Origin of the sequence: Paenibacillus arenosi (genome assembly GCF_014841135.1) — a bacterium.
Taxonomy (GTDB): domain Bacteria; phylum Bacillota; class Bacilli; order Paenibacillales; family Paenibacillaceae; genus Paenibacillus_B; species Paenibacillus_B arenosi.
In genome coordinates, this window is record NZ_JACYTN010000001.1 from 230,686 (window position 1) to 288,356 (window position 57,671).

At 41.5% G+C, this 57,671-nt stretch carries 44 protein-coding genes and 1 pseudogene (2 of these 45 only partly in view); 37 read left to right on the top strand and 8 right to left on the bottom strand.

Going from position 1 to position 57,671, the window contains the following annotated elements:
• The 3 genes from recG to IFO66_RS01050 form a co-directional block, all read left to right on the top strand.
• On the top strand, positions 1-957 hold the 3' portion of the coding sequence (recG, locus tag IFO66_RS01040; RefSeq protein ID WP_192023358.1) for an ATP-dependent DNA helicase RecG. Its footprint begins 1,092 nt before the window's first position; the window shows 957 of its 2,049 coding nt (coding positions 1,093-2,049); its start codon lies beyond the left edge, outside the window; its stop codon occupies positions 955-957.
• Positions 958-1,331: 374 nt separating this feature from the next.
• A complete protein-coding gene (locus IFO66_RS01045) occupies positions 1,332-1,619 on the top strand; it encodes a stage VI sporulation protein F (RefSeq protein WP_192023359.1) in 288 nt (95 codons plus the stop codon).
• 177 nt (positions 1,620-1,796) lie between these two features.
• The gene (locus IFO66_RS01050; RefSeq protein WP_192023360.1) at positions 1,797-2,429 is read left to right on the top strand and encodes a DUF1796 family putative cysteine peptidase; all 633 of its coding nucleotides are present in this window, start codon (positions 1,797-1,799) and stop codon (positions 2,427-2,429) included.
• On the opposite strand, the gene IFO66_RS01055 is transcribed toward IFO66_RS01050, so the two are convergent.
• Positions 2,398-3,423, bottom strand: coding sequence for a serine hydrolase domain-containing protein (locus IFO66_RS01055; protein ID WP_192023361.1), 1,026 nt, complete (start codon positions 3,421-3,423; stop codon positions 2,398-2,400). The genes IFO66_RS01050 and IFO66_RS01055 overlap by 32 nt on opposite strands.
• Before the next feature lie 154 nt (positions 3,424-3,577).
• Entirely contained in the window at positions 3,578-4,276 is a 699-nt protein-coding gene (locus IFO66_RS01060) for an SOS response-associated peptidase (protein ID WP_192023362.1), read from the bottom strand.
• Between the two features lie 261 nt (positions 4,277-4,537).
• Between IFO66_RS01060 and IFO66_RS01065 the strand changes: the two genes are divergently transcribed.
• Positions 4,538-5,746, top strand: a complete 1,209-nt coding sequence (locus IFO66_RS01065; protein WP_192023363.1) for a serine hydrolase domain-containing protein — start codon at positions 4,538-4,540, stop codon at positions 5,744-5,746.
• Positions 5,747-6,038: 292 nt separating this feature from the next.
• Positions 6,039-7,271: a serine hydrolase domain-containing protein gene (locus tag IFO66_RS01070; RefSeq protein ID WP_192023364.1), complete on the top strand. Its 1,233-nt coding sequence runs from the start codon at positions 6,039-6,041 to the stop codon at positions 7,269-7,271.
• Between the two features lie 160 nt (positions 7,272-7,431).
• On the opposite strand, the gene IFO66_RS01075 is transcribed toward IFO66_RS01070, so the two are convergent.
• Positions 7,432-8,937 carry a hypothetical protein gene (locus IFO66_RS01075; protein ID WP_192023365.1) on the bottom strand — a complete coding sequence of 502 codons (1,506 nt, stop codon included), beginning with the start codon at positions 8,935-8,937 and terminating at the stop codon, positions 7,432-7,434.
• A gap of 264 nt (positions 8,938-9,201) precedes the next feature.
• Between IFO66_RS01075 and IFO66_RS01080 the strand changes: the two genes are divergently transcribed.
• The 5 genes from IFO66_RS01080 to IFO66_RS01100 all read left to right on the top strand — a co-directional run bounded on the left by IFO66_RS01080 (position 9,202) and on the right by IFO66_RS01100 (position 13,026).
• Positions 9,202-9,582, top strand: a complete 381-nt coding sequence (locus IFO66_RS01080; RefSeq protein ID WP_192023366.1) for a YhjD family protein — start codon at positions 9,202-9,204, stop codon at positions 9,580-9,582.
• Positions 9,579-10,853, top strand: coding sequence for a DNA polymerase IV (locus IFO66_RS01085; RefSeq protein WP_192023367.1), 1,275 nt, complete (start codon positions 9,579-9,581; stop codon positions 10,851-10,853). Before IFO66_RS01080 ends, IFO66_RS01085 begins: the two co-directional genes overlap by 4 nt.
• Positions 10,850-11,347 carry a YhjD family protein gene (locus tag IFO66_RS01090; protein WP_192023368.1) on the top strand — a complete coding sequence of 166 codons (498 nt, stop codon included), beginning with the start codon at positions 10,850-10,852 and terminating at the stop codon, positions 11,345-11,347. The genes IFO66_RS01085 and IFO66_RS01090 overlap by 4 nt, the downstream gene beginning before the upstream one ends.
• 170 nt (positions 11,348-11,517) lie before the next feature.
• Entirely contained in the window at positions 11,518-12,261 is a 744-nt protein-coding gene (locus IFO66_RS01095) for a sugar phosphate nucleotidyltransferase (protein ID WP_192023369.1), read from the top strand.
• 276 nt (positions 12,262-12,537) lie between these two features.
• Positions 12,538-13,026 carry a YfbM family protein gene (locus IFO66_RS01100; RefSeq protein WP_192023370.1) on the top strand — a complete coding sequence of 163 codons (489 nt, stop codon included), beginning with the start codon at positions 12,538-12,540 and terminating at the stop codon, positions 13,024-13,026.
• Positions 13,027-13,238: 212 nt separating this feature from the next.
• Here IFO66_RS01100 and IFO66_RS01105 read toward each other — a convergent pair whose 3' ends face one another.
• Together IFO66_RS01105 and IFO66_RS01110 are read right to left on the bottom strand one after the other, a co-directional pair.
• The gene (locus IFO66_RS01105; RefSeq protein ID WP_192023694.1) at positions 13,239-13,658 is read right to left on the bottom strand and encodes a VOC family protein; all 420 of its coding nucleotides are present in this window, start codon (positions 13,656-13,658) and stop codon (positions 13,239-13,241) included.
• Entirely contained in the window at positions 13,645-14,004 is a 360-nt protein-coding gene (locus IFO66_RS01110; RefSeq protein WP_192023371.1) for a winged helix-turn-helix transcriptional regulator, read from the bottom strand. The genes IFO66_RS01105 and IFO66_RS01110 overlap by 14 nt, the downstream gene beginning before the upstream one ends.
• Positions 14,005-14,239: 235 nt before the next feature.
• Between IFO66_RS01110 and IFO66_RS01115 the strand changes: the two genes are divergently transcribed.
• The 17 genes and pseudogenes from IFO66_RS01115 (at position 14,240) to IFO66_RS01195 (ending at position 31,695) form a co-directional block, all read left to right on the top strand.
• Entirely contained in the window at positions 14,240-14,887 is a 648-nt protein-coding gene (locus tag IFO66_RS01115) for a nitroreductase family protein (RefSeq protein ID WP_192023372.1), read from the top strand.
• 218 nt (positions 14,888-15,105) lie between these two features.
• Complete coding sequence (locus IFO66_RS01120; RefSeq protein WP_192023373.1) at positions 15,106-16,098, top strand: MsnO8 family LLM class oxidoreductase; 993 nt, start codon at positions 15,106-15,108, stop codon at positions 16,096-16,098.
• A gap of 59 nt (positions 16,099-16,157) precedes the next feature.
• Positions 16,158-16,400 carry a DUF896 domain-containing protein gene (locus IFO66_RS01125; protein WP_192023374.1) on the top strand — a complete coding sequence of 81 codons (243 nt, stop codon included), beginning with the start codon at positions 16,158-16,160 and terminating at the stop codon, positions 16,398-16,400.
• Positions 16,397-16,876, top strand: a complete 480-nt coding sequence (locus IFO66_RS01130; RefSeq protein WP_192023375.1) for an Rrf2 family transcriptional regulator — start codon at positions 16,397-16,399, stop codon at positions 16,874-16,876. The genes IFO66_RS01125 and IFO66_RS01130 overlap by 4 nt, the downstream gene beginning before the upstream one ends.
• Before the next feature lie 74 nt (positions 16,877-16,950).
• Positions 16,951-17,232 (top strand): putative quinol monooxygenase, encoded by a 282-nt coding sequence (locus IFO66_RS01135; protein WP_192023376.1) that lies wholly within the window; start codon positions 16,951-16,953, stop codon positions 17,230-17,232.
• A 636-nt stretch (positions 17,233-17,868) separates the two neighbouring features.
• On the top strand, positions 17,869-18,807 hold the full coding sequence (locus IFO66_RS01140) for a Cthe_2314 family HEPN domain-containing protein (protein WP_192023377.1): 939 nt from the start codon (positions 17,869-17,871) through the stop codon (positions 18,805-18,807).
• 188 nt (positions 18,808-18,995) lie between these two features.
• Positions 18,996-19,880 carry a hypothetical protein gene (locus IFO66_RS01145; protein ID WP_192023378.1) on the top strand — a complete coding sequence of 295 codons (885 nt, stop codon included), beginning with the start codon at positions 18,996-18,998 and terminating at the stop codon, positions 19,878-19,880.
• A 512-nt stretch (positions 19,881-20,392) separates the two neighbouring features.
• The gene (locus tag IFO66_RS01150; RefSeq protein ID WP_225445405.1) at positions 20,393-22,351 is read left to right on the top strand and encodes a hypothetical protein; all 1,959 of its coding nucleotides are present in this window, start codon (positions 20,393-20,395) and stop codon (positions 22,349-22,351) included.
• A gap of 480 nt (positions 22,352-22,831) precedes the next feature.
• Positions 22,832-23,761, top strand: a complete 930-nt coding sequence (locus IFO66_RS01155) for a hypothetical protein (protein WP_192023379.1) — start codon at positions 22,832-22,834, stop codon at positions 23,759-23,761.
• A gap of 188 nt (positions 23,762-23,949) precedes the next feature.
• Positions 23,950-24,966, top strand: a complete 1,017-nt coding sequence (locus IFO66_RS01160) for a site-specific integrase (protein ID WP_192023380.1) — start codon at positions 23,950-23,952, stop codon at positions 24,964-24,966.
• A 130-nt stretch (positions 24,967-25,096) separates the two neighbouring features.
• Positions 25,097-26,190: pseudogene (locus tag IFO66_RS01165) on the top strand (DUF3626 domain-containing protein).
• Positions 26,191-26,293: 103 nt separating this feature from the next.
• Positions 26,294-26,716 carry a hypothetical protein gene (locus IFO66_RS01170; protein WP_192023381.1) on the top strand — a complete coding sequence of 141 codons (423 nt, stop codon included), beginning with the start codon at positions 26,294-26,296 and terminating at the stop codon, positions 26,714-26,716.
• 13 nt (positions 26,717-26,729) lie between these two features.
• Positions 26,730-27,038 carry a hypothetical protein gene (locus IFO66_RS01175; protein ID WP_192023382.1) on the top strand — a complete coding sequence of 103 codons (309 nt, stop codon included), beginning with the start codon at positions 26,730-26,732 and terminating at the stop codon, positions 27,036-27,038.
• 238 nt (positions 27,039-27,276) lie between these two features.
• Positions 27,277-28,494 (top strand): insulinase family protein, encoded by a 1,218-nt coding sequence (locus IFO66_RS01180; RefSeq protein ID WP_192023383.1) that lies wholly within the window; start codon positions 27,277-27,279, stop codon positions 28,492-28,494.
• Positions 28,495-28,714: 220 nt separating this feature from the next.
• Positions 28,715-29,473, top strand: a complete 759-nt coding sequence (locus IFO66_RS01185; RefSeq protein WP_192023384.1) for an ABC transporter ATP-binding protein — start codon at positions 28,715-28,717, stop codon at positions 29,471-29,473.
• A gap of 19 nt (positions 29,474-29,492) precedes the next feature.
• Entirely contained in the window at positions 29,493-31,298 is a 1,806-nt protein-coding gene (locus tag IFO66_RS01190; protein WP_192023385.1) for an FtsX-like permease family protein, read from the top strand.
• A 31-nt stretch (positions 31,299-31,329) separates the two neighbouring features.
• Entirely contained in the window at positions 31,330-31,695 is a 366-nt protein-coding gene (locus IFO66_RS01195) for a YxeA family protein (RefSeq protein WP_225445406.1), read from the top strand.
• Between the two features lie 106 nt (positions 31,696-31,801).
• Here the strand turns inward: IFO66_RS01195 and IFO66_RS01200 are convergent, their stop codons facing one another.
• Positions 31,802-32,224: a YhjD family protein gene (locus IFO66_RS01200; RefSeq protein WP_225445407.1), complete on the bottom strand. Its 423-nt coding sequence runs from the start codon at positions 32,222-32,224 to the stop codon at positions 31,802-31,804.
• Positions 32,225-32,388: 164 nt separating this feature from the next.
• Between IFO66_RS01200 and IFO66_RS01205 the strand changes: the two genes are divergently transcribed.
• Both IFO66_RS01205 and IFO66_RS01210 read left to right on the top strand, forming a co-directional pair.
• Positions 32,389-32,724, top strand: coding sequence for a hypothetical protein (locus IFO66_RS01205; protein ID WP_192023386.1), 336 nt, complete (start codon positions 32,389-32,391; stop codon positions 32,722-32,724).
• A gap of 87 nt (positions 32,725-32,811) precedes the next feature.
• Positions 32,812-33,321: a Crp/Fnr family transcriptional regulator gene (locus tag IFO66_RS01210; protein WP_192023387.1), complete on the top strand. Its 510-nt coding sequence runs from the start codon at positions 32,812-32,814 to the stop codon at positions 33,319-33,321.
• Between the two features lie 25 nt (positions 33,322-33,346).
• On the opposite strand, the gene IFO66_RS01215 is transcribed toward IFO66_RS01210, so the two are convergent.
• Positions 33,347-34,543 carry an MFS transporter gene (locus IFO66_RS01215; RefSeq protein ID WP_192023388.1) on the bottom strand — a complete coding sequence of 399 codons (1,197 nt, stop codon included), beginning with the start codon at positions 34,541-34,543 and terminating at the stop codon, positions 33,347-33,349.
• Between the two features lie 229 nt (positions 34,544-34,772).
• On the opposite strand from IFO66_RS01215, the gene IFO66_RS01220 reads away from it, so the two are divergent.
• Genes IFO66_RS01220 through IFO66_RS01230 form a run of 3 tightly spaced genes read left to right on the top strand, consistent with a single transcriptional unit; the run spans position 34,773 to position 37,288 of the window.
• Entirely contained in the window at positions 34,773-35,351 is a 579-nt protein-coding gene (locus tag IFO66_RS01220; RefSeq protein ID WP_192023389.1) for a DeoR family transcriptional regulator, read from the top strand.
• A gap of 18 nt (positions 35,352-35,369) precedes the next feature.
• Positions 35,370-36,779 carry a PepSY domain-containing protein gene (locus IFO66_RS01225; protein WP_192023390.1) on the top strand — a complete coding sequence of 470 codons (1,410 nt, stop codon included), beginning with the start codon at positions 35,370-35,372 and terminating at the stop codon, positions 36,777-36,779.
• Between the two features lie 11 nt (positions 36,780-36,790).
• Positions 36,791-37,288, top strand: a complete 498-nt coding sequence (locus IFO66_RS01230; protein WP_192023391.1) for a FixH family protein — start codon at positions 36,791-36,793, stop codon at positions 37,286-37,288.
• A gap of 296 nt (positions 37,289-37,584) precedes the next feature.
• Here IFO66_RS01230 and IFO66_RS01235 read toward each other — a convergent pair whose 3' ends face one another.
• Complete coding sequence (locus IFO66_RS01235) at positions 37,585-37,995, bottom strand: GNAT family N-acetyltransferase (protein ID WP_192023392.1); 411 nt, start codon at positions 37,993-37,995, stop codon at positions 37,585-37,587.
• Positions 37,996-38,855: 860 nt separating this feature from the next.
• Between IFO66_RS01235 and sbnA the strand changes: the two genes are divergently transcribed.
• The 5 genes from sbnA to IFO66_RS01260 all read left to right on the top strand — a co-directional run.
• Positions 38,856-39,830, top strand: coding sequence for a 2,3-diaminopropionate biosynthesis protein SbnA (gene sbnA / locus IFO66_RS01240; RefSeq protein ID WP_192023393.1), 975 nt, complete (start codon positions 38,856-38,858; stop codon positions 39,828-39,830).
• On the top strand, positions 39,814-40,776 hold the full coding sequence (locus IFO66_RS01245) for a 2,3-diaminopropionate biosynthesis protein SbnB (RefSeq protein WP_192023394.1): 963 nt from the start codon (positions 39,814-39,816) through the stop codon (positions 40,774-40,776). Before sbnA ends, IFO66_RS01245 begins: the two co-directional genes overlap by 17 nt.
• Positions 40,777-40,927: 151 nt before the next feature.
• Positions 40,928-41,755 carry a GNAT family N-acetyltransferase gene (locus IFO66_RS01250; RefSeq protein WP_192023395.1) on the top strand — a complete coding sequence of 276 codons (828 nt, stop codon included), beginning with the start codon at positions 40,928-40,930 and terminating at the stop codon, positions 41,753-41,755.
• 67 nt (positions 41,756-41,822) lie between these two features.
• Positions 41,823-49,586, top strand: coding sequence for a hybrid non-ribosomal peptide synthetase/type I polyketide synthase (locus tag IFO66_RS01255; protein ID WP_192023396.1), 7,764 nt, complete (start codon positions 41,823-41,825; stop codon positions 49,584-49,586).
• Positions 49,587-49,621: 35 nt separating this feature from the next.
• Positions 49,622-57,671 carry the 5' portion of a non-ribosomal peptide synthetase/type I polyketide synthase gene (locus IFO66_RS01260; RefSeq protein WP_192023397.1) on the top strand. Its footprint extends 1,016 nt past the window's final position, so the window shows 8,050 of its 9,066 coding nt (coding positions 1-8,050); its start codon is at positions 49,622-49,624; its stop codon lies off the right edge, out of view.

Sequence of the window (57,671 nt, forward strand, 5' to 3'; positions counted from 1 at the left end):
GTCGGCACGCACGCACTTATCCAAGATGATGTCCATTTCCGCAATCTGGGTTTGGTCGTTACGGATGAGCAGCATCGTTTCGGTGTGAATCAACGCAGCGTGCTACGCCATAAAGGTTATAATCCAGATGTGCTGCTGATGACGGCAACGCCAATCCCTCGCACACTTGCGATTACGGCATTTGGCGATATGGATGTTTCTTCGATTAAGGAGCGTCCTGCTGGACGCAAACCAATTAAGACGTATTGGGTCAAGCATGAGATGCTGGACCGAGTACTTGGCTTTATCCGCCGTGAAGTGACAGCTGGACGCCAAGCGTATATCATTACACCGTTGATCGAGGAATCGGACAAGCTGGATGTACAGAATGCCATTGATGTGCATGTCCAGATGCAGCAGGCATTTCCTGATCTTAAGGTGGGATTACTGCACGGCCGTATGAACGCAGCAGAGAAAGATGCAGCGATGAAGCTGTTCAGTGCGAACGAGACGCATGTGCTCGTCTCGACGACGGTTATTGAGGTCGGTGTCGACGTACCGAACTCGACCTTGATGATCGTGATGGATTCTGAACGTTTCGGCTTGTCCCAGCTGCATCAGCTGCGGGGGCGGGTAGGTCGTGGCGCACATCAATCGTACTGTGTGCTCATTGCCGATCCGAAGTCTGAGGTTGGCCAAGAGCGGATGCGCATTATGACCGAGACAGAAGATGGCTTCGAGCTGTCTGAGCGAGACTTGGAGCTTCGAGGACCCGGTGACTTTTTCGGTACGAAACAGAGCGGTATGCCGGATTTCAAGATTGCGGATATGTCTAGTGACTTTGCTGTATTGGAGCAAGCTCGTGATGATGCGGCTGAGCTCATTCGTTCCGAGGATTTCTGGACTTCTCAGGACTATCAATTGCTGCGTGATGCTGTACAGCAGGAGCAATTGTTCCAAGGCGAACAATTGGATTAATGGGTTTCTATATTTGCATATAGAAATACAATGAAACACGTTCGTAACTATATTAGTAATCACCAGTGTTACTAATAACAAAGGTTTAACAATCAAAGCTGTGTTTCTTTCATGCTTGCATGAGAGGGCATGGCTTTTTTTGTTATGGCATCCATTCGATATATGAATGGTATCGATTACCTTGTGGGAGGACCATTGTAGGGTATAGATGGACATAGCTCAATAGGAGTGATGCACAATCCAGATGCAATACTGGGCACAGTAGACGAGCCTATATGCATACAATGTAACAATGGTCATTGCTCCTATGCCATGTCCCCTGTAGACCTCACATACAAGTGGACAATATACTATGCTGGAGGTGTAGCGGTCACGTGAGTTATCAAAAGTACGGTATCAGCCCACAGCTTGTTCAACGAGTGAAGGACAAGACACGTAATCCTGTTGTGAAAGATCGCCTTAAGCAATTATTTCAAGGTGTTACAAAAGCAGATTTGCAAAATACAGCAACGGTTCGGAAGCTGCTGCGCCAAGGTGCAAAAATTGTGAGTGAGCCTTTATCTGCAACACAGGAAGAACAATTTGTCCAGTTTATTATTGCGCAAAAAATTGATCCGAATAATACGCTTCATCTGCTCAAACTGTGGACGATGTTCCGGTAGCTGTGTGAGCTGTGTGCAGGATAGCAGCGATAGTGAAAAGGATCATTGATTACAAAAACATGCTGAAGAGCCAAGAGTGGTAATCTTGGTTCTTTTTGTGTCTGCGTAAATGAGCCACAACGATACAAGCTGATTGTAGCCTTCGCGCATATATTGGTGTGAGAGGAGGGACAACTTGTGAGATTAGAACAAATTCGCGGCGTATATGATGGCGCATTTAGCTTAGGGAGCAAATGTTTGGCTGCTATTCAGTTGAGAGAGTATGGCTTGCGCCCATGCAGCGGTGTATTGGATTGGATGTTATCGCCTTCACTGCCGCATGTATGTCTATTGCATGAGTTGAGGTTTCAAAATTTTATGTCGCCATCTAATTTGACATTTATTGAGCGTGAGGGAGGCGAGCAACTGCTGCATGATCTGAATTACGACATTACGTTGGTGCATGACTTGGCGTTAAATTTAAACACTATGAAGCATGATCTCAATGCTTATCCTTTTTTCCACCAGAAACTAATTCGGAGAATTACTCGTTTTCTTCACATTTGCAACTCGGGATACCGCTTATTGTTTGTTCGTTTGCACGGTACAATGGATGAAGCTTATCGGCTGCAATCGGCCTTGGCTAATCTCGTTCGTGGTAGCTTTCATATTTTGCTTATTAATGATGGAGTAAACTTTGAAATCGTTGAAGAATCGTGTCCATCTGAGCGAATTTGTGCAATTCGTATGCCTTTAGAAATTGAGGTAAAACCACTATGGGATGAAGTATTTCGAAGCATTATTCTTTCCAATGCAATAAAACTTCATTGAGGCTAGCATACACGGCCGCATCATTTAGAGTGGGCATATTGCTAACTATGGTGCCGGCCATTTGCTGCTCAGGGTCAATCCAGAACATGCATCCTGTAAATCCAAGATGTCCGACGGCAGCAGAGGAGTGGCTTGGTGAGAAAAAGGAAACTAGATTACCAGCTCCTTTTTGAAAAAATACAGAGTTATGAGGATCGTGCTTATGTTGTTTGTTGTAGAGTGATTGCTCAATAAGTGATCGGGATAAAGGAGACTTTCCATATGCATTCAATAAAGCCTCGGCAAGCTTAAGTAGATCATATGCAGTAGAGTATAGATTGCTGTCTCCTGTTATTCGAAGACGGTCGTAGCGTACATCCCCCTCCTCTAGGTATGGGGTACATGGAAGCACATAGGTTCGAGGTTTGAGCCTTCTCGTATCATAAGTAGTATGCTTCATTTTTAACGGTTGAAATAGTTCTCGATGAGCAAGTCGCTCGATCCTTTGCCCGCTTACTTTCTCAATAATTTGCATAAGAAAAAAATGACTGTGCGGAAAATATATCGTTTTCGTACCGGGTTCGTATTTTCGTTCCAGCAAGGGCACTAGTTGAGCTGCAAACTCCTCCATACTTTCGTTCCATTTGGGCCATAGTATAATTCGTATCGTTTCATAACCTGCCGTATGCGTCATCAACTGCTCAATGGTGACATCATCATGTGGGAATGAGGGCAAGTAATCCACAATCTTGTCCTGTAAGGACAGCAATTGCCGTTCCTGCATGCGCAGCATGATTAGGGAAGTGATTACTTTCGTAATCGAACCAATATTGAAAGGGGTGCTAGGTGTAATATCTCGCCATGAACGTACGGATGCATAGGTGCCTTTTATATATCGATAGGCAATGCGATTATGTTTCCACAACGCAACAGACAAGCAGGCGGGGCTGTCTTCAGGGACAAGCTGTGCTAAAAAATCGTCAATGTCTTTAGTTGTAAAGCCGTTATGTTTCATCGCTCTTTCCTCCTTGTGAATAGGCAGGATGTCCTGCGAACTCACTACTAGCAATGTATGCTTGTCAGGAATGTTGGATAACGGCTTGATGACGGGTAAAGGGTACAATTTGTACAGTATTGACAGACAGTAAGATAAGACAGTATGAACAGATCTAAAACAGCATTGGTGGAGTTTCAGTTGGTTCGATGCATGCTGGTGAATCATTGCTTACATTTCCGACCATAGAATCGACAGGGTACATAGTTAGCCATTCATTGGGACAAGGGGCTAGCAGCGATTGAAGCTGCTGGATATCTGCTTCATTTCGCTCCAGCCATAGTGGTAGTTGATGCTCGCTTAAAATGACAGGCATGCGATCATGGACCTCCTCCATCACTCGATTCGGTGTCGTTGTAACAATGGTGCAGGTGCTAATACGCTTGCCTTGCTCATCCTGCCATGTATCGTATAGACCAGCTAAATGCAGCACCCCTCCATTGCGTGGTATGATACGCATCGGCTGCTTATCATTGTTGGTGACTCGTTTCCACTCGTAGAAGCCGTCAGCAGGGATGATACAGCGTTTACGTTGAAAAGGAATACGGAAGGCAGGCTTGTCTGTAAGCGTCTCCGCACGAGCATTAATGGTGCGCCAGCTCATCTTATCATCTTTGGCCCACGAAGGGACGAGCCCCCAACGCAAAGGGCCTAGTCGCAGCTTGCTTCCATCGTGAATAATGGCGGGTACCATTTGCCCAGGAGCAATATTGTAGCGCGGTTCATGAAAGGGAGGTAGTCCGATATCCCGTTCAAGCTTATAGTAGGCAAGTAGTTCCTCCCACGTCACGGTTAATGTATAGCGTCCGCACATGATGTAGCCCTCCTTATGAGCAGTGTTGGCGACTTTATAAAAAAGTCTACCACTATCCCATTCATCCTACAATCTACTGACAGCTGGAGAAGTTAATGTATTGATCACTACAGAGCGAACGGGCAGCTTTTTGTTTTTGTGCTGCTTATTTGTTATATGACAATTCGTCACTATGAAAAATGACAGAGGATAGCTTACTCTGAGCGATGTTAAGGCAGCTAAGAAAAACAGCAAACTTAACCCTCGAGGAGTTGTTAGAAGATGAATGTGAAGAAAACGATTCTAATGAGTTTGGCCGTTATGATGGCCGGGAACATCATGTTGATCACGGGCGATGGAGCCTCTATTGCTAGTGCTCAGGCGAATAAGGTTCCAATCGGAGTATCCTCAGTATCCACAACTAAGCTGGATGTCTCGCAGCAACAACAGAGGATTCAACAAGCACTGGAACAGTTTGTTGCTAAAGGAATCCCAGGTGTGATCTTGCAGACGGTGAAAGACGGAGTGAAGCAAGATTATGTAGCAGGTAAGGCTAGTATTTATGCGGAACGCCGGATGCAACCCGACTTTCATTTTCGCATCGGGAGTATTACCAAGACCTTTACAGCAACGGTGATTCTGCAATTAGTAGGCGAAGGAAAGCTAAGCTTGGACGATTCTGTGGAAAAATGGCTTCCGGGTGTTGTGCAGGGTAAAGGCTATGAGAGCAGCAAGATTACGATTCGGATGCTATTGAATATGAGAAGCGGTATTCCGGATTTTGCAAATGGAAAAATAGTGGATCAAATATTGGAGAATCGATTCAAAAACTATACAGCAGAAGAGCTTGTAAAAGTCGGTGTGGAAGGAGGACCGCTATTTGCACCGGGCTCTAAATTTGATTATTCAAGTACGAATACGGTTCTTGCTGGACTAATTATTCAAAAAGTGACAGGTCAAACGTACGCGGAGCAAATTAAGAAGCGCATTATAGAACCGTTGAAACTAAACAACACATCTGTTGCGGGATCAATTACGAAGCTGCCAGAGCCGCATGCAAGAGGTTACGCGATTAAAACCATTGGAGGGTCTTTAGAAGACTTCACCGAAATAAATATATCCTGGGGAAATGCAGCAGGTGATATGATATCGACGACTGCTGACATCAATCGTTTCTTCTCTAAGCTGCTCGCTGGAAACATACTCAAGCCAGAACAAATGAAAGAAATGTTTACTGCTGAACTTGTTGATGGAGGAGTAGGATATGGTCTTGGTATCTCGGAAAGAAAGACGGCGAGTGGGGTATCGATTTGGGGGCATAGTGGAGGCACGCCGGGATATATCTCCTTTGCTGGCGGAACACTTGGTGGCAAGCACGTCATAACTTACAACTACACGCTGCATCCCGGTCCTGATCTCGATAAAGCCAACGCGGCTGCTGACATGCAAAAAAAAGTGCTTGAAGCGGAGTTTGGGCAATCGGCTCAGTGAGTGAAGTTCACAGTGATGGTGTGGCATAAGGTATAAGTATTTGTAGTTCTCTCTATCCCAATGTCATCATGATTTATGAAGAGAGGCGGCCCCCGACATCCATTTGGATTTGGGGGCCGTTGTTCGTTGTTCCATCCGTATTTATTTCTGATGTCATATGTCATATGACAGTGTGTCATACCTAGTGATGGCAATTCGTCGCTATGAAATATGACACGCTGAAGCTTAATCTAAGGGTGTACTGAGGCACGAAAATCACGAAAATAATATGAGCGATCGAGGAGAAGTGACTATGAATACGAAAAAAATGATGATGCTTAGTTTAGCAGTTATGATGACAGGGACAACGTTTTTGTATGCGAATGGAGGGGTTTCCGCAGCCCTTGCTGACCAGTCTAATCGTGCAATGGTTGCGAAAAAGCATACGACTGAGGTAACTTCGACATCCAAGCAAAATCAAGCTGTAATCAAGAAGCTGATGGATGGTGCAATCAAGCAAGGAGTACCGGGTATGATCATCCAAACGCAGCATGATGGAGTGAAGTGGGAATATGCAACTGGGAAGAGCAGCATCGTTGCAAACAACAAGATGCAGTCCAACTTTCATTTTCGCATTGGGAGTATAACGAAGACGTTCACCGCTACAGTTGTGCTGCAATTAGTAGGGGAAGGCAAACTGAGCTTGGATGACTCGGTTGAGAAGTGGCTCCCTGGTGTTGTACAAGGTAATGGCTATGACGGCAGCAAGATTACCGTTCGCCAATTGCTTAATCATACGAGTGGCATTGCCGACTACACGAATGCTGAGCACTTTATGAAGAGAAGTTTTGAACAACCTTTGAAGAGCTATTCGGATAATGAGCATGTGAAATCTGGTTTGAAGCAGAAGCCTTTATTTGAACCGGGGGCGATATTCAGCTATTCCAACACTAACTATGTGTTAGCCGGTTTAATTATTGAAAAAGTAACAGGTGACACGTATGCGGAGCAAATTACAGAACGATTGATTAAACCGCTCGGTTTGAAGAACACTTTAGTTCCAGGTACTTCATCTAAGCTACCCAAACCTCATGCTAGAAATTACTATAGTACGAGCGATAAGAAACTCCGAGACATTACGGAAATAAATCCAGCTGTGGCTGGTGCATCAGGTGAAATGATATCGACAGCAGGTGATTTAAACCGTTTCTTCACAAAGCTGCTAGCTGGTCATTTGCTGAAGCCTAAACAGATGAAGGAAATGCTTAATACTGTGGAAGTAGCACCGGGCTTGCGCTACGGTCTGGGTATTAAGGAGATAAAGTTATCAAATGGAGTCACGGTGTGGGGACATAGTGGAGGGATCCACGGTACATTATCCCATACGGTAGGTACTTTAGGTGGGAAGAAGATGTTAACCATTAGCAATAATTATTTTACTCCTGGACAATTGACACATGGATCAGAAGTGATCTCAAAATTACATGCTCAAATACCTTCGTTAGTGTTCGATTCATCTAAAAGTAAGCAAACTTCACAGAAATGAATAAGTCCATCATAGCCATTCCTGTTTTTCCGTCTCATAATGTACGCATGCTAAACAGAGAGTCGAAAAGATTCGGCTCTCTGTTCTGTAGCATTGGAGTAAATGGAGTAGGATCGTAAAGTTGCAAGTGGAGCCGGAATTTCTTTCGTCCAAGTATGGATCACGGTAGCACGATAAAGGCTTCGCGGCCATCATACTTCACTGCTTGTACCTTAACTGTACCTTTCAAGTCATTTCGATCAAATGTAAGGATGTCTCCGGTTCGTACATATTCGCCCGCATGCAGAGGAGTAATCAAATAGTCTCCTTTTTCATTTTCTTCACCAGAATACATTCTCAGCATCGCTCGCTTAGTCAGCTCCAGCTTTCCAGCACTTGTTGTGTAGTTGTTGGACATATCCATAATAACTGTGCCTTGCTCGTAACCCTTTAATGTAATAAACCCAGTTGTGCTAAATGAGCTACCTTTTACAGTCCGTGGAATCAATAGTATCGGTATCTGCTTGTCATCCAGTCCTTTTTTGAGCGGGTCCAGCGCAACGGCACGTTTTGCATTTAAATTCGCAATGGTGGTCTCCAGCCCAGCTTGGATCTGTTCATCGAATGGCTGAGCTACTGGTGTAATGCGGTTCAGAAGTAGATCAATAGGGGAGTTGCCCTTTGATGCTGACGTCTTCCAGTCTTTATTTAGGGCATCCAACAACAATGCTGACAAGCTTCCAATGATGTAGGATTCCGTATCAAAGGTAATAAATTCGTTTGTCTTAATATCTTTATACTGCTTGGATAAATAATGGCGTATTTGCTCCGTTGTAGCGCTTCCTTTAAATGCTCCGTACATGTCGGCCATCTTGTCGATATACATGGCTGTGCCTTCCGTAAGATCAAACTCTACACTTTGCTTGTATTCAGCCGAATTGTCCCGTTTATACTGCTCATTCCAATAAGCAGCATGTCCGAGATGCTTGTCGGCTTGTTCTGGTTCTGAATAGGCTTTGTACAAGGCTTGGAATAGCATGGCTCGTTGGATTCGTGGCTTAGCGTCAGCTGGATAGACGGATGAACGAGAACGATAAGTAACGTTGTCTTTTAAATTCCAAGACGGTTGATCGTAAAAATGAAACATTTCATGTGTAGTTGTCATAAAGCTTAATGGTGTACTTGTATAAGGTTCGAATCGATCTTGTAGTGGTGTATCCTTATCAACAAAAATAGCAGAGGCTTGCTTGCCGTTCCAGTCTAGTCTCTCATACTGGCCATCAAAATGAACATTGAGCGGTAATCGAGGATGAGATGGGTCGACTAGCTTATAGCCTTCTGTCGTAATTTCATACGTTTGCTCACCATTGGTGAGGAGCATAACACGGGATTGAAATTGAAGACCTGGCCACAGTTTGTCCAAAGCTGGCCAAGCGTAGCGTGCTGCTTGATGCGATTGTTCTGCTTCATATTCAAGCAATTCAGCGGCTGTCGTTGGCTGTTTAGCAGTTAGCTTGTTCAGAGGTGAAGAAGTCACAACAGAGATGTTTGTAGACAAAGCTGCAGGCGACGCTGTAGGAGCCGTATACGCCGAACCAATTGATATCGGTATCATAGAAAATAATAAGCAAGCCGTTGTTAAGCCGCAAACAAAGCGTTTGTAAGGAGCTAGTGTGTTCATCTGCATAAGATTCCCTCCCAGTATTTAACTATTATCTCCTTTAGTATACTACAAGGCGAAAGCGTCTTGTGATCTATATTACTTAACATGAAAAATGGTACTGATCATTTTTACTTATTAGAGGTTGTTCAAAAGTCATCGTTTGAACACGCACTTATACGCCGTATATCGTCCGATAAAACATTACCAGCAATTCACTAGCATAAAGAACACACGTTCGGTGTATAATGCGAATATATAGAGAATATACGTTCGTATGTTGGAGATGATATGATGAGTGCTGCTACGAATCCAATGATTGAAACCGAAGAGGATATTCAGATGATTAAGGAGTATACCTTGTTTCCTATTTTACTGGATATGCTGGCAAGAGATATGGAAGAACTGATGATGTACAAAAACAAAATTGTGTACCATCACGTTCTTGGCTATCTCAAAGAAGTTGAACATTCGATTTATCCTGAGCTGCGCAAGCTTAAGGCAAAGATGAGAGCGCGAAATATTACAATTTTGAATACGGAAATGAATGCATTAGGCATCGATATTGAATACAAAGTGCGAGGCTATATCCATCGCTTCACCATGCTGCGCGGCTTAGTGAAAGCCGAGTTAATGACCATGTTGATGAACGTACAGGGGCGAGTAAGATGAGCAAAGGCCGCGAACGCGAAAAGGTTATTTTTCTAGCGGACTGTCAAAGCTTCTATGCCAGTGTGGAAAAGGCGGAGCATCCCGGATACGAAAATAAGCCTGTTGCTGTAGCGGGATCGGTGGAACGTCGGTCGGGTATTATTTTAGCGGCATGTCCAATTGCCAAAAGCTTTGGCATAGGTACGGCAGATCGCCTCGGTGAGGCGTTAAATAAGTGCCCTGAACTTGTCGTGATGCGTCCTCGCATGCAGCATTATATTGATGTTTCCTTAATGATTACGAAAATTTATGAGGAGTTTACCGATCTGGTTGAGGTATTTAGTATCGATGAGCAGTTTCTAGATGTTTCGGCGAGTCTGCATTTGTTCGGTGATCCGGTTGCGGTGGCGAAACAGATTCAGCATAAGGTGCTGAGCCAAACTGGCGTCAGAGTTAGAGTCGGGATCAGCTCGAATAAAATACTAGCTAAAATTGCGACAGATATATGGGCGAAAAAAAATAAAGAGGGCATCTTCACGCTACCGCCGACTGAAGTCGAGACGCTGCTGTGGCCTCAGCCTGTAAATAAAATGTTTGGCGTCGGCTCAAAGATGACGGCTCACTTTACCTTGCTTGGTATGCATACGATTGGAGACATTGCGAAAACTCCACTGCCGCGTCTGAAAGAAAAATTCCGAGCCCGCTTCGGCAAGCAGTCTGACATTCAGGCGGAGGTCATGTGGCGAACCGCCAACGGCTTGGATGACAGTCCGGTTACCCCGAGAACCTTCGATACGCCGCCGAAGTCAGTTGGCCATATGATGACCCTGCCTAGAGATTATATCGAGCCATGGGAAGTGGATACGATTTTGCTGGAGCTTACCGAAGAAGTGTGCCGTGACTGCCGACGCAAAGGGTATATGGGCGCGGTCGTTTCGGTGAGCTGCATGTGCAGCCCTTATGAAGCACCGACGGGATTTTCGCGGCAGATGAAAATGCCAGACCCTACGAATCATACGAATACGGTATTTGAAGCGGTGAAGACGCTCTTTTATAAGTTTTGGAACCGTCTGCCTGTGCGCCGTATCGGGATAACGCTGAGCCAGCTAAAGGATGATGAAGAATATCAGCTCACCTTGTTCGAAGATCAAATAAAGGCGAGAGCGTTGGATAAGGTGACGGATCATATTAAAAATCGCTACGGAAGTGCAGCAATTGTAAGGGCTTCCTCGCTGACAAACGCGGGGCAAGCAGGGGATCGAGCATTGAAGATTGGAGGACATTATAAATGAGTAAAAAGCTTGAACAGAACGGGCTGTGGGAGTCCAGTAGAATGATGCTGCCGCAGCATAAGGAGTCCGTCCAACGTAGACTCGGTCAAAAAGCTGCTGCACAATTGAGTCAGCCAACGACTGAAGAACTGAATATGATGAAGGATTTTGTGCTGCTGCCCATTATGCACTCGATTATTATGAGAAGAGCGCTTGAAATGGAGCGATCCTCGGAGACGTTACGGGCGCTTTATACGAAGGTAGCGAAGCTGCTAGCTAGAGCGATATATGAGGATTTACGGAAAGTGAAGCGGACCTTGATGGAAAGAGATATTCGTGTGGTGGAAGAGGAGAAAGACGAGCAGATGGTGCGTTATCGGTATGTTTGTCGTCAGTATGAAGACAGCTTTGTGATTACGAGGGACTATATGCGTGCTGAAGCAAGCAAAAGGATTGGGCGCTATGCGGAGGCGCTTGTGAGTAGTCTGTATAAAAATAATAAGGTGAATAGTTAGATAGATAGCTACATCACGGATAGCATGATGTAAATTTCTATTGCATACGTTAAAAACAGAGTATCATTTGATCTTTGTGCAAATTCACCACCTCTAATTCAGAATGAGTGATTGCATAAATTCATGTCTAGCCTAGCGACAGCTGTCATGAGGTCTGGAGGGGAGTTAGCTTGAAAGGTGTAATTTTGGCAGGGGGATTAGGAACACGGCTCTTTCCACTTACAAAAGTAACCAACAAACATCTACTTCCCGTTGGAAAATATCCAATGATATACCATGCGATCTATAGGTTGAAACAGGCTCAAGTGAATAACATACTCATTGTTTCAGGCAGAGAACATGTTGGAGATATTGTAAACTTGTTAGGCAGCGGCAGTGAATTAGGACTCAACCTAACTTACAAAGTACAAGATGAAGCAGGAGGTATTGCACAGGCCCTAGCATTAGCAGAGCATTTTGTTGGCAATGATCGCGTTATTGTTTTATTAGGGGATAATGTTTTTGACGGTGATATTAGTTCTTATATTAAAAGATTTCAGGAACAAGATAAAGGGGCTAAAATTCTGCTTCATGAAGTTACTGATCCCCAACGTTATGGGGTAGCAGAGCTGCAAGGAGAGCGTATAGTAGCAATTGAGGAGAAGCCGTTACAACCTAAGAGCCAATATGCTGTAACAGGTATATATATGTTTGATTCCAACGTATTTGATATTATCAAGACTTTAAAGCCTTCCAGTCGAGGGGAGTTAGAAATAACGGATGTAAACAATGCCTATATTGAAAAAGAAAAGATGACTTATGATATTTTGCGTGGTTGGTGGACAGATGCGGGAACGCATCACTCATTAGCACGTGCAAATGAATTAGCCCAATTTATTTCTTTAGGGGTGTTGTTTGGAGATGCAAAGCTATAGGTAAAGGGATGTAGCAATGAATTTCGTATATCTAGCTTTAGTTGTTTCTTATTGTTAAGACCCGGTGGTCTGTCAGGATCATCGGGTCTTTTTTATGGGGCGCTTACATGCTTGGTATCGCTGACTTTATGTCTGTGACGTTCTGCACTACCCTAAGAGCGCGCAAGAAGTCTTGAGGGTAATGGGCACAACGTTCCTTGAAATTCACAATTCCTAAATGTTACATTTTTGATAGAGTAGTAAGTCACTATTAAAAATGGAGAGAAGGCTGATAACATGGGAATGCGCGGATATTACTTTACTATGGATGATAACTTAGTGCAGCAAGTCGCAGCGGGCGACATTGCATTGAAGAGTTTGAAAATAGACGATTATCCTGGACTTGGCATTGATAGATCTTGGGAGGCGATTCACTACTTGCTGTGTGGAGATATTTCCGATGGAAAGCCGCCTCTTGGCTATGTTGTCCCGCTGACGTCAGACAAAGGCATTGATTTTGGCTCATTCGGGGCGTTTTCCTTACGCGCCGAACAAGTTGCAGAAGCGTTTCAGGCTATGTCTGAGCTGGATGAAGCGCAGCTTCGCTTGCGGTATGATTTCCCGACCATGCTTAAGGAGGAGGTATATCCTCTTGAACCCGGCTTTGTTTCAGACGAGGATGAGGACGAGTTCTTTGCCTACATCCTTCAGCATGTTAACGAAATCCAGCGTTTCTACAGCCAAGCTGCAGCCGAGGGCAAAGGTCTTATCTTCTATATTTACTGATAGGTGCTTGTATCAAGTCTATATCAGACTGGTAAGGAAGCGCGTTAACAACATATGCGGTGAAAAGGGGTATCTTCAAAGTCGTGGGAAGTGACTTTTGAGATACCCCTGTCGTATGTAAGAGAGCTGTTCATTTTTGTTTATAAAATGAAGCCTGTTTTGTGAAAATGTCGCTATTAAATAGATGTGAAGTACGTTGGTGTAGAGCGACTTTATGGCGCTACTAACTCGACCTTTATCCGGTCGGGGTCTTCGAAAAATAGAGCATAATAATCTTCTCCGCCCGCGAAAGGATGCTTCTCCTTGTAAAGGACGTCCATTCCCTTGGAACGAACTTTTTCCGTCAACTCATCCACTTGTTCTCGCGAATTCGCATGGAATGCCAAATGGTTCAGTCCTACTCGGCAACGATTGTAAGGCACGTCCAAATGTTTTTCTTTTGCTTGAACAAACACAAGGTAAGTGTCTCCTAACTTCCAACTACGACCTTCTTCCCATTGCTGATAGGGCGTATAACCAAGCTCTGATAGAAACCAACCCCAGAACTCAGCCGAGCGCTTAAGGTCGGATACGTAAATCTCGATATGATGTAGTAATCCCACACTAACTCCTCCCCAATTAAAGCTCTTCATTACCATTTCGTACGGTAACTTCACCGTTTGGATACCTGAACTTGATATAATCGCCGCCCCAATCACACAGCACTTTCAATACCTCTTTCAATGACTGCCCATATTCAGTAAGGGTATATTCCACTTTTGGAGGCACTTGATTGTACACTTTTCGCACGACCAGACCATCTTGTTCAAGCTCTTTTAATTGTTCGGTCAGCATTTTTTGAGTAATGCCGGTTACCAAGCGTTTTAATTCCCCAGTCCGTGTAGGGCCCCTCGTTAAATGATACAAAATATGAGCTTTCCACTTTCCTCCGATAACTTCTAGAACCACTTCGATTCTATTGTTGTATTGCTTCTGCATACGTAACTCCTTTGGGTTTTTCTATAGGTACTTTTTCGTGCCTATGTTACGAAGTCGTGTCTATATCACGAAAAAGTGCGTACTTTTCAATACGTTCGCTATGTATCATAATAGGTTTTGTTAGCAGCTGATGTTAAGTAAGTAGAGAATAAAAAATCACCTTATACCGTCGTTAACATCGCGCTCATAACTAATTTTATTATTATACAAAAAATATTTTGGAGGTTATACAAATATGAATACAGCTAACCGTAATGCAAACTTTTATGATGTGATTCGCGACCGTCGTTCGGTTCGTGTCTACGACCCTTCTTATACAATTTCTAATGAAGAAATTAAAGAACTTCTTGGCGAAGCGATGCTTGCTCCGAGCGGTACGAACCTAAATCCTTGGCGCTTTATGGTTTTCACAGACCCTGAATTGAAACAAAAGCTGCTTCCAATGGCACTAGGGCAAAAGCAAGTAGCTGATGCATCCGCAGTCATTCTCGTATTGGGCGATATGGACGCTTATACAGTTGAGAACGCAGATAAAATCAACCAAAGAGCAGTAGATGCTGGTTACATGACCGAACAAATTAAAGAAACGATTAACAAAAGTGTGCAAGGCTACTACGATCACGTAAGTGAACAAACGAAAAAAGAATGGCAAATGCTTGACGGTGGTCTTCTCGCGATGCAATTGATGCTTGCGGCGAAAGCAAGAGGCTACGACACCGTGCCAATGCTTGGCTACAACACAGAAGAATTCCGCAAAGAATTCAACGTTCCAGATAACTTGGTCAACGTTCTTATGATTACGCTTGGTAAAGCAGCACAACCAGGATTCCCAACGGTACGATTGGGTGTTGATGAAGTAACAACTTGGAACGGAAACATCTAATCTTCATTTTATTATAAAGCATTCTTCTTAGATGGGAACCGCCCAATCATCTGGGCTTACGATAGGGGTTAGAGGTAGGGGGTTCCCCTAGAGGATGTTGGAGTTACAGGTGCACTACCATCATTTCGTTATGATTGGTAGCACGTTAGGTACGTATTTTTATTTCAGCTAATTACGGATATTATGTATCCACATTAACAACGAAAGAAGGTCATATTGTGAAACTAAGTGTGTTGGATCAAACACCAACGTCAAACGGACAAACGTCTCAACAAACGCTGCAAAACTCGGTTGAGCTAGCTCAGCTTGTAGATAAATTAGGCTATAACCGAATCTGGTATTCGGAGCATCATGGTTCTGAAAATTTAGCCAGCGCATCACCGGAAATATTGATTGCTCATATTGCGTCTGTAACCAAGCAGATTCGGGTTGGATCGGGTGGAATTATGCTGATGCATTACTCTCCGTTGAAGATGGCTGAACTGTTTAAAACATTGGCGATTTTGTATCCGAACCGTATTGACTTTGGTGTAGGCCGTGCGCCAGGTGGTGATTGGCATAGTACGCTTGCGCTGCATGAAGGCAAGAAACCAAGAATGGATAATCAGTATGAAAAGTTGAAAGAAACGATGATGTTTATGACCGAAACGATGCCTGCAGATCATCCTTATCACAACACGTTGGCTGCTCCATTTGGCGGGACGCCACCTGAAGTATGGCTGTTGGGCTCTAGCGGCAGCAGTGCGGCACAAGCTGGACAGTTTGGTATCGGATATTCATTCGCTCAATTTATTAGCGGCCAATTATCTGCTCCGATGCTGGATGCTTATCGCTCGAACTTCGTTCCTTCGGAAATCATGCCTAACCCTCAAGTCAATGTTGGTTACTTTGTCATGGCAGCTGAAACAACCGAAGAAGCTGAATATCATGCAGCAAGCCTTGATTTGAACTTGTTGTTTATGGATACAGGGATGCCATTTAAAGTATTGTCCCCGGAAGACGCATTAAATTATTCTTACACGGAAATGGACAAAATGCGCATCCAACATAACCGCAGCCGCTTCCTAGTAGGAAGTGCGAAAGAAGTTGCCGATATACTGCGCGACCATGATAAACAATTCGGTATTAACGAAGCAGTGTTAGGCACGATCAGCCACAGTCATGAAGCAAGACTAAAATCGTATGAATTGCTTGCTAAGGAACTTTTATAAACTGGCTTCTATAAAGATTTATATAAATAACTCTCTATAAGGAAAGGAAGAGGAAGAACATGATTAACATATTAGATCGGATCAACGTATTAGCTAGAAAAAATAAAGCAAGTGGTTTGACTCCAGCAGAGCTAGAAGAACGCCAGCTATTGCGGCAGCAGTACTTGGGTATTATTCGAGGACATGTAGATAAGTCTTTCCATGCGATTACGTTTCTAGATGCTCAAGGACATGATGTGACCCCTAAAAAGCTGACGCAAGAACAAGAGAAATCATCCGTACAAATGAATGATGCGGTATGAAAATGACGACTGGCGTGGAACAAGCCGTATATGCTGTGCTGCTGCTTAATCGTTTGCCTAAGAACGCGGTGTTGTCAGGTGAATCATTAAGTCAGCAGCTGCAAGTTTCTCCAACTTATTTGCAAAAGTTAATGAGAAAGCTTGTCCAAGCAGGGCTTGTTTCCTCCGTGCCAGGTGTAAAAGGCGGGTTTCGATTAATCGCAGATCCCGCGAATATTCACATCTACGATGTATTTGTTGCTGTAGAGGGTGTAGAGGCTCTATATCGTTCCAATGGAGTATTTCAAGCGGTATTTCAATTGAAAGAGAACAGAACTTGTTTATTATCTGATGTGATGAATGAAGCGGAACAAGCTTGGCGGACGATCTTGCAGCGTACTACAATCGCTTCTCTGCATGATGCTGTGCAAGACACGGCATCGCACGATTCCATTTATAAGGTGGATGCTTGGTTAAAGGAAAAGATGGTGCGATAAGCACTTTGTTAGTGAAGTAATGTGAGGAAGAGCGGTAAATAGAGTAGAGGTTCATATACGAGGAGGAGATATAAATGTTCGTTAGAGTGGTTACTTTTAAAAGTAAAGAAGGAAAAGAGGAGCGAGTGCGGAAGTTAGGGCGGGAGACGCTGGTGCCTATTAATAAAGAGGCAGGTTCGGTTCATGTCTATTTCCTAGAACCTCATGCAGATAACAATTCGTTTGGTGTAGTAAGTGTATGGAAGGAACAAGAAACATTGGAGACAATGAAAAATAGTGAACGCTATCGTGCGTTGATACAGGAACTGGCTCCTTTGGTTGAATCGTTGATAGATACGGTTTATGTGTCGGGCTAGGTCTAGTGGCTGCCGTGTATTGGAAAATGTATAGCTATAAAGATAATGAAGCCTAATTTCTTAGTAAGTACGGAACGTACTGAGAGATTAGGTTTTGTTGTTGTGAGGGGTTATATGTATAGTGAAGCAAGCAAAGGAGTGGGAGGTATGGGCAAGGAACTTATGCAAAAATAAAGATAAATAAATATATATTTTATGGATTAACCCAAAAGATTTATATTTTCTTTCGGGCTATTTGTTTTGTATAGATTTTTGTTTGTTCGTTGAATATCGCATATTAAAAGAAGTGTGGTTGCAATGTTCTAGTACATTCTTCGTGCAAAGAAACGACGATTTCTAATCATTCTAATAAACATATTCAACTAATTCTGTTGTGTGGTAATATCAGGAATGTAGGCTGGTTAGCACTGGTGAAAACGGAGTGTGAGAAAAACTTTATAACGAAAGATTTTTAATACTGTCAAGAGTAAGGCAAGCAGTAGCATGAGTGATTTTTGGAGATATCTAAAGTAACTAGATCCTTAATGGGCTTGCTAACTTAACAGTTTCGTGAATACTCTACATACAAATTACTTGTGAAATTCACAAATAAGAAAGTTAGCTGAAACTCAAGAAAATAAAAGTGGAGGATTAGCAATGAAGAGTGAAGATCAGAGATATTATAATTTGATGTTAAAAAAAGTTGATAAATTTAGTTTAATTCAAGAACATAGATTATACAAAGAAGAACAGATATTGATGATGTCACCAGATTTATTTATTGTGAGGAACGGATTAAACTGGGTCATTAGAATAAACAAACTAATTAGACATTACCGATATTGTTTGGTGAATGCAATTGGTATTGCTCAAGAGATAAGAATACCTACCGAAGAAACAGAGATTAGGGATAGCTATTCATTTCATTTAGAGAATGCAGTATACAGACAATTGGTACTCTGGGATATGTATGCAAAATTATTAAATGAAACATATAGTCTAGGTCATGAGCGAAAGGAATTATCAATTTGGCAAGTTATAAAAACCTTGAGGAGTTCTAAGGATGCACAACAAAGACAATTAGCTAAAAAACTGAAGAAGTATTGTAACGGACGATTTCACCAATATGTAAGAAATTACTTGCGTAATACTTTTGCACATAATGGCGATCCACATGGCAAACTAATTTTTCATTATTATGATAGTAACGATCAGCTCAAACCAGATATTGATTTCATAATGCCAGATCACCATATAAAAGAATTGAGATATGTGATTATTGATTTTGTTAAATTACATAGATTTTTAAATAAAATTAATAAACATATCGAGAAAAAAATGCTAGAAAGAACAATTTTGATTGAGTATTATTTTGAGACTCTTTGTGGTAAACAAATTACTGATGATAGTCATATACCCATTACTGTTTTACAAGAACTTAAGGATATATGGGAAGTATCTGATACTGGCGAGCCCTGTGAAGAATGCAAAAAACTATTAAACAATACCACTCTCAAATACTGTAAACCTGTAAGATTTGTTTACCATAGGATTAATGAACCTCAAGATCATATAAGTATTTCGATGAAGCCTTGAACTTCAGATAACACCGTATTTACGGGCCCCTAGATCTGGCTGAAGTGACTCTTAGAAGTAGAGTCAAGCAGATAACCTTGCAAGGTTAACTGGCGACGCTGACGCTCCTTTAAGCCTTTCGGGCTCGTAGATACAACAATGTTATATGAAATCCCCGCAAGATCGAAATAAAAGAGGTGGGTAACTTTGTGAGAGCTTATGGAAAAGATCAGAGTGTGTTTGATGTAACGCTTAATTTAAATATTTCTTTGAATTTACTGAGAATGTACGGATATAAAATAGATACTCAATCCAGATTTCAATTATTCAAAAATAAATTCAATAGCCATTATATATCGTCAATATTGAACAAGCAGTATTCTGTGAAAGATTCAATTAAACGTGAACTTCTTTATGGTTATAAAGATTACTGGGAATTGCTAACGATTTCTCAGTCAAGAAATATCCTAGCTGCAACTGACAGTGGAATTCGAAATGAGATAAAGCATGTTTTTAGCGGAAGTATTCTTGAGGGGAAAGATTCGAGACCTTGGGATTATCAATTTCAATATCACTTAAGTTCATTATTTGAACTATCCGGTTTAAAAGTGACTTTACAAGAACCTGATTTTTCATTTGAATATAAAGGAAGAAAATATACCGTTGCAGCAAAAAGATTGAATAGTAAAAATAGCATACAAGCTAATATAGAGAAAGCAGAAAACCAAATCAAACAATTTGATAATTACGGGTTTATTGCCCTATCACTTGATAAAATTTTTAAAGAAACCAACCCAATAGTTCGTATAACTAACCCAGAATCTTCTTTACGAAAGGCGAAAGAAATTATTCAAAATATAATAAGAGAAGACTTTTTGGAAAGCTATTTTGGAAGAAGGACAAATCAAATACTTGGAATCATTGCTTGTATATCATTTCCGTATTTCTTAGAGTCAGAAAAGCCATTATTTGAATTGGGTTACACTTCAACTATAATGTTTCTTCCAATACAGCCGCCCGATACAGCAGAGTGGAATGAAGTGCTAGAAATCGGTGAAAAACTTCAGAACTTTAAAATTCACATATCTAGATAATTTTTTTGGTGATTTAAGGAAGGTGGGAACATCCTATAACAGGTTTCGGAGAAGTAGAAGCAGCCAAACACATCCGACTCAGTTGGACGTCGTGAATATACGAAATGTTATATGACAGAATCAAGTGATAAAGAGAACCAGTAGAATCTCAATTCAAAGGAGTATGAAATTATTTATGTAGATGAAGAGCATCTTTAAAATCTCGTAAATAGATTTCGCGTTATACAATGGCTTGAGCGGAGAGATCTGCGTCATCATGAAATAAATGGTGTCTTTGTATTTCCTCTGGTAGTAATTCATGTATCTGCTTGGAGTAGAGATTCCGTTCCGAAGAAGACTGATTCTAGTTGGAGTGTCGTGGGAAAGCTCGCCATATGGCTTTAAGTTTTCAACGAGGGGACTTAATAGAGAACATATCAGTATAATAATTTCTTGCAATTAGAATATATGACAGCGATATGTAAAATGATAAAAAATATATTGGGAATCAAAGAGTTTAGGGGACATTCATAATGAGAGAGATTAAGTTCTATTCGAAAAATGACTTAGCAAGTGTGCCTATTCTACAAAAAATTGAATATATTTTAAAGGAATCCAAAGAGGAAAAAGAACTAGCAAGCATCAACGATATGATTGAAATATATAATATAAAACAATATTTTGACCATAAGCTTTACTTACTAAGTTGGACATCGGATGAGATTGATAAGTACGAAAGTCAAGTCGAAATATATTTTAAGCGGGTTGCTCGTTTTTTTAATTCTATTAACAGGGGGAATTTAGTAGATTTATTTAATGAATTGGATATAGAATACATAGAAGATTTTTGGGCACTTTTTGATAAATTTAAAGTATACGAAAAAATCACGGATGAAGAATTTAAGCAACTTATACATGAAAAGAATTTTTGGCTGTATCAACTATTGAAGTATAAAAACCTTGGTGAACGTTTTGGTAGAGTAATTAAAGAATATATGCTGAAAGATTATTCGTCAGCAGAGTTATTGTTAGATGCATATGAGATGCAACGTACAGTGGAACAAGGAAGGTTTATTTTCCCAAAAGAGTTAACAAATTCGGATAAGGAAACAATCATTCTGAATTACATTAATAGCGAAAGCCCTAATTTGAATTATTTGCGGCTTATTGTGAATATACAAAGTAATAAAGATAAAATTTTACTTTCACCAAAAACTTTATTAAACGCGAAAAAAAGAGCAGAGGAAGAAGAGAGGAAACTTTTTCCTGAAGATTCTGGCATACTATTGGAATCTAGCGTAGTTTTTTCTAAAAATCAAGAAGAAGCTGTTATTACTAATGTAGAAGGAATGTCAATAAAGGTAACATACAGTACAAAATGGCTTGAAGAAAACATAGGTAATGAAACATTGTTGAATAACTTTATCTATTTGTTTGAATTTGTTGATAATCAAATGAGATGTAATTTTGTAAGCAAGCCTAGCCAAATGGGAGTGATGGAAAGAATCGCTTCTTCTCGTTCTCGAAATGCTTATTTAACAGGAATTTCTTTTAAACAAATGAACATGTTCTCTCTAATTCAAATGTATGGATATTATAATGAGTTATTTAGCTTAGGAGTGCGATTGGAGTCAGTCATTGAATGGTTTTTTAAAGAGTACTTGTCTAATGAGTTTCAAGCTTTAAATTTTGATATAAATATGCCGTCTACTAATTCTACCTTACTTGAAAAGTGCACTAATATAATGCCAGCAGTGGAGTCGGTTCTAAAACAATTCTCTTTATTTGTTCAAGAGGGCATTGTTGATTTTGAATTACTTGAAATACGCTCTGAACATCTAAGCTATAGCAATATTCCTTCATTAGTAAATAAAAAGTATGTATACGGAGTTGGAGAAGAATTTAACTATGCCACGTTTCTCTTTTTCTCTGATCAAAGTGGATTAGGATATAACAAGAAAAACCAGAGTAGCTATGAAAATTATTTTGAATTGTTACGCAATGAATCCTACAAATTAAGTGATTATCCAGAATACTTTCATCAGGAAATTGAGTGGTTATTGGAGAGGAATTATCTAAAAAGTGACAGTGAAGGATATATTACTATTGAAGATGATGCTTTAATTTTGGTAATGAGGGATTTATATTTTAATCAAGTAATTAACTATTGGAGATCTTCAAAAACAAAAAGAAATGCTATAGATAAACTTGAAACAAAAAAAGCAATTGTCTTTGAAAGTTCATTATTTTCAAAACCTGAGCAAGATTATATAAACTATACGCTCAACAAATCTCAATTCAATAATGGCTGGGACTTAAGAAATAGATATAGCCATACTCAACCGAAAAGTAAAAATAGTGATAAAATGCACGAACAAAACTACATGATATTTCTACGATTGTTAGTTTTATTTGTAATAAAAATAAATGATGATTTTTGCATATCAGATTCGATCTCTAAGAGAGAATTTGAAAACATTACTATCTCATAAATAGAGTAAGTGAATAATAAATATTTATTTAAAGGTCCATTGTAGTTAATTAGTAGATTGAGTATTCGAAGAAGTGATTCCGGAGTATAACAATGTATCTACATTGAGGGACATATGTCCCTTGGTTGTCAGTAGATAAACGAAGAAGCATGATAAGACAACATATGCTCTGACCCAAGATAAGGGCTATCGAGGGCCGGAGCGTGTTGTAGATGCCAAAACGTATTTAGAAATACTTGTAGTAAATCTAGAAGATTAATATCATTAATTATAATCACAAGGGGATCATATTCTAATTGGAATATATACTGACAAGTTCTGTTGTTATTATTATTTAAAGGGGAAATTAAAATTTTTTCAAAATATTTCTAATTAAGAAAAAGATATACAAAGAAAAAATGAAGGATAATTTCATATTTTGAAATGGCTAAGCCTTTCTATACATATTTAATTGAGTAGGATAAGTAAACGAGGTGTACAATGTCAATAGTATACTCAAACGATTTGTTAAGTAGCATTGATAGAAGTGTGAATAAATTACATGAAATAATATCGAAATTGTCGGATGATAATTTAATTAATCAAGGGCTATTCCTTATGTCAACAACATTCTTTGAAGCTACTTTACGGGACGTAATGAATAAAATTCTAATTTCTAACCCTGAAAAATTAAAAAAAGATAATTTCACAATAAATAAATATGATTTAAGTAGTTTAGGGGATTCTATAATTCTCAAGAATGTAATTGAAAACGAGCTATTTAATTTGTTTAAGGGAAACGTGAAAGAACAATTAATATATATAATCGAACTAATCGCAAACATAAAATCAAGCAATCTAAAAAACAAATCAAAGAATGAAGAAATTATAAATGTAATAATCAAATGTAGTGATATTTCAATATATAGAAATTGTCTAGTTCACAATTTAGGTGAAAAAAGTAAGAACTTCGACGAAAGCGTTCAATACTACATCAGTGAAGATAATAAATTAAACTTCAGTACTCAATTAATTAAAATTTTTATTGAAGATTATTTGAGTTTTTTTAAAATGTTAAAAGAAAAAATCCAAAAGAATAGTGAATTTAAAGAGAAAACTCGATTAGAACGTCTAAGACAATTATGGGATGATTGTTTTGGTAGTCCTTTACTTAATTTTGATGATTATTGGTTAACTGATATTAAACAAGACTTAATAGTAAAGATTAAATATCCCGATAGTGAACATGGATTAAGTAGTTCAGAGAGAATATATTTATCAATATGGCGACATCAATACTATAATTCTATAAAAACAGAAGAATTTTTGCTTTGCAGTGTAGACGAAAATAAACTCTATAAGATATATAAGGTGTTGTCTGAAGTTGAATTTTATTACATGTACCAACAAGCTAATCCTATAAGAAATTAACAAAATAATATTCTCAAGCAGTTCATAGATGCCAATTACTTCGCATAACAACATATTCACGTATCGGGAAACACGCTCGTCAGTACGTACGAAATGGTCGTGAAGATGTGGCAGTCGGACAAATCCGACATAGGTCGGACGTTGTAAGAAATGGGGAAACTATTAATAAAAAATGAGGTGAAGATCAAATGAAAGAAGAATTGCTTAGAATTATATATAAATTTGGCCTTAATCTTTCAAAATCAGAATACAACCAATATATACCTAAACTAAGGGACTATTTTGTCAAATACCTTATCGATACAATGTCTAACTCAACTATTGAAAATGTTTTTAAACACGAGTTTACAAGAAATAATATTATTCAAAGTACAATATATTATGTGGTTAATAATGAGAATGTTAAAAGTAAATCCGCCATTGATGATTTCCTAATAGCATTAAATCGATTTTTTGAAGAATCGATATATATAAAATACCCAAATCACAACTTAATTTCGCTAAAGCCATTTACCAGTTTGAACAAAGAAATTGAGAGCGCTTTATCTAGCAATGGAATAAAACTTGAAGAGAGACAATCCTCTCCATCAATAAATGATGAGCAGTATAAATTCATTTTAAATTACATCCATAATGATAAAGATAATTCCTTTAAAACCAGACAAGTTCGTATAATTATTAAACTATTTCTTTTGTATGGTTTTAGTTTCGATAGAATAATTAATTTAAAGAAAAGTGATTATTCGCTGGAACATCGCATTTTAGAAATAGTTTATAAGGATATGCCAAGAAGAAGCCTACAACTTGAAGTTCCGTATTCTCTACACAAAGAATTCGAAATATATTTGCAAAAATTAAGTCAAACTGATTTTGAAAGTGAACGATTTTTTTTAAATACCAGAGGGAATCCAATAACTCATGAATTTACAATTGATTACTTGAAAGAAATACGAAATATGTACTTCTCAAATAATGAGTTAGAGAAAGAATTAAGGAATCCATTTACACCAACAGGATTAGCTAAATACGCGATTATCAGAATGATCCTTGATAGTGTAAATCAATCTGTTATATCAGATTTAACAGATTTCAAAACTGATGTTTTGTCTAATTGTCAAGATATAGTCAATGAAATTAAAGAGTTAAATAGAAATCGGTATGTCAATCATATGATAAGAGGACTGCAGGCATATGATGAATTGTAATTCAACTGATTTTAAATGAAGATTCAAAGAAGTTTCCGCAACATACAACACAACATTTACATATCTGACTGACGTCCTCAATCAAGTGTTAAGCAGCAGCGCAATATACATGTTCGGGTAGGTGATTCTAATGCTTAGTAAACTATCACATTCACAGCGCCAAGCTATCGATCATATTACTCAGTATGCCAGAGCAAGAAAAAGCGCTGCTCGAAAATCACTTATGGAAGTTCTCCAGATGTCCAATATCCGATGTCCAATATCCCTTGGAGCACTCTTGAAAATGTTTGTACAAAGATCTTTGCGAACGCTAGGGTCGCACTGCATTTTCACCCTGATCGACTAACAGCAGATATGAAAACGGTGGCTCAGTCGTTGCTTGAACAGGGGATCTACAAGAGTCAGTTTGAAACTCATATTTCGAATGGCAGCGTATCCGCATACTCGGGTGGCGCACGGGATCTATGGGAGAAATCACTGTTTGGCGGAGCTTATCAGTTAGATGGAGTGACTGATGAACAGCGTCCGAAGTATGGGGCGTTGGATGTAATGCTGCGCCCAGATGGCCCAGCTCCGCGATTCGGCTCGTGTTACTTTCTCCTTGCACCAAATGTCTCCACGCGTTGTACGTATACGTATTTGGATTCACATCAAGACCCCGTAGAAAGAGGCACTTATGAAGAGTTTGAAGATATATTGACAGCGACTTTTAAAGATGCATTTTTTCGAAATGAGGCTATCGGCGAGAAGGAGCTGACACCTCAGAAATTAATCGATCATCTATTAATAAATCTAGAACAACCATTACAAGACCCTTCAAATCGTAAGCCGAGTCGAAATCTCAACCACTATATCGAGTCCCAGATTCATGGTGATATTACATTAAAGGAAGACGTGGATATTCTAGTTGCAGATCCTTCGTTCAAAAGCTCTTCCACGGGAGAAGTATTGGAACAAATGTGTATGAAGTATTCTATTAAACTATATTGGCATATGGGATTCGCTATGAAAGTAGACGAAGTACCTTCAGATTTCAGGGGACCAACGATGCCTTCTTTAGCGAAACGGATCGCACAAAACGGTTATATTGATGCCAATGTAATTGGGGCTGCCGCGTTAGATTTGAAATGTAATCCGGAAGTATGGAAGGATAGAGGAAGCTGCGAGGAAGTTCTTCAAGAGTTAAAATATATGTGGCATATACTCGTTCGATATGGAAACTAAGCTGCACAGAATTAGTACCGACAAACGTAAGTTTCATAATGGTTAATTTTGGTTGACAATATGTCCTTAATAGAATTACATAAAACCAAGGAGTTGAAAATATATGTATCTGATTGCACAGAAAAATATACAGGTGTTAAAGCAATTAAAAGAAATTTTTACACAGTTAGAGGACTTGTACGAATCCGAGCAAAATTTATCCGTAACAACGCAGCATACAATCAAAATAACAGAGTTCTGCTCAAAATTAACTGCAGTTCTTCATTCTTGCAGGCTGGAGGACTTGAGAGTCATATATGCAGTATGTTCTATAGGAAATCATGAAAGAGGAGAAAAACATTATTATGCTAATAATACGATAGAAATTATCGAATTAGAGCTCAGTGAAAGTGAAGAGGAACTACTAAAGAAGCATAGTAAGTATATTGAATTTCTTAATGAAGAAGAGTTGAGCGATTTTTTCTTATCCAGAGTAAAATTAACTCAAGATTTAAATGAAGGAATGAAAATCTTGAAATTAATATAGAGGTGGTAGATGTATGATTGTTTCGATCTTTATTCAAGATACTCCCTTCTTCTATGACGTAATAGATGAAGTGGGGAATAATCTATATGCATTGCAACTTGAGTTTGAAACATGGCTTAGTGAAATTGAGGGGAATCATCCATTTAAAAAATATACAGAAATTATTGAAAGCAACGGAGAAGTGTCATTTGCTGGCTATATAAATATATATGGACCAGATGCTTTTATTGGATGGGTTAATGTTGAAAAATATGGTGAGAAAGTCGCAGTTAAAATCAAAAATGATACCCATCTAACACCTGCAGTAACCATTCATTTTTGAAAAATAAATGACTTATAATCGAACAGCATTTTCACATCCAACTGGAAAACAAAGATATGGAAGAAACACTGACCATGATTCAATATACGGATTTCACTACATATAAACATTTAGAGAAAAAAGAACGTATGAGTATCGGTCAGGTCGCAGAAATAATAAGGCACTTACCAATAAGTTGGTGGAAGCAGCGAGAAATATAGTATAATTTTTCTATATTTCAACTAGAGAGGTGCGTTAAGTGAATAAAACGGTTCTGAGTAATGGAATGACGATCATTACAAATAAAGTCTCTTCGAAAATTGTAGCCTTGGAGTATGTCGTTCAAGTAGGAGCGTTTCACGAAGAAGGATATCCCTTTGGTATTTCTCATTTTCTAGAGCATATGATGCTCAACGGGACAACTAGTAGAAGTAAAGAAGATATATTTAACACGATCCAGTACCTTGGTGGGGACATTGATGCCAACACATCCTTTTATAGTACAAACTATCAGTGTACAATCATGAAGAAATTTTGGAAAGACGGGTTAGAAATGGTTTCAGACATTGTTTGGAATGCGGCAGTGCCAGAAGGTGAGATTGAGAAAGAAAGAAAAGTCATTGAACAGGAAATCAAAATGCTGTCTGATGATCCGATAAATCATTTACAAGAAGGTATCTTTGCAAACTTATTTAAAGATAATCCTGAAAAGTACACCGTAATCGGTACGGTTGATTCAATAAGTGGTATTAACAAGACTAGACTTGATGCGTACAGAGCACAATTTTATACACCTGATCGAGTAGCACTTGTTGTTTCGGGAGATATCGAGCATAGCGAGATTGTTTCTTTTTTTGATAACTATGATATACAAGCTTCAAGCAAACACATTGAAGAACTTCTTCCTGAAGCTGTTAACACATTAGGTTCAGAAACCTATGCCATTCGTAGTGATTTTGACCAAGGATACTTTTCATGTGCAATGATTGCTCCATCACGACAAAGTGAAGATTATTATGCTTTTCAGTTAATCATTAATTTGCTATCGGAAGGACTTTCTTCGAGACTGTATAGAAAGCTAAGGGAAGAATTAGGATTACTATATGGACTAGGCATGCAGTATTTAGAGCTCAAAGATAATGGGCTGGGTTTGTTTATTGCAATCACAGCTGCTGAAAATTTTGCGGAAGTAAAAGCTAATTTTATTGAGGAACTGAACAAATTAAAGGAGCAACTGATCAGTGACTATGAATTGCAACAAATTAAAAATGTAGCTACCTATCACTTGTATAGTGTTTCCGAATCGATGGCTGATTTAAATGAAAAAATAGTTACAGATCATATGTTTGCAGAGATTGAAGACATTGAAGATACTATTCAGACGATATCATCTATTACAGCTAACGATATTATGAACTGTGCAAATAGATATTTTGTAAAAAGTAACTATATGTTTGTCGAAATGATACCTGAGTAATATGCTTGAATCTACGATTATAGTTAGCATTATGAATATTATTTATTGTTGATACAGGGTGAAAAGGCGACTTATTCCGAGTCGTCTTTTCTGTCTTTCCATACATTTATGACAAAGGTGACAAAATGGTAAGGTAGCCGTCACGCTATTCTATGGTTGGTCACTTTAAATTCCTGCACAATAGAGACAACAGCAAAACAAAGTGTAGGGGGATTTACAAATGCAAGCACCTGTCGTTGACATTCAAGATGTTAAAAAAGTATATGGAAAATCAGGCACGAATCAATCGTATGCATTGAAGGGCGTATCATTCTCGATTCAAGAAGGCGAATTTGTCGGTATTATGGGACCTTCGGGTTCAGGTAAGACGACACTGTTGAACGTTATTTCGACGTTAGATAAAGCGTCCGACGGCGTTATCAAGATTGCAGGCACAGATATTAGCCAAATGAAATCAGGACAGCTAGCGGACTTCCGTTCACAGAAGCTGGGCTTTATTTTCCAAGATTTCAACCTCATTGAGAATTTGACGGTCTATGAAAATATTGCGCTGCCGTTGTCTTTGCAAGGTGTTCCATCTCGCAAGATTGGACCTAGCGTTAACAAGGTAGCGGCAACACTAGGCATTGCTGAACTATTGCAAAAATATCCTGCGGAGTTGTCAGGCGGTCAGAAGCAGCGTACAGCAGCAGCGCGTGCACTTGTTCATGAGCCAGCGATCATTCTCGGCGATGAGCCAACAGGGGCGCTCGATTCCAAAAATGCGACGAGCTTGCTCGAAGCAATGACGAATCTCAATGAGCAGCATGGCGTGTCCATTATGATGGTAACGCATGATGCATTTAGCGCGAGCTACTGTCAGCGTATTCTGTTCATCCAAGACGGAGAGTTATACAAAGAAATTCGACGCACCTCTACTCGTGAGGTATTTTACCGCGAAATTCTAGATGTACTTGCCGACTTGGGCACGCAAAAATGACAACAAAGGATGGTTACACATGTTAGTTAAACTTTCGATGTCGGGGCTGAAAAGTAAGCTCAAAGATTATTTGGTGCTGCTCGTCGGTCTTGTCATATCGGTTTCGATCTTCTATATGTTCCAGACGCTAGCGTTAAATAAAGCGTTTATTGAATCTAACTCCATCATTAGCAGCATTCAGTTTGTATTCCATGCAGGTTCTGTGCTGTTAGCGATCATTACGTTTTTCTATATATTGTACGCGAACTCGTTCCTGATGACCTTGCGACAGAAAGAATTCGGTATGTATATGATGCTAGGGGCCAAGAAGCACAAAATTATGATGCTTATGTTCCTAGAAACGATGATTCTTGGTATTGTATCTTTAGTTATCGGTAATGCAATCGGGATAGGCTTGGCACAAGGTGTTGGCCAATTGCTGATGAAGCAGCTGGAGTTTACAGCTGGCGGCTATGAGGCGTTCTATATGCCATCGCTGCAAATTACGTGTCTGTTCTTCTTAGTGCTGTTTATTTTATCTGCAATCATGAATACATTGAAATTGTCACGTATATCGGTGCTACAGCTTGTACATGCGGAATCGCATACCGATCGCCCTGCTGTAAAAGGGATAATGACAGTAGTGACGGCTGTTCTGTCGATTATATTGCTGGCTATCGGGTATTGGGCCATGTTCAATATGGAGACGTTGGCGCAGCTAGGCATTATTATTTCATTAATTACGACGACTTCAGGGACGTATTTGTTGTTTATGACGTTCCTGCCGCTTATGATAGGTAGATTGAAAAAGAATAAGAAAAGAAATGAAAAAGGTCTTAATTCGTTTACGTATGCGCAGCTCAGCTTCCGTGTAAATAGCTTAACAAAAGTGCTAGCTACCGTAGCGATGCTGATTGCACTAGGTGCAGGTGCGATAACGGCGGGAATGGGATTCCAAAACAATGTAATGGTGACGGTAAATGGCTTCACACCATATGACATGGTCATTCATCAGCCGACTGAGCAGGAGAAGGCAGTCATTGATACGATTACATTTACAAGCAAGCAGCAGTACCGCTATAAAGTAGATAAGAAATACGTATATTATGTAAAAACAGACTTGGAGCAGCATCCTCCATTCGCTCCATATGGAGTAGGAAGAGACAGCTTTGGTCAGTACAAGCCTATAACTGAAGCAATCTCAACAGGCGTTGTGGAAAGCGACAATTGGAATGACGCACTTCGATTGATTCAACCCCATTATTTGTATCGAGAGCAACAGGTACAAATTGTGGATGAACAGAAGTACAATCAGCTTCAAGCGGAGCAAAGCAGTGTAATTGTAGGTGTATCTGATGATTTCCTTGCCCACAAAGAGAAGTGGGCACAGCTGGATAAGATGCAGGCAGCTAAATATAATCTTTCGGAGATGGTATTGAGTAGTAAATATGCATCCTACCATATGATGCACGGCTTCTCCAGCGGAACCGTATTTATGGGCTTCTTCTTAGGAATTGCGTTCTTAGCGATGATGGCGAGCAGCTTGATGTTCAAAATATTGTCCGGTGCAACGAAAGATATTAGTCGCTATCAAATGCTGCACAAAATCGGTGTGCGTCGCGAACGACTAGTACGTTCGATTTATAAAGAACAGTTCTTAGTATTCTTGTTCCCAGCGATCATTGGTATTGCCCATGTTGTACTCGGCATGAAGATGTTCTCATTCATATTGCATAATCCATACGATCGCATTTGGGTGCCGCTGACGATATTTGTAGTTATATACGCAGCTTATTATTTCATCACGGTTCAAATGTACAAGCGTATTGTTCTTTCGTCTAAATAGAATTTAACAACGAGATGAGGCATAGAGAAGGATGAAGAAAAAGAGTATCACGATTATGCTACTAGTTGTTCTTGTATCGGTCTTGATGGCAGGATGCAACATCAAAACACTTGGTGCAGATGAGTACTATGTACAAATCAAAGGCGAGGGTAAGATGGAACAAGGATACCGTTATTATACGCTAAACGGCTATAATTCTGACGGTGATGAGAAAGAAATTACCTTTATGAGCATGAAGGCAGAGAATAATGGAAAACTCAGAGAAGATGCATATTTGCGTATACTTGCTAAGCCAAAGGATAAAAAAGCAAAACAAATGAACGAAGTCATCTCGTATGAAGAGGTGAAAGTGGACGACATCCCAACAAAAGCGAAAGAGAAGCTGGATATTAAGTAATCGGTTGCTAGCATGTAAAACCAGCGATTAGCAACTAAAGTATGAATGGGGCAGGCCGAAATGGTCTGCCTTTAGCTGTTGTATGCTGCTCCCTTAGTTACGATGCTCAAATGCTCTTGTTAGGGTAGTGTCCTGGTTCTATAGGAGTGGGCAAATGTAAATAACGTTTCAATAACGTAGTCACTTCGGTGCGGAGTAGTCCGCGCAGTAGGTAGAAGGAGTGCTCGTAGCCTTGCACGACATATTGTACACGTACGCCATGCGGTTGGCGCTCTTCCTTTAGCACCTTAATGCCTGAACGGCGAAATTGAGTACGAATACGGGATAAATCGGCATTGACTTCATCCTGAGCACGGCATAAGGATTCCATATACACATGCGCCATTTTCAAAGTGGAACTTCCAATATGGGCGATGTCGCGTTCCAGCACATCCAAGACCAGCGCGGAAATAATATACTGCTTTACCGCTATCTTATGTTCGGTGCGATGTGGAGCAGTCGCTTGAGGCTGGGGAGCTTGATTGGCCAACTTATTTCATCCTCTCTAATAGGGGATATAAAATTAATGCGAACTAATGTTCTTATTTATATCCAATATACCGAACGGATATTCGTTTAGCAATAGAAAGTTCATATGGTTATAATTGGATTGACGCAAATGAATTCGGATGCGTTACCCTTATAGAAGGGAATATGAGCAATGTAACACATAATCAACAGACAGAGACAAAGGATGAGAAAGAAATGAACAACGTACAATTCCAATTACAATCGCAAGAAGGGGACACGGCTGTTTATCTATTTCAGACGATGAATCATGACCATAAGCAAGTAGAAGGAATGTTTGAAGTCAATCTTCCCGCTTACTGCAAGCTGAGTGAAGAGGGAGTAGAAGATGCGGAGCAGCAGGCTATTTATTGGTTGACGCCGATTCAGTCGGATGAGCAGTATTGGAGCGGGATGAAAGTCTTTTTCCGCGTGTATAAACATTATCTAGAGCATCGTGCATACATAGGCAGCAGCGAGTAAAGGGCACTCCCATATATGCTTCAATTCCATATTACGTATGGTAACGTATGAAATCGATAATTCAGTGGATGGAAAGGAGGGGGGCGCTTGCGACTAACGTTGCATAGAGGAGAAGTGTTATTTCGGCAAGGAGATCCAGGAACGTATTTATATCGAATTGTGAGCGGCGTGTTCAAAGTAACTCGGCTGCATGAGAATGGCAATATTTTATTGTTCAATTTATTGTTTCCTGGAGAAATCGTACCCCATCATTCCTTGCTATCAGCGAAAGATTGTCATGGTACGGCTACTGCGCTCACGACAAGTGAGGTAGAGCGCATACCAGCCGACGACTGGTATGCGGAGATTGCTATGCAGCCGGAGAAGGCGATTGAAGTAGGCAGAGTATTGCAGGATAAGCTGCGCTTTATGCAGCAGCGCATCGATCATTTGACGATCGGTTCGCCAGCCGAGAGGCTGAAGCTGCTACAGCAGTCGTTAAGCGGCTATACCGAGCAGCGACCGCTCACCGACATTTTGACACAAGAAGAAATTGGACAGTTTATCGGTGTTCGGCGGGAAACGATTAATCGTTTGTTACGAAATGAATTGGAATAATGCAATATCATGATTATACAAAGGGTTAGGCTGAAGGCGCATGATGGGCATGTGTGGATTTGTTGTTTACCATCACATAAATCATGATGATCATGGATAACGTAATCAAACCAGCGGGAATCCAGAAGATGTTCGGTGTAACGCCGTTAATAAACAGCGGCAAATGATAGCCGATAAGGGTGGCCGTTTGTGAGATGAAAATGTACAGGCTGGCACCGAATCCTGCTCGATGAACGAACATGCGCTGCACATAGCCCATGCCAACGCCATATAGAACAGATACAAAGACAGAGTATATCGGCTGTACAACAAAGAACATCGTCAATGAATGGCTCCAGCTATATACGATGTAGGTCACAAGTGCAAACATACTTCCGAGCAAAATAACAGGCTTATATCCGTACTTTGCAGCCCAATAGCCGGCCGCTGTCATAAACAGCAGTTCGAACACCGCTTGAATACTCCACATATAAGACATGAGGCGCGGCTCACCGAATAGTTCATGGACGACGAGCGGCAAATACAAGCCTCGAATGGCATCCGAACAGCTTAACAGTAAAATGGCGAGCAGCATGAGCAGCGAAAATGGCTCGGTTGCAGTGGAACGAACTTGCTGGGCGGAGCTGTCTGTTGTCACTTCTTGATAGAAGAGCAGCAGCAAGCAAAGTGCAGCATATCCCGCAAGATTTCCCCACAGGACCCCTTGGAAAGTTGCAAGCAAATACAGATTGGCACCTAGCAGCAGGCCGCTGAAGAAACCGATGCTATACGTCGCCCGCAGCCATATTTGCGCCATTTCTACGATAGTTGGTGCTTTGCTCGTAAAGTGATTGCGTGCCATAGCAAATAATTGCCCGAAAATTAAGCCAGATGGAGATACTGCCAATATCATCCCAACGAGTGCGGAGGTATAGCTGTCGGCACTCATATATAGGAAGAGCCCCGCCATACAGAGTAGGGATGCTGCAATCGGCAGTCGTTTCTTATGTTTCATTTTATCGCTAATGAATCCGACCGAGATCGTTGTTATCATATTTAGAAACAGAGAAATCGCAAAGATAGATGTAATCTCCTCCTTACCAAGCCCAATCGAATTTTGCAGGTAAATCGCATTCATTGGCGCTAAAATACCTGTCCCCATTCCATAGAGGAAGAGCGTTAGCAGTAACGTTCGCGCCCCTTGAATATGTACAAATGATTTCAAATCCCGCCATACGCGCATAGCTGCCCCACCTTTCTTATTTCTCCTTATCCGTATTTTAAGGAGCCCATTAACGTTGTGTGATATTTTTAACATTTCTCAACAAAAACCCACATTTAGTTCTTGCCTTTCTCCTAATTATGCCATAATCTAATTTCAAGCCAATAAATGGATTTGGCTAAATGTCATCAAGTTAGTTACTCAGGTATGATCTTCTCACTTATGAGGATTGGAGGTGAAATAGTCAACGATGCTGCCCATTGAAAGAAGGCAACAGATTTTAACATGGGTTGAACAAGAAGGCAGTTTGCGTGTGACGGACATTAGCAGTCGTTTGCAAGTATCGGAAATGACGGTATATCGCGATATTAAGCCCTTAATTGATGAGCAGAAGGTTATTAAGACCTCGAATGGAATTGCTGCGCTGCCTCATCGTCATGCTGTGAGTTCAGTCCCAATTTGTACGTATTGCTATAAGATCGCGAACACGAGGTACTCCGTTAAGCTTATCACGAAGAGCCAACAGATTGAACATACTTGCTGCGCGCATTGTGCGCTGCTTCGTTATGAGGATGTCGAGTGTGATGTAATTCTTTGTCATGACTTTTTGACGGACACGACGATTAGTGCCAAGATGGCTACTTTTTTGTTCCATGCGGATGTAAACATCAATTGCTGCCAACCAACGATACTTACTTTCGATTCCTACCAACAAGCTATGAAGTTTCAAACTGGCTTCGGTGGGGAAATTTATCGCTTTGAGGAGGCTGTACAAACACTAAAACAAAAAATGAACGCACAATCTTGTGTGAATCGAAACCATTTATAAAAGGGGGTAACTTATATCGTGGAAGCGAACCAAGCGGTTCAGACGAATGCTGTATCCGTGAAGACGAAGACCAAGGCGTCTTTTTACCAAATTGTGTGGAGATGGCATTTTTACGCAGGCTTGTTCGCTGCACCATTTCTTATCGTACTTGCCATAAGCGGAGGCGTATACTTATTTAAGCCTCAAATTGAATCGATGCTGTACAAAGATTTGTACTACGTAGAGCAGGCATCGGATGCGTCAGAAGCGACCGCACTGGCTCCGTCCGCACTTATTCATTTTGTGCAACAAATGCATCCAGATGGGCAAATCAATTCGATTATGTTTTATGATGACAGAACGAGAACCGTAGAAATCGGTATGACAGAAAATGATATTGCATCTTCTGTATTTATAAATCCGTATAGCGGTGAGGTTCTAGGCTCACTCGTTAGCGGAGAGAGATTTACAGATATTTTTGTGAAAATGCACAGCGAACTGATTATTGGTGGGACAGTTGCCAATTATCTTGTAGAGCTCGCAGCCTGCTGGACGGTTATATTGCTGCTGACAGGTTTATACATGTGGTGGCCGAGAAATCGCGCTTCCATCTGGGGGACGGTGCTGCCAAGATTTCGCCAGAAGGGGAAAGTGTTTTGGCGTGATATGCACGCAGTGCCTGCTTTTTGGCTGTCGTTGTTTATTCTTATTTTAGTACTGACAGGGCTTCCGTGGTCTGCGGTAACGGGCAAGCAAATTAGCAGCCTGGCTACATCTACGAATACAGGCTATCCGCCTTATGCTCTTGGCCATGGCGCAAAGCCTGAATCGACCTTAAAGACGAAGGACGTTGCAAAGGGCGGTCCATGGGCAACAGAGAATTTGCCTGTTCCGGTTTCTATGGCGAATAATTATGTGCCGCTGACGATAAATGAGGCAGTGACTATCGCAGAAGGAGCGAAGGTAGAGAAGCCATATCGAGTCGTTTTGCCGAAAACGGAAAAAGGTGTGTATACAGTTACGACAAGGCACACGGTACCAGGTGGAGAGGCGACTTTGCATCTGGATCAGTATTCGGGAGCGATATTGAGCGACGTTCGATATGCTGATTACGGTATTATGGGTAAAGCGATCACGGTGGGTATTGCACTGCATGAAGGTCGGTTGTTCGGACTTGCGAACCAACTGCTTGGTCTTATTACTTGCTTAGGTGTAATCGGTATTGTCATTAGCTCCTTTGTCATGTGGCGCAAGCGCAAGCCTCAAGCGAAGCTTGGCTCGCCCACACCGAGCAAAGATAAACATCGGACAAGAGTAGTATTTGTCCTTATGCTCGTCATGGGTGTTTTAATGCCTTTAGTAGGCATTTCGATTATCGTCGTCTTTGTGCTGGATCGATTCGTGTTATCGCGCATCAAACCAGTAAAAGCATGGCTGCATGGAGCTTAGGAGGCATCATCATGATAAAAAAAGTAGCAGTTAGCATTATGCTTGCGTTCGTTCTCGTTAGTTCGGCAGCGTGCACAGCTAGTACAGATACGCAAAAGAAGCAGCATGTTTCCAGCCAGCTGAATGCGGAGATTATTACACCTGAATCAATCGCTTTGAAGCAGGAGACTGTGCTCCAAGTGCGCCTTACCGATCATAATGAACCGGTAACTAAGGCAGACCTTGTACAGTTTGAAATCTGGGACGCGAAAAAAGGACAGGGCAAAGAAGGAAGTCAAATGATCCCTGCTCAGCATGAGAAGGATGGACTCTATACGGTGACAACAACGTTCGATCAGAATGGAGTCTATTTTGTTCAAACCCATGTTTCCGTAGGTGAGCAGCATGTAATGCCGAAAAAGCAGTTAATCGTGGGCGAAGTATCCGCGGAAGAGTTAAAAGCAGTACAAGAGGAAATGCTCAAGCATGAACAAGGCGCTTCAGAAGGACACGGCGGTCATCATCATTAATGGTGAACGAACTCGTGATTGAATGTGAATGAGGATGCTCGCATATCGTATATGTATCATGAAATTTCTGCGATTGTACATCCTTTTCTGGCCGACAGCAGACTTGCGTGAAAAAGGATGCAAACGTGCATGCTTATCCTGTTAGTAGCACCAAATCTTATAGATAAAGGGAAAATGCCTGCATTTGAGCAGGCATTTTTCAATTTTGCGTCTATATCTGTTAAAATACCTGCACATTTACATGTATTACAAACATCATGAATGTATCTGCATGATATGAAAGAAGGAATCACGTTTTACAACTTTTTTGTAAAAATGATTTCTAGAGCAGGATCGATGTCCATTAATAAACTCCCTGAATCTTTGTACCCCAGCTTGCGGTAGAAGTGCTGCGCATCTTCATTGGATTGAGAGGAAGTCATTACTTGTTTATGACCGATAGCTCTCATCTCCGCTTCCCAGAACTCAACGAGCTTGCGACCATGCCCTTTATTTCTGTACGCGTCATCCAAGTAAAGCATATTCATAAACGGAAAGAGGTCCCAGAAGTAACCGTAACGCAGCCATCCGACTGCTTGCTCTTGATCGTTTATCGCTATAATAAATTCTTTATCTTTCAGCTTTCTCATCATTAATGACTTACACATATGCTTGTCACGTTCAAGTATAAATGGGTAGTAGCTTTCATCTGCAATCTCAAATCTCATGTGATAGACCACCTTATGATGTTTACTGAACTCAATAAATGTAGCTGTAAGTTTATCTATGAAAATAATACCATCTAATAAATAATGTATCTAGGGTCAATTATTTCTGAGTTTAGCTATCGAAAAATATTAGAAATTGACAGATTTAAAATATTCATGTTAATATCTTGTCGAAAGATATAGGCATGTATTTCCTATTTGACGACTGTTTAGAGCAAGTTATTAAGCAGTATCCAACGGTGACAGGGTAATGTATCTTTCAACCTCATAATGATTTGCATACTCTACTTCTTCCAACATTGCCATACTCCCAATATGTATTGTGAACAAGCGTGGATCCACTTCTTGATCAAATTCACTTACTATCTATCAACCTCAATGCTTTACTCAAAGATTCTAATCCCGCTTTACAGGCTTCATCTTTTATTATTCAATATTTGCGCACAACCCCCTTTTATCGTGGTTTTTACTGCAACTTCCGATTTGTTACGTTATTAAGTTTGTTACCTCAGTAATCTATTGATGAGCAATCGATGTTTAGACACGTTGTTTCGGAGAATAGAGGACATACGTACACCTTCGTAGTGCAAAAATTACATTTGCATGAAAGGGCGGAAGCCTGTCATTTTTCGTCTTAACAAGCCTTCATTTTCATAAAAGGCTTGTTATTTCGTGTTTTTGAAGGAAGGTAATCTCTCTCCATCGTATCGTTCCATGCGTATTAATTAAAGGGAGGTGCTAGATAAGAAACATATAAGCATGGATTAACATGAACAACTATTTTCCCGTATTCCTGATTCGAATAAGAAAGTGTCGTAAGGCATCAACTTCATTATATTCAGCTTACAGGAGGGGTTTTTATGATATACAACAGTATTTTAAATCGAGTGGGGAACACGCCGATCGTTCATATAAATGTGCCGGAATTGGTCCAAACGAAAGTATATGCCAAAATGGAGATGTTCAACCCGATGGGGAGTGTCAAAGATAGAGCAGCTTCTTATCTTCTTCACAAATTGCTAGAGACAGGCGAAATAAATAAAGACACGGTTATTATTGAATCGTCATCGGGCAATTTTGGACTGGCGCTTGCTTCTTTTTGCCGTGAACATGGACTGAAATTTTATTGTGTTATTGATGCCAATATTATGCCGGATAATGAAATCCTAATTAATCATTTGAGTGACAAAGTATTTAAAATAACAGAACCTGATGCAAGCGGCGGTTATTTATTGAATCGGATCGAAAAAGTGAAAGAACTAAAGCGCAATATTCCTAACTCGTATTGGGTGAACCAATATGAAAATCCACTTAATGCAGAAGCGTATTATCAAACATTAGGGGCGGAAATTAACGATTCTTTCGATAAGTTGGATTACCTTTTTATGGGAGTTAGTTCTGGTGGGACGATAACAGGGGTTTCTAATAAAGTGAAAGACAAATTTCCGAATGCAAAAGTTATCGCCGTAGACATTGTCGGATCAGTTATTTTCGGAAATCCTCCAGGTAAGAGGAAGATTCCAGGCATAGGTTCAAGTAAATATCCTAAAATTTTGGATCAAGCCAAAATCGATGAAGTCGTCATGGTGGAAGAAACGACTTCAATTGAAATGTGTCACCGCCTCTTTACCGACTATCGAATTTTGGCAGGTGGCTCCTCCGGTTCTGCGCTGGCTGCGATTCTCTCCTATTTTTATAAAAACCCACCTGGTAAGCATACGACTGTCATTACGGTATTTCCCGATCGAGGAGACCGATATGCAAGTACGATTTACAATCCTGAATGGTGTGCTACTTTTCCTAGAAAGGAAGTTATGAATGCTATATCTCAATGAGGAACATGTATTGTCCATCGGTGTAAACTGGGCAGAGACGACGGAAGTAATTGAAAATACGATTAAAGCAGATGACGTTAATCAAGTTGTACAGCCTGTCAAGCCATACTTAAGATTCAAGGACAAGGCCAATCGGATCATTGCGATGCCGGCATATGTAGGCGATGAATATGATGTAGCGGGCATTAAATGGATCGCAAGCTTCCCAGACAATATTAATAAAGGAATTCCACGTGCAAGCAGTGTCGTTATTTTGAATGACGCTAATACGGGTCAAGTAAAGTCGATTATAAATGGAGCGCTGCTGAGTATCATTCGTACAGCATCTGTTAGTGGCTTACTAATACAGCGAGCTTTGGAAGCAAAGAAACTTGAGCGATTTTCAATAGGTATCATTGGTTGGGGACCTATCGGACAGAATCACTATCATATGTGCCGATATTTGTTCGAAGATCAGATCGAACAAATTTATTTATATGATATTAATGGTATAAACGGACCAGAATCTGTCGTCAACGACTCGAAAGTACGGGTGTGTTCAGATTGGAGAGAAGTTTACCATCATGCAGATGTATTTATGACATGCACGGTCTCGAAAGAACGTTATATTGATGAGCAACCTAAGCCAGGGGCCATCTTGTTAAATGTATCTTTACGAGATTATAAGCTAGAATCATACGATTACGTGAAAAATGGTTTGATCGTAGATCACTGGAAAGAAGTATGTCGAGAAAATACAGATATTGAATGGTTCTATCTTCAACGAGGATTGCAGGAACAAGACGTAAAGACCTTTGCAGACGTTATTTGCCGACAAGTACTGCATGATTTGGCTCCAGATCAACCGATCATGTTCAATCCGATGGGGATGGCTGCCTTTGATATTTCCATTGGTGAGTATTATTTACGCAAAGCCAGAGAGTTGAACATGGGGCAAGCCTTGTAGAGCAGTGATGAAATAAAAAATGGTAGAACATATTGAAAACAGGAAAAAAATAGAGTATATTTTTTTAGTAGGTTTTTTCCAATGTTTATGCAACTAGATATGTCCTGCAGGAAATAGACGCTATGACTCTATGAAAGAAGAGGGGAATACGATGATTTACCAACTGGACAAGAATGATTACCATAAGGTCAAACCTTTGGTACGGACGAAGGAAGAAATAGATAATGTCAGCCTTAATGGCGTTATAAATGGTACAAATCTAGGGAACATTTATGTAGATAACGTTGAACATCCACAGTCAGCGTTGGTAGATGCAACGGGAACTACTTGCTACTTTATAGGTGATCCCGAAAATGAATCGTTTAGCAATCATTTAAAAGATTGTATTGAAATTCAATTGAGGGCGTCTTGTGAGGAATTAGGTGGTACTCACTTTATTGCTGTCGTATTTAGTGAAGCATGGGAAAAAGTATTGGAGCGTGCAATCGCACATCGAGACTATGAGCCTGATTATGAGTCCTGCTTTGAACTAGATCGTGAACAGTTCGAAGCATCGAAGAGGGATTACGCATCTTTATCCAGTGCGTATACGTTGAAGCCAATAGATAAAGAAATCATAGAAAATGATCCGGATGATACGATACTAGAAGGATTAGAAGAGTTTTGGGAGTCTACTGACGATTTCCTTGCACAGGGAGAAGGCTATTGTATCTTGCAAGGTAATGAAATTATTAGCTACTGCTACTCTTGCTATGTAGATGGCAATAGTCATGAGATAACTGTAGAGACTTGTGATGAAGAGTTGCAGAACAAAGGTCTTGCAACCCTTGTATCTCAAGCTTATATCGAGCATTGTCTTAGCAAAGGAATTAATCCTAAATGGTCTACCTTCGAAACAAATGAAGCTTCTGTCAAGCTAGCAGACAAATTAGGGTACCGTTATAGTTACAAGTTGAAAACGTATGAATTCGAATATTAAAGTTATGGGCTGCCATCCGACTTAGTGCCGGGTGGCAGTTTTCGTATTGTCGGAAAGGTAGGTTGCTATGAGCGAACTCAAAAAAAGTAATGTTGAAGATATGATTGGATTAACTCCTGTACAAGAAGGAATGCTCTTTCATTATTTGCAAAATCCAAACGCTGATCATTACCATGAGCAACTATGCATATGTCTATCTGGAAGCATTCGTGTAGAGTGGTTCCAACAAGCATGGCAGGAAGTTATCGACAATAATGAAATGCTAAGAACCGTATTCCGTTGGGAGAAAGTGAAACAGCCCGTACAAATCATTCTTAAGGAATGTAAGCCGAAGCTGGAATATTATAATATTTCCTGGGAAACGAACGGAGATCAGGATAGAATGATCAATGAAGTAAGAAAGAAGGACTTGCAGAACAAATTTGATTTGCGTCAAGTTCCCTTTCGAGTTGTTATTTTTCAAACAAGTGAAAACAGAGCAACACTGCTTATTAGCAATCATCATATTTTGTATGACGGTTGGAGCAATGGCATTGTTATAAAGGAAATGTTGGAGGCGTATGCGCGTGCTTCACGTCAAGAGCCAACGATAAAACGATCAAAACCCAAATTTAAAGCATTTATTAAGCGATTGCAGGCTCAAAGTACGCAGGATCAGAAAAAGTTTTGGTCTAAACATTTAATAGATGTCGAAGCTGTAGATCCTTTATCGTTAGGGAAAAGTGATGCACATCCCAATCAGCAGGTTGAGCATGAGGCTATCACGCTCTCATCTGATGAAAGGCAGCAATTAGAGCGTTTAGCGGCGGAACACGAGCTAACCGTGGCTTCTATATATTTCAGTGCATGGGCAATTCTATTACAGCGATACAAGAACAGCGATGATGCTGTATTTGGCACGACGGTGTCGGGACGGCCGACAGAACTAGCGGGTTGCGAGGAAATGGTAGGCTTATTTATCAATACGATTCCATTACGGGTATGCATTGATAAGAATGACAGCATGCTAGATGTGGTGAAAAAAACGAATGAGGCTATGCGAGAGCGTGCAGCATACGAGCACACCTCTATTGTTGATATTCAGTCTACTACGAACATGAATCGTGCATCGGACTTGTTTGATACGGTAATGGTTATTGAGAATTATCCGCTTGACGAAAGATTATCCAAAGCAGAGGGGCCGTTAGTTATCGACTCTTACTCCGCTCAGGAACAAACCCATTATAATCTGATGCTTTCACTAGAGATGGGTAATGAGATTAAAGTAACGGCAAGCTACGATACAGGCTGCTACGAGAAAACAGCAGTCGAGAGAATGTTGGAGCATGTAAAAAGGGTTTTGTTAGAACTAGTTATTGCTCCTAACCAAGTACTAGGCAGCTTGCAAATTATTTCTGTTGCAGAGCGCTCGCAAATACTAGAACAATTTAATAACACAACTACTCATTATTGTGACAATCGCACGCTTCATAGCTGGTTTGAGGAACAGGTTGAAAAGACACCTCACCACCTTGCAGTTAGGTCACAGGAGAAGCAAATTTCATATAAAGAATTAAATGAAAGAGCGAATCAGCTTGCGCATTTTTTAATAACGAAAGGAGTCGCAAGCGAAGATATCATAGGTATCATGATGCAGCGATCCATCGAAATGGTTATAGCGATTCTCGGGATACTAAAAGCTGGTGCTGCCTATATGCCTATCGATCCTGATTATCCTCTTAATCGAAAGGATTATATGCTGCATGACAGCGGAGCTAAACTTCTGATCGTTTCCGATCATACGGAGTTTCCTACTGAATGGTCAGGTGAGATTATTTCACTCTATGCTCCTGAATTGTCTTCCTTCCACAAAAATAACACGTCCTATGTAATTAGCAGTCAGCAATTGGCGTATACGATATATACTTCTGGTTCTACAGGAAAACCTAAAGGTGTATTGATTACACATCGAAACGTAATTAATCTGATCAACTGGTTCGCAAAAGAAATGAATATTGATGAACGATCGAATATAGCATTTTTGACGAACTACATTTTTGACCCCAGTGTAGAAGAAATCTTCGGTTCCTTGCTTTACGGGGCGACGCTACACTGTGTAAGTCCAGAAATTGTTTACCATGGCGAGAGGCTATTGTCTTTCTTAGGCAAATGGGCTATCGATATGATTTCATTGACCCCTACGATGCTGCGCGAACTATTATATGAACAGAAAAATACGATTGGCCTAAAAATCATTGTGGGTGGCGAGAAATTAGACGAAAATCTAAAAAACCAAATCATCCAAAATGGCTTTGAGCTGTATAACTCCTACGGACCGACGGAAACAACGGTAGACGCACTTACATCGAAATGTGCTCTAGACGAAAATGTGGTACTAGGAAAGCCCTTAGACAATGTAAAGGTATATATTTTAAGTCAACACGGCACTTTGCAACCGGTAGGCATTACAGGTGAGCTATGCATTTCGGGAGATGGTGTTGGAAGGGGCTATTTAAATAGGCCCGAACTTACGGAAGAAAGGTTTGTACCGAACCCATTTCATACTGGACAAATGATGTTTTGCACCGGGGATATGGCTAGGTGGTTACCTGATGGAAACGTGGAGTATTTAGGAAGACGCGATTATCAAGTCAAAATTAATGGGGTTCGTATTGAACTCGAAGAGCTGGAGTCGCATTTGCGAAAGCATCCTCATGTGAAAGATGCGATTGTGGTCCAACGAGAGAGTAAGCAAGGAGATAAATATGCAGCGGCTTATTATGTAAGCAGCCAGCCCGTGTTGTCTACTGATAGCTTGAACTCATTTTTAAGAGAAACCTTGCCTCAAAATATGCTGCCGTCCGTTTATGTTCAATTGGAAAAATTGCCGCTGACCCCAGGCGGGAAGGTCGATCGAGCTGCATTACCTCAATCAGAAGAAACGATACAGCAGCAGCCCAAAATATATGTGAAGCCAGAGAAGGAAATGGAAGTGGCGATAGCTTCGCTGTGGCAGGAAGCACTAGAACGAGACCGAGTAGGACTAAATGATAACTTCTTTGATCTTGGGGGCAACTCGTTAAAGTTGATTCGTGTCTATGGAAAACTAACAGCGCTTACAGATAAAGAAGTCACGGTGGCTGATATGTTCGCTTATCCAACGGTTCGTTCTCTCGCTTATTTTCTAACGGAAAAAGATGCTGCGGCAACTGAGCGAATAAATGAAACGTCAATTCGATCCATATCCAATCACGGTGGAACAGACATTGCTGTCATTGGGATGGCTGGTAGATTTCCAGGTGCGGAAAGCATTGATCAGTTTTGGACTAATTTGCAGCAAGGTGTCGAGTCTATCCCTTTCTATACCGAAGAGCAATTGGAAGAGCTGGGTGTTGCCTCTGAGCTGATTCATAACTCTGCGTTTGTCAGGACATCAGGTGGTGTGCTGCAAGATCGCGATCAGTTTGATGCCTCGTTCTTCGGTTATTCTGCGAAAGAAGCGGAGTTAATGGACCCGCAAATGAGAGTGCTGCATGAATGCGTATGGGAAGCATTGGAACATGCCGGCTACAACTCGGAAAGCTATTCTGGTTCAATCGGGCTGTATGCAGGTTCTTCCGATGATTATCATTGGACGCGGATGATAACAGCCGATGATGATTTAGCAGTAGAGCAGTATAGGGCTTCTCTATTAAGTCGCAAAGATTTTTTGTGTACGAATATTTCATATAAATTGAACTTAAGAGGACCGAGCTATACGGTGCAAACGGGCTGTTCTACTTCGTTAGTTGCTATTGCGAATGCATGTCAAGCGATCCGGAACGGTGAATGCAATATGGCGATAGCTGGAGGTGTCTCTATTTATGCAGAAATGGCACCGGGATATGTATATGAGGACGGGATGATCTTCTCGCCTGATGGACACTGCCGAGCTTTTGATGCGAATGCGCAGGGTACGGTTCCAGGAGAAGGAGTAGGCGTCGTTGTATTGAAGCGGCTGCAAGAAGCCATCGATGACGGTGATTACATTCATGCTGTTGTCAAAGGTGTTGGAACAAATAACGACGGATATCGCAAAGTCGGATTTACAGCGCCTAGCATTGAAGGACAAGCTGAGGCGATTAAGACGGCTCAACGTATGGCAGGAATTGAACCAGAGAGCATCACTTACATTGAAGCGCACGGAACGGCGACTCCTTTAGGAGATCCAGTTGAGCTTGCGGCGCTCAAGCGCGCCTTTCCATCCGAACAAACGGGCTATTGTGCGATTGGATCGGTGAAGACGAACATCGGGCATTTGGATGCAGCAGCTGGAGTAGCGGGATTTATTAAGACTGTGCAAGCATTAAAGCATAAGCAGATCCCTGCGAGTTTACATTTTGAAACACCGACGTCGAAGTTTGATTTCAACCATAGTCCTTTTTATGTGAACCATACTTTAACGGAGTGGACAGATGATAAATATCCTCGTCGTGCTGGGGTTAGTTCGTTCGGTATTGGGGGAACGAATGCACATATTTTACTAGAAGAAGCCCCAGTGGCTACTGATAGAATCTCAAGTGATGAGCTATCTATTATTCCGTTGTCAGCGCGCTCGGAAGAAGCTCTTCAGCGCATGACCGTCAATTTGTCTACTCATATAACGAGTCATCCGGATATCCCATTAGCGGATATTGCTTTTACGCTGCAAAGTGGAAGAAAATCGTTTCCATATCGAAAATCTGTGGTTTGCTCCTCCCGCGAGGAGGCAGTTGAGCAATTGAGCGCTGTAGGGGTAGATATCGTGGCTGAGGACATTCCACGAGTTTTCTTTATGTTCCCAGGGCAAGGATCGCAGCAAGTAAATATGGCACGAGAGCTGTATGAAGCAGAGCCTGTATTCCGTGAAGAAATGGAGCGCTGCTTTGTTATTTTAAACAACTTAGGAGCTGGAGATGTTCAACAGATATTGTATCCGACGTTAGAATCGGGTGCTGCTGATGCGATGATTGTTCACACAGAATACGCGCAGCCCGCTATATTTGTTGTGGAATATGTACTTTCTCGTCTACTGATGACATGGGGAATTCATCCCTATGCCATGATTGGTCATAGTCTGGGCGAGTATGTGGCAGCTTGTTTGTCAGGTGTTCTCTCATTAGAAGATGCGCTGCGGCTCGTTGTGATCAGAGGGAAATTGATGCAATCGATGGTTCCGGGAGCCATGGTAAGCGTTACACTGACCAGAGAAGAATTACTGCCGCTGCTGCATGACGGCTTGTCATTGGCGGCTGTGAATGCACCGTCACAATGTGTTGTTGCTGGCGATTATGAAGACATAGCGAGATTCGAACAACAGCTTACTGGCGAAGGGTATATCGTAAAACGATTAAATACATCGCACGCTTTTCATTCCAAAGCAATGGATCCAATCTTAGAAGTCTTTGCGGACGAGCTGCATAAGGTTCGGTTAAACCCACCTCAAATTCCTTACCTATCTAATGTGACAGGAGGATGGATTACAGTAGAAGAAGCTGTTTCTCCGTCGTATTGGGTACGACATTTGCGAGAAACGGTTTACTTTAATGAAGGTTTGAATCTGCTGCTGGAGATGGAAAATTCAATATTTGTTGAGGTTGGGCCAGGCAGAGCATTGGCAGCACTCGTAAGTCGTCGCAAACACAAGGAAGCGAAACAAACAGCTATACATGTAGCTGCTAATGCTGTGAACTTGACCATTGGCCGCTATGAGCTGCGGCAAGTGCTAACTAAATTATGGGGGCTGGGCGCTGAGGTAGATTGGAACGGGCTTACACCGGAGCAGAAGCCATTCCGCGTGCCATTGCCTACATATCCTTTTGAGCGTAAGCGTTACTGGCCTAAGATCAAGCGTTCCACAGCAGAGCAAGGAACTACAGCCTCCGAACGCATGAAATTAACGAAACAGGCAGACATTTCGAATTGGTTCTATACGCCTTCATGGGAACGAAGCGTATGGCCGCTTGAATCGGCTGAGCATAATCAAACATTAGCGAATTGGCTTATATTTTCCGATGAACAAGGTATGAGCGAACAACTTGTCAAACAGTTGCACATTGGTGGACATACTCAGATTGTACTTGTTAAGCAAGGAGTAACCTACAGCCAACTCAATGAGCAAACTTATGTCATCGATCCGACTCATGCGTCCGATTACCAGACCTTGTTTACGGAGCTGCAAGTAAGAAATCTAGTGCCGGATAAGATTGTTCACTTTTGGAGTATGTCGAACCGTCATCATCAATCGTTAACGACAGCTTGGTTAGACAAAGCGCAAGATACAGGATTCTTTAGCTGTATGTACCTTGCACAAACGATTGGCACGATGCAAATAACGAAACCAATCCGAATGGTAGTCATGACTTCTGACATGTATGATGTCAACGGTGAAGAGCGCTTGCAGCCGGAACAAGCTACCGTCTTAGGATTCGTTAAGATTTGTCCGTTAGAATATCCGAATATTCACTGCCAGAGCATCGATTTATCTTCTTCTCTTCAACTGGATCCGGAATGGACCAAGCGGGTCCTGATAGATGCTGGTTTGTTATCCCCAGAGATAATGATTGCTTATCGCGGTGCCTATCGCTGGACTCCTGTGTATAAGCGAATATTGCTAGAACATACGGAACGAACAGCCATGCTACGTGAGCATGGTGTTTACCTCGTTACAGGCGGACTTGGTGGAATTGGTATGGAATTGGCCAAATACGTTGCAGACTATGTTCCATCGAAGGTAGTGCTGTTAGGTAGATCTCCGTTTCCAGTTCGGGAATCTTGGTCCGAATGGCTAGCTGTTCATGGTGAAGAAGATACAACCAGTAAGAAAATTCGCAGCATTCGAAAAATGGAGGAGAACGGTTCTGAAGTGATGGTAGTAAGTGCTGATCTTGCTGACATGAATGCGATGACGGAGGTAATGGCCAAAGTTGAGAGGCAATTCGGTAAAGTGAACGGTGTCATCCATGCTGCCGGTGTTCCTGATTATGAGGGAGTTATTCAAAATCGCACCCGTGAAATGAGCGAAAAAATACTTGCTCCGAAAGTAAAAGGAACCCTTATACTCGATGCATTATTGGAAGAGCATACATTGGATTTTTATGTGCTATGTTCATCTAATGGAAACATGTCCTATCATTATAAATTCGGTCAGGTTGCCTACAATGCGGCTAATGAGTTCATCGATGCTTATGTAAGCAGCAAACGAGCAGCCGATACCCAAGTACTCGCGATCAATTGGTGCGATTGGAAAGATGTCGGTATGTCTGTCCAAGCTGCCGCACATTGGAGCAAAACGCTCAAAACCGATACACAATCCCTCTTACAAGATGCATTATCTATTTCTGAAGGCAGGGAAGTATTCGGTCGAATTCTTTCTTGTGGTCAGAAGAGGATCATTGTGTCCCCTGTTGATTTGCACGAGGAGATAGCTTTTGAGCAAGTGAGCTTCCAGAGAATGTTTCTGCAGAACTCGAATGAGGGTGTGTTTCAGGAGTTGGATAGCAGCGGCTACTCGCATACAGAGGCACACAGTGTACGTCATATGCTAATTGCAATTTGGGAGGATTTACTCGGCAAAGATGATGTGACTGTAGATGATAATATCTTTGATCTGGGTGCCAATTCTTTAGATATCATTCAGGCAAATAGCAAACTGAAAGCAATGATGAAGAGAGATATCCCGATCGTAACGATGTATACGTACCCGACCATTCATACGTTAGCAGAGCATTTGACACAAGGTGAAGAGCAGCCTGCTCAACAGCAGGTCGAGAAGCTCAATAAAGATAAATCCGTATTAAGTAAAACATTGGCCAAGTTAAAGAGCCACTCCTAAAACAGACCCTAGTTGATAATCGGAGGAGGTACAGTATGAGCCATACAAATGGTTTGGAAATTGCAGTGATTGGAATGGCGTGCCGATTTCCTGGGGCGCGTAACATAGATGAATATTGGCATAACCTGAGTAACGGTGTGGAGTCGATATCCTTCTTTACCGAAGAGGAATTGAAAGAAGCAGGGGTAGATCCAGAGCTGCTGCGCAATCCGAACTATGTAAAGGCAAAAGGATATATCGAGGATATTGAATACTTCGATGCTGCTTTTTTTCAATTCTCTGCTAGAGAAGCAGAGATTATGGATCCGCAAATACGAGTGCTGCAAGAGTGTGCTTGGGAAGCTCTTGAGCATTCTGGTTATACACCTCATAGGTATGAGGGAGATATCGGGTTATACGCAGGAGCTTCTACCAATTTCAATTGGGAGCCTTTAGCTTCCTATACGGATTCGAGCTTGAGTAGTGAGGGATTTGAAGCTGGAACATTAGCATTTAAAGATGCATTGAGTACGCTAATTTCTTATAAATTGAATTTGAGAGGTCCAAGTCTCTCCCTTTACTCGGCCTGCTCGACTTCATTATCTTCCATTCATCAGGCTTGTCGCGGCTTGCTGTTGGGAGAATGCTCTATCGCGTTGGCGGGTGGTGTATCTGTCAGCTATCCGAAGAAGCATGGCTACCTTTATCAGGAAGGGATGATTGAATCCCCTGATGGACATTGCCGATCATTTGATGCGAAAGCAGAAGGATCGGTTTTTGGAGATGGGGCAGGCATCGTCGTACTGAAACGGTTGGAAGATGCTATCGCGGACGGGGATACGATTCATGCTGTTGTCAAAGCATCAGCGATGAACAATGATGGATCGCGCAAGGTTGGATACACGGCCCCTAGTGTGGAAGGGCAAGCAGAGGTTGTGCGTAAAGCGCTTCATCTGGCTGAAGTTGAGCATGAAAGCATTACTTATATTGAAGCGCACGGATCGGGTACCAGTATGGGGGACCCGATCGAGATTAAAGCTTTAGAGAAAGCTTACGACATCACAGGTAAGCGTGTATGTGCGGTTGGATCGGTCAAGTCCAATGTAGGTCATTTAGATACAGCGTCAGGTGTAGCAGGCTTTATCAAAACCGTATTAGCGTTGAAAAACAAACAAATTCCACCGAGTCTCCACTTTGAAACGCCTAATCCGGAGATTCATTTTGAAGTCAGTCCGTTCTATGTGAATGACCGTTTAGCAGATTGGAAAAGTAGTAAATATCCACTTCGGGCGGGTGTTAGTTCTTTCGGTCTCGGAGGAACTAATATTCATGTCATTATAGAAGAAGCGCCTGCTATGGAAGCGACTCGGCCTGCTGGAAGATCAGACAAGCTTTTGGTCCTTTCCGCTAGATCAGAAGCAGCTCTTGATCAGGCAGCTAGCAATTTGGCCGCGTTTCTAGAGCATCAATCTGAGATTGATATAGAAGATGCTGCTTATACTTTGCAAGTTGGTCGAGATGTGTATCCTTATCGCAGAACGGTCGTTTGCAATAGTGTGGAGGAAGCAATTGCGAGCTTGAAGCCACGTCAAGACAGTCAATTGAAGGCCACTTATACGAAAGAGACTGTCAAACAAACCGTATTTATGTTTTCCGGTCAAAGTGCTCAATATGTTCAGATGGGTCGGGGATTGTATGATACCCAGCCTGTTTTTCGCCAAGCCATGAATGATTGTTTTGATTTATATCGTTCCTTGACGGGAACTGTTTTGAAGGAAATTTTATATCCAGATTCAACGCTTGGAGCAATATCGCCAGAAGAAGCGCAACAACGGATACAACGGACGGAGATATCTCAGCCCGTCCTATTTGTGTTTGAGTATTCGCTTGCTAAGCTGCTTATGAGCTGGGGGATACGTCCCGATGCAGTTATCGGGTACAGCTTCGGTGAATACGCGGCAGCTTGCATAGCCGGCGTATTTAGTTTGAAAGATGCGCTGTCACTTGTTGTGCAGCGAGGCAAGCTGATGCAATCGCTGCCGAAGGGGGCTATGCTTAGCGTCCCATTAGCGGAAAAAGAGCTGCTTCCCTTATTAGAAGAAGGTGTATCGATCGCTGTTGTTAATGACCCGTCATGCATTGTGTCTGGCTCAGAGGAAGCGATTGAGCGATTCGAACAGCAGATGAAGCAGCGTAAACTACTGTGCATGAGACTCAATTCCAATCATGCGGCTCATTCCAAATGGATGGAGCCAGTTATGGACGCGCTCGAATGCAGCTTGCAACCGATACGTTACGGTCAAGCACAGGTGAAGTATGTGTCAGGCATGAAGGGGAAAGCTGCTCAATCCGAAGAAATTGCGAATCACGGCTATTGGGTCAGACAGCTTGCGGAACCTGTGCGCTTTTCTGATGGTATTGCTGAGCTTTGTACACATCCTAGTTATGTGTTTATCGAAGTCGGTCCAGGGCGAGAATTGTCGACAATGATAAGACGCCATATGGATGGCACGGCTCATCGAGTTGTTGATTTGATACAGCCGTTTGGTGGAAAAATGTCCGCAGATCGATATTTGCTAAGGCAATTAGGTAAGCTCTGGGCAAATGGAGTCGCTATCGACTGGAAGCAATATCATGATGGGGACAGTAGAATGCGTATACCTCTGCCTACCTATCCGTTTGAGAAGAAGTACTTTTGGCCGGACGTAAAACAAACAAAGCGAAGACAAGAAAAAAAGCAGAAAAGTATTCATACACGGAAAAGTTCTACGCCAGAGGATTGGTTCTATTTCCCGATTTGGAAACAGTCAGCTCTTAAATATGGGAATCGAACAACGACAGGTACGGGCAGTTGCAATGTTGTCTTTATGGATGAATATGGTGTTGGGGCGGAACTCGCGGAGATTCTACGTCAGGCTGGAAGTGATGTCGTCCAAGTATGGTCGGGCCATGCGTTTAAAACAGTGAATAGCAATGAGTTTATATTGAACCTTGGTGATCTTGAAGATTATCTGAGGTTGTTTAGCATGCTTAAACAATCAGAACGCACACCTAATCGCATCATCCATGCTTGTAGCTTATGTAAACAATCAGACGTACAGCAATGGGAAGCATTGCAGGTCAACGGATATTACAGCTTATTACATGTCGCGAAGGCAGCAGCTGAAATATTTGTATCTACCAATCTGCAATTGGATGTCATTGCAAACAACATTCACGAAGTAAGCGGCAATGAGCTGTTATATCCTGCGCACAGCACCATGTTAGGACCGTGTAAAGTCATCCCACAGGAATATGCTGAGATTCGCAGCAGAATGATTGATATCGACATCGAGGAATTAATCAGTAGTACGAAAGTTATCGGGCAGATTGCGACAGAAGTAAACATGGTCGACGCAGAACCAGTGGTAAGTTTGCGCAACGGTAAACGATGGGTTCCGTGCCATGAGCAAGTTAGGCTGGATAGAACAGGGGAAGATGACACTATACTGCGGGATGAAGGCGTCTATGTCATTACTGGCGGTACGGGGGGCATTGCGCTTGAACTTGCTGTCTATTTAGCTAGAACGAAAAAAGCTAATTTGGCCTTGATCCATCGTTCTTCGTTTCCAGAGCGGAATACATGGGAAGAATGGCTGGACGCTCACGAACCAAATGATCCAACAAGTATAAAAATTCGAAAATTGTTAGAAGTGGAACGGCATGCAAGTGGATTGATGTTGGAGCGTGCTGACGTATCCAACATGGAGCAAATGCAGACAGCGGTCTCAAGGATCGAGCAAAAATTTAGACAAATTCACGGCATTATTCATGCTGCTGGGACGCTGACGAGCGAAGCTTTTTCTGCAGTAACCGATACAGGGAAAGAAGAGAGCGAATCTCAGTTTACAGCAAAAATCTATGGTTCGCTCGTGTTAGATAAGTTATTTCAGGGCAAATCATTAGATTTTTGTCTGCTCATGTCCTCTATTTCTTCTGTGCTAGGAGGATTGGGTCATGTTGCTTACTGCGCAGCCAATTCATTTTTGGATGCTTACGCCTTCTATCAAAATCGAGGCGAGGGCAAGCGGTGGTTGAGCGTGAACTGGGATGGCTGGCTTGTGATGAAAATCGAGGATGGAGCATGGGATGAAATATGGAAAGAGACAGCGATGACTCCAGCTGAAGGGGTTGACGCCTTTGAGCGGGTGTTGGCCTGTATTTCAGCAAGCCAAATCGTGAACTCGACAGCAGACTTGCAGTCTAGAATCGACGCATGGTCTAGTCCCAAAGCATCTTCTCGTTCAGAGGAACAAGAGCAATCCTTCAAGCTAACAGAGCGACCGGAAATGTCCGTCCTTTATGAGGTGCCACGAAATGAGACAGAACAAGCGATAGCGAAAATTTTTCAACATATTGTCCGAATCCATGAAATTGGTATTCATGATGACTTTCTAGAGCTAGGCGGGGATTCATTGAAGGCAATCACCGTCTTGTCCAATATTCGTCAGCAATTTAATACCGATATTCCGCTAAAACAGTTTTTTAACAATTTGACGGTAGAACGGCTTGCTGCACTTATTTTGAATAAATCGGATCAAGACTTGATAGGCAAAGATGAAGCTCGCGTAGTACCAGCGGCGAAACAGGAACTTTATCCGCTTTCCACTGCTCAAAAGCGAATGTACCTCCTTGATCAATTAAATACAGGCAGCACCCTGTACAACACAACCATTTTGAAAAAAGTCGGTCGTTCTGTCTCCAAGCAGAAACTGGAGCAGATATTCAAAGCGTTGATCGAACGGCATGAAAGTTTGCGCACTTCGTTTATGCTCCAAGAAGATGTTCCTTATCAAAAAGTACATGACAGCGTAGATTTCCAACTATCGTCGTGGAATTTGTCTTCCGCACCCGATCAAGCTGCTCAAGTAATGGCTAGTTTCGTTGAGCCATTTGACTTGAGTCATGCTCCGCTATTGCGAGTAGGGTATATAGATGTTGGCGGTGATAAAAATATCGTGATCATCGACATTCATCATATTATTACGGATCTGATCTCCATGGATGTGGTGCAGCGAGATTTCAGCCTGTTGTTGGAAGGAATTGAACCGGAGCCCGTTACGTTACAGTACAAGGACTATGCAGTATGGCAGAACTCCAATTCGTACAAAAAGAGACTTCAACAGCAAGAAAGTTATTGGTTATCCAAATTTAGTAGCAAGCCGCCATTATTAAATTTGCCTACCGATTACCCGCGAAGTAAGACGAAGACCTATGCTGGCAGCAATTTCTGCTTTGAATTCAATGCGGAAGAGACTAGATTGCTTCGTCAACTGGGTAAAGCCAACGATTCGACTATATTTATGCTACTCTTAACTGCCTTTAAAGCGCTCTTGTTCCGTTTAACAGGGCAAATGGATATGGTAGTCGGCGTACCTGTAGCTGGGCGGAATGAGAAAGAGCTTGAGCATATACTTGGCTTGTTTGTAAATACACTGCCTATACGGAGTGAACTTTGCGGCAGCAAGACGTTCCCGCAGTGGCTGGAAACGATCAAAACCAATGTGTTGGAAGCTTTCGAGCATCAAGATTATCCGTTTGAGGAACTGGTGGAACGTATTATCGTGGAGCGGGATACGAGTAGAAATCCGCTATTCGATGTGATGTTCAACTTATTAGATCGACGCGAAGATGAAGAGCTAGATGAAGATTATCGAACAGATCAATTTTACAATCTAGGCTGTACATCAAAGTTTGATTTGAGCATGACGGTGAGAGAAGCGAAGCATAAACTTTATGTTGAAATCGAATACAGCACGGAGTTATTTAATGAAAGCACCATTCGTGCGATAAGCAGTTATTATCAACATTTGCTTCACGCTGTGGTTCACAATGAAACGATACCGATTAACGAAGTTGAGCTTGTTCCAGAGCAGATGCTTCGCGATTTGTATGATCGTCGGAATTGTACGGCACTTCCGTATCCTGCACATGCAACGGTGTGCGGGCTTATTGACGAGCAGGCATTCAAGTATCCGGATAGAGCAGCGCTCATTTGTGATGGACGGGAGCTAACCTATGAGGAGATGCGTATCCAATCCAATCAGTTGGCTCATACGCTTCAGCTCAAGGGGATCAGTCAAGGCAGTTTGGTTGGTTTGCTGCTGGATCATTCCATCGAAGCGGTAATTGCGATATTGGCGGTAATGAAATCAGGCGCATCTTATTTGCCTATCGATCCTGAATATCCGCAGGAGCGCATTCGTTTTCTTTTGGAAGATAGTCGCACGGATTTGCTGCTCGTTTCAGGACGTACCCTGCATACGATAGATACAGATTGTCGTGTATTAAATGTTGAGGACAGCCAATTGTACAGTCATTCAGCCACTTCTCTGCAAGCTGGTGCAACTGCTGTTGATACGGCTTATGTCATTTATACATCTGGTTCTACGGGGCTGCCGAAAGGCGTCGCTATCTCCCATCAATCATTGCTGAATTATATAAATTGGGCCATTCACGTGTATATGGATAAAGAAGGAGCGTTTTCGTTCCCGCTTTACTCTTCGCTTTCATTTGATTTGACGGTTACTTCGTTGTTTGCTCCGCTTGCTACCGGACACCCTTTGATCATTTACAAAGACAACGAGGGCAACAAAGAAATGGTCATACAGCGTATGTTGGAAGATGATGCGGTACATGTCATTAAAGTAACACCTACTCATTTAAAGTTGATTAAAGAGTTGGGTATTCAAGCATCGAATGTACGCACATTTATTGTTGGTGGAGAAGCGCTATCTACTGTTTTGGCGCGTGATATTTACCGTTTATTCGATGGAAAGGTCGCCATTTATAATGAATATGGACCTACAGAGGCAACGGTTGGATGTATGATCCACAAATTTGACGTGGAACGTGATGAACGGCTCTCTGTTCCGATTGGCAACCCTGCAGGCAACGCCAAAATATATGTGCTCGACAGTCAATTACACCTCGTTCCTGCAGCAATCCCAGGAGAGATTTATATTTCTGGAGATGGAATTGCTAAGCATTATTTATATCGACCTGAACTAACGCAAGAAAGGTTTCTGCCAGATCCTTTCGAACCGGGTCGTGTGATGTATAAAACGGGTGATTTGGCCCGATTGCTACCAGATGGCTCAATGGAGTACCTTGGCAGGTTGGATCATCAAGTTAAAATCCGCGGTTTCCGTATTGAACTGGACGAAATCACACATGCACTTGAAGCGCATCCAAGTGTAAAGGAAGGGATCGTGGTAGCAAGAGAGAGTGGGTCTGGTGAAGCAGATGACCGTTATCTTTGCGCGTATTATGTGCCTCTTCAGAGGGAAGACGATCTAACTTTGTTAAACCATGAACTGAAACAGGATCTTGCTCGAAAGTTGCCCGCTTATTTGGTACCGCAAGTATTCGTGAATGTGGAGACTTTGCCCGTAACACCGAACGGGAAATTAGATCTGGACCGATTGCCTGCGCCTATTCGTACTGGTGAGCAGCATTTTGCTGCCGTTGAAACGGCACTAGAACAAAAGTTGCTTGATATATGGGCAGAAGTGTTGAAGCGTGATGCGAATCAGATCTCCATTGACGCTAATTTCTTTGAATTAGGGGGACACTCGCTGAAAGCGACCGTTGTTGCTTCACGGTTGCATAAAGCATTGCAAGTTAAAGTCCCACTCATTGAGTTTATTAATCGACCAACGATTAGGGAACTGGCTAGCTATGTACAGGAGGCAAGTTCAGAAGCATATGCTCCGATTCCGAGAGCTGCGGATCAGCCGTACTATGAGTTGGCTCCTGCGCAGCGGAAGTTATACTTTCTTCAGCAGCTAAATCCGAATGACATCAGCTACAATATGCCGATGTTTTGGGAGCTGCAAGGAAGCTTGGAACAAGATAAGCTGAAAGCTGCTTTTCATAAGCTGGTATACAGGCACGAAAGCTTGCGAACAAGCTTCATTCTTGTAGACGGGCAGCCTTTCCAACAATTGAACGACAGCAGTATGTTAGAAATTGAATGTGAGAATGTGTCCTATTATAGAGAGCCGCAAGTTGTGGCTGAACGTATGATGAGTGAATTTATTAGACCGTTTGATTTATCAACCTCTC

Coding starts and splice junctions, on each gene's coding strand:
- IFO66_RS01055 (WP_192023361.1), bottom strand. CDS start 3,423: ATGAAACATAACGGCTTTACAACTAAAGACATTGACGATTTTTTAGCA.
- IFO66_RS01060 (WP_192023362.1), bottom strand. CDS start 4,276: ATGTGCGGACGCTATACATTAACCGTGACGTGGGAGGAACTACTTGCC.
- IFO66_RS01065 (WP_192023363.1), top strand. CDS start 4,538: ATGAATGTGAAGAAAACGATTCTAATGAGTTTGGCCGTTATGATGGCC.
- IFO66_RS01070 (WP_192023364.1), top strand. CDS start 6,039: ATGAATACGAAAAAAATGATGATGCTTAGTTTAGCAGTTATGATGACA.
- IFO66_RS01075 (WP_192023365.1), bottom strand. CDS start 8,937: ATGCAGATGAACACACTAGCTCCTTACAAACGCTTTGTTTGCGGCTTA.
- IFO66_RS01080 (WP_192023366.1), top strand. CDS start 9,202: ATGATGAGTGCTGCTACGAATCCAATGATTGAAACCGAAGAGGATATT.
- IFO66_RS01085 (WP_192023367.1), top strand. CDS start 9,579: ATGAGCAAAGGCCGCGAACGCGAAAAGGTTATTTTTCTAGCGGACTGT.
- IFO66_RS01090 (WP_192023368.1), top strand. CDS start 10,850: ATGAGTAAAAAGCTTGAACAGAACGGGCTGTGGGAGTCCAGTAGAATG.
- IFO66_RS01100 (WP_192023370.1), top strand. CDS start 12,538: ATGGGAATGCGCGGATATTACTTTACTATGGATGATAACTTAGTGCAG.
- IFO66_RS01105 (WP_192023694.1), bottom strand. CDS start 13,658: ATGAAGAGCTTTAATTGGGGAGGAGTTAGTGTGGGATTACTACATCAT.
- IFO66_RS01110 (WP_192023371.1), bottom strand. CDS start 14,004: ATGCAGAAGCAATACAACAATAGAATCGAAGTGGTTCTAGAAGTTATC.
- IFO66_RS01115 (WP_192023372.1), top strand. CDS start 14,240: ATGAATACAGCTAACCGTAATGCAAACTTTTATGATGTGATTCGCGAC.
- IFO66_RS01125 (WP_192023374.1), top strand. CDS start 16,158: ATGATTAACATATTAGATCGGATCAACGTATTAGCTAGAAAAAATAAA.
- IFO66_RS01130 (WP_192023375.1), top strand. CDS start 16,397: ATGAAAATGACGACTGGCGTGGAACAAGCCGTATATGCTGTGCTGCTG.
- IFO66_RS01135 (WP_192023376.1), top strand. CDS start 16,951: ATGTTCGTTAGAGTGGTTACTTTTAAAAGTAAAGAAGGAAAAGAGGAG.
- IFO66_RS01140 (WP_192023377.1), top strand. CDS start 17,869: ATGAAGAGTGAAGATCAGAGATATTATAATTTGATGTTAAAAAAAGTT.
- IFO66_RS01150 (WP_225445405.1), top strand. CDS start 20,393: ATGAGAGAGATTAAGTTCTATTCGAAAAATGACTTAGCAAGTGTGCCT.
- IFO66_RS01155 (WP_192023379.1), top strand. CDS start 22,832: ATGTCAATAGTATACTCAAACGATTTGTTAAGTAGCATTGATAGAAGT.
- IFO66_RS01160 (WP_192023380.1), top strand. CDS start 23,950: ATGAAAGAAGAATTGCTTAGAATTATATATAAATTTGGCCTTAATCTT.
- IFO66_RS01170 (WP_192023381.1), top strand. CDS start 26,294: ATGTATCTGATTGCACAGAAAAATATACAGGTGTTAAAGCAATTAAAA.
- IFO66_RS01175 (WP_192023382.1), top strand. CDS start 26,730: ATGATTGTTTCGATCTTTATTCAAGATACTCCCTTCTTCTATGACGTA.
- IFO66_RS01185 (WP_192023384.1), top strand. CDS start 28,715: ATGCAAGCACCTGTCGTTGACATTCAAGATGTTAAAAAAGTATATGGA.
- IFO66_RS01190 (WP_192023385.1), top strand. CDS start 29,493: ATGTTAGTTAAACTTTCGATGTCGGGGCTGAAAAGTAAGCTCAAAGAT.
- IFO66_RS01195 (WP_225445406.1), top strand. CDS start 31,330: ATGAAGAAAAAGAGTATCACGATTATGCTACTAGTTGTTCTTGTATCG.
- IFO66_RS01205 (WP_192023386.1), top strand. CDS start 32,389: ATGAGCAATGTAACACATAATCAACAGACAGAGACAAAGGATGAGAAA.
- IFO66_RS01215 (WP_192023388.1), bottom strand. CDS start 34,543: ATGCGCGTATGGCGGGATTTGAAATCATTTGTACATATTCAAGGGGCG.
- IFO66_RS01220 (WP_192023389.1), top strand. CDS start 34,773: ATGCTGCCCATTGAAAGAAGGCAACAGATTTTAACATGGGTTGAACAA.
- IFO66_RS01230 (WP_192023391.1), top strand. CDS start 36,791: ATGATAAAAAAAGTAGCAGTTAGCATTATGCTTGCGTTCGTTCTCGTT.
- IFO66_RS01235 (WP_192023392.1), bottom strand. CDS start 37,995: ATGAGATTTGAGATTGCAGATGAAAGCTACTACCCATTTATACTTGAA.
- sbnA (WP_192023393.1), top strand. CDS start 38,856: ATGATATACAACAGTATTTTAAATCGAGTGGGGAACACGCCGATCGTT.
- IFO66_RS01245 (WP_192023394.1), top strand. CDS start 39,814: ATGCTATATCTCAATGAGGAACATGTATTGTCCATCGGTGTAAACTGG.
- IFO66_RS01250 (WP_192023395.1), top strand. CDS start 40,928: ATGATTTACCAACTGGACAAGAATGATTACCATAAGGTCAAACCTTTG.
- IFO66_RS01255 (WP_192023396.1), top strand. CDS start 41,823: ATGAGCGAACTCAAAAAAAGTAATGTTGAAGATATGATTGGATTAACT.